At 52.3% G+C, this 55,248-nt stretch carries 63 protein-coding genes; 25 read left to right on the top strand and 38 right to left on the bottom strand.

The genetic code is table 11. The features are described from left to right. Window positions 1–439: 439 nt before the first annotated feature. From M0R30_RS13210 to dinD, 4 genes are all read right to left on the bottom strand, one after another. Entirely contained in the window at window positions 440–760 is a 321-nt protein-coding gene (locus M0R30_RS13210; RefSeq protein ID WP_292547675.1) for a hypothetical protein, read from the bottom strand. 58 nt (window positions 761–818) lie between these two features. Next, a complete protein-coding gene (locus M0R30_RS13205; protein ID WP_292547673.1) occupies window positions 819–1,892 on the bottom strand; it encodes a hypothetical protein in 1,074 nt (357 codons plus the stop codon). A gap of 493 nt (window positions 1,893–2,385) precedes the next feature. After that, window positions 2,386–3,012 carry a hypothetical protein gene (locus M0R30_RS13200; RefSeq protein ID WP_292547671.1) on the bottom strand — a complete coding sequence of 209 codons (627 nt, stop codon included), beginning with the start codon at window positions 3,010–3,012 and terminating at the stop codon, window positions 2,386–2,388. A 138-nt stretch (window positions 3,013–3,150) separates the two neighbouring features. Then, on the bottom strand, window positions 3,151–4,032 hold the full coding sequence (gene dinD / locus M0R30_RS13195; protein ID WP_292547669.1) for a DNA damage-inducible protein D: 882 nt from the start codon (window positions 4,030–4,032) through the stop codon (window positions 3,151–3,153). Window positions 4,033–4,498: 466 nt separating this feature from the next. Here dinD and M0R30_RS13190 point away from each other — a divergent pair, with 466 nt between their 5' ends. Both M0R30_RS13190 and M0R30_RS13185 read left to right on the top strand, forming a co-directional pair. Beyond that, complete coding sequence (locus tag M0R30_RS13190) at window positions 4,499–4,960, top strand: hypothetical protein (RefSeq protein ID WP_292547667.1); 462 nt, start codon at window positions 4,499–4,501, stop codon at window positions 4,958–4,960. A gap of 45 nt (window positions 4,961–5,005) precedes the next feature. Continuing rightward, window positions 5,006–5,170 carry a hypothetical protein gene (locus tag M0R30_RS13185; protein WP_292547665.1) on the top strand — a complete coding sequence of 55 codons (165 nt, stop codon included), beginning with the start codon at window positions 5,006–5,008 and terminating at the stop codon, window positions 5,168–5,170. 351 nt (window positions 5,171–5,521) lie between these two features. Here the strand turns inward: M0R30_RS13185 and M0R30_RS13180 are convergent, their stop codons facing one another. From M0R30_RS13180 to M0R30_RS13155, 6 genes are all read right to left on the bottom strand, one after another. Then, window positions 5,522–5,764 carry a type II toxin-antitoxin system MqsA family antitoxin gene (locus M0R30_RS13180; protein WP_292547663.1) on the bottom strand — a complete coding sequence of 81 codons (243 nt, stop codon included), beginning with the start codon at window positions 5,762–5,764 and terminating at the stop codon, window positions 5,522–5,524. A gap of 14 nt (window positions 5,765–5,778) precedes the next feature. Then, window positions 5,779–6,024, bottom strand: coding sequence for a type II toxin-antitoxin system MqsA family antitoxin (locus M0R30_RS13175; RefSeq protein ID WP_292547661.1), 246 nt, complete (start codon window positions 6,022–6,024; stop codon window positions 5,779–5,781). Then, window positions 6,021–6,242 (bottom strand): type II toxin-antitoxin system HicA family toxin, encoded by a 222-nt coding sequence (locus tag M0R30_RS13170; RefSeq protein WP_292547659.1) that lies wholly within the window; start codon window positions 6,240–6,242, stop codon window positions 6,021–6,023. Before M0R30_RS13170 ends, M0R30_RS13175 begins: the two co-directional genes overlap by 4 nt. Further along, on the bottom strand, window positions 6,239–6,457 hold the full coding sequence (locus M0R30_RS13165) for a type II toxin-antitoxin system HicB family antitoxin (RefSeq protein WP_292547657.1): 219 nt from the start codon (window positions 6,455–6,457) through the stop codon (window positions 6,239–6,241). The genes M0R30_RS13170 and M0R30_RS13165 overlap by 4 nt, the downstream gene beginning before the upstream one ends. A gap of 170 nt (window positions 6,458–6,627) precedes the next feature. Further along, entirely contained in the window at window positions 6,628–6,969 is a 342-nt protein-coding gene (locus M0R30_RS13160) for a nucleotidyltransferase domain-containing protein (RefSeq protein WP_292547655.1), read from the bottom strand. After that, on the bottom strand, window positions 6,939–7,328 hold the full coding sequence (locus M0R30_RS13155; protein WP_292547653.1) for a HEPN domain-containing protein: 390 nt from the start codon (window positions 7,326–7,328) through the stop codon (window positions 6,939–6,941). The genes M0R30_RS13160 and M0R30_RS13155 overlap by 31 nt, the downstream gene beginning before the upstream one ends. A gap of 495 nt (window positions 7,329–7,823) precedes the next feature. Between M0R30_RS13155 and M0R30_RS13150 the strand changes: the two genes are divergently transcribed. Continuing rightward, the gene (locus M0R30_RS13150) at window positions 7,824–8,027 is read left to right on the top strand and encodes a hypothetical protein (RefSeq protein ID WP_292547651.1); all 204 of its coding nucleotides are present in this window, start codon (window positions 7,824–7,826) and stop codon (window positions 8,025–8,027) included. Window positions 8,028–8,037: 10 nt separating this feature from the next. On the opposite strand, the gene M0R30_RS13145 is transcribed toward M0R30_RS13150, so the two are convergent. From M0R30_RS13145 to M0R30_RS13120, 6 genes are all read right to left on the bottom strand, one after another. Continuing rightward, window positions 8,038–8,586 carry a carboxypeptidase-like regulatory domain-containing protein gene (locus M0R30_RS13145; protein WP_292547649.1) on the bottom strand — a complete coding sequence of 183 codons (549 nt, stop codon included), beginning with the start codon at window positions 8,584–8,586 and terminating at the stop codon, window positions 8,038–8,040. Window positions 8,587–8,602: 16 nt separating this feature from the next. Beyond that, a complete protein-coding gene (locus M0R30_RS13140; RefSeq protein ID WP_292547647.1) occupies window positions 8,603–9,415 on the bottom strand; it encodes a hypothetical protein in 813 nt (270 codons plus the stop codon). A 31-nt stretch (window positions 9,416–9,446) separates the two neighbouring features. Beyond that, entirely contained in the window at window positions 9,447–10,847 is a 1,401-nt protein-coding gene (locus M0R30_RS13135) for a M12 family metallo-peptidase (protein WP_292547645.1), read from the bottom strand. A gap of 870 nt (window positions 10,848–11,717) precedes the next feature. Next, the gene (locus M0R30_RS13130) at window positions 11,718–13,022 is read right to left on the bottom strand and encodes a WD40 repeat domain-containing protein (RefSeq protein WP_292547643.1); all 1,305 of its coding nucleotides are present in this window, start codon (window positions 13,020–13,022) and stop codon (window positions 11,718–11,720) included. Between the two features lie 434 nt (window positions 13,023–13,456). Then, window positions 13,457–14,215 carry a hypothetical protein gene (locus M0R30_RS13125; protein WP_292547641.1) on the bottom strand — a complete coding sequence of 253 codons (759 nt, stop codon included), beginning with the start codon at window positions 14,213–14,215 and terminating at the stop codon, window positions 13,457–13,459. 14 nt (window positions 14,216–14,229) lie between these two features. Further along, window positions 14,230–14,988 carry a DUF6345 domain-containing protein gene (locus tag M0R30_RS13120; RefSeq protein ID WP_292547639.1) on the bottom strand — a complete coding sequence of 253 codons (759 nt, stop codon included), beginning with the start codon at window positions 14,986–14,988 and terminating at the stop codon, window positions 14,230–14,232. A gap of 547 nt (window positions 14,989–15,535) precedes the next feature. Here M0R30_RS13120 and M0R30_RS13115 point away from each other — a divergent pair. Both M0R30_RS13115 and M0R30_RS13110 read left to right on the top strand, forming a co-directional pair. Then, window positions 15,536–15,709 (top strand): type II toxin-antitoxin system Phd/YefM family antitoxin, encoded by a 174-nt coding sequence (locus M0R30_RS13115; protein WP_292547637.1) that lies wholly within the window; start codon window positions 15,536–15,538, stop codon window positions 15,707–15,709. 9 nt (window positions 15,710–15,718) lie between these two features. Next, window positions 15,719–15,985: a type II toxin-antitoxin system RelE/ParE family toxin gene (locus M0R30_RS13110; RefSeq protein WP_292547635.1), complete on the top strand. Its 267-nt coding sequence runs from the start codon at window positions 15,719–15,721 to the stop codon at window positions 15,983–15,985. Window positions 15,986–16,115: 130 nt separating this feature from the next. Here M0R30_RS13110 and M0R30_RS13105 read toward each other — a convergent pair whose 3' ends face one another. Genes M0R30_RS13105 through M0R30_RS13095 form a run of 3 tightly spaced genes read right to left on the bottom strand, consistent with a single transcriptional unit; the run spans window position 16,116 to window position 19,034 of the window. After that, window positions 16,116–16,733: a hypothetical protein gene (locus M0R30_RS13105; RefSeq protein WP_292547633.1), complete on the bottom strand. Its 618-nt coding sequence runs from the start codon at window positions 16,731–16,733 to the stop codon at window positions 16,116–16,118. 35 nt (window positions 16,734–16,768) lie between these two features. After that, entirely contained in the window at window positions 16,769–17,596 is an 828-nt protein-coding gene (locus M0R30_RS13100) for a hypothetical protein (RefSeq protein ID WP_292547631.1), read from the bottom strand. A 43-nt stretch (window positions 17,597–17,639) separates the two neighbouring features. Continuing rightward, window positions 17,640–19,034, bottom strand: a complete 1,395-nt coding sequence (locus M0R30_RS13095; RefSeq protein WP_292547629.1) for a M12 family metallo-peptidase — start codon at window positions 19,032–19,034, stop codon at window positions 17,640–17,642. 996 nt (window positions 19,035–20,030) lie between these two features. Between M0R30_RS13095 and M0R30_RS13090 the strand changes: the two genes are divergently transcribed. After that, entirely contained in the window at window positions 20,031–20,456 is a 426-nt protein-coding gene (locus M0R30_RS13090; protein WP_292547627.1) for a hypothetical protein, read from the top strand. Between the two features lie 458 nt (window positions 20,457–20,914). Here the strand turns inward: M0R30_RS13090 and M0R30_RS13085 are convergent, their stop codons facing one another. Together M0R30_RS13085 and M0R30_RS13080 are read right to left on the bottom strand one after the other, a co-directional pair. Next, complete coding sequence (locus M0R30_RS13085; RefSeq protein ID WP_292547625.1) at window positions 20,915–21,625, bottom strand: hypothetical protein; 711 nt, start codon at window positions 21,623–21,625, stop codon at window positions 20,915–20,917. A 33-nt stretch (window positions 21,626–21,658) separates the two neighbouring features. Continuing rightward, the gene (locus M0R30_RS13080) at window positions 21,659–22,891 is read right to left on the bottom strand and encodes a C39 family peptidase (RefSeq protein ID WP_292547623.1); all 1,233 of its coding nucleotides are present in this window, start codon (window positions 22,889–22,891) and stop codon (window positions 21,659–21,661) included. A gap of 631 nt (window positions 22,892–23,522) precedes the next feature. Here M0R30_RS13080 and M0R30_RS13075 point away from each other — a divergent pair. Together M0R30_RS13075 and M0R30_RS13070 are read left to right on the top strand one after the other, a co-directional pair. Continuing rightward, entirely contained in the window at window positions 23,523–23,744 is a 222-nt protein-coding gene (locus M0R30_RS13075) for a hypothetical protein (RefSeq protein ID WP_292547621.1), read from the top strand. 72 nt (window positions 23,745–23,816) lie between these two features. After that, the gene (locus M0R30_RS13070) at window positions 23,817–24,089 is read left to right on the top strand and encodes a hypothetical protein (RefSeq protein WP_292547619.1); all 273 of its coding nucleotides are present in this window, start codon (window positions 23,817–23,819) and stop codon (window positions 24,087–24,089) included. Window positions 24,090–24,174: 85 nt separating this feature from the next. Here M0R30_RS13070 and M0R30_RS13065 read toward each other — a convergent pair whose 3' ends face one another. Beyond that, entirely contained in the window at window positions 24,175–24,924 is a 750-nt protein-coding gene (locus M0R30_RS13065; protein WP_292547617.1) for a winged helix-turn-helix domain-containing protein, read from the bottom strand. A 135-nt stretch (window positions 24,925–25,059) separates the two neighbouring features. Between M0R30_RS13065 and M0R30_RS13060 the strand changes: the two genes are divergently transcribed. Then, window positions 25,060–25,464, top strand: coding sequence for a pyridoxamine 5'-phosphate oxidase family protein (locus M0R30_RS13060; RefSeq protein ID WP_292547615.1), 405 nt, complete (start codon window positions 25,060–25,062; stop codon window positions 25,462–25,464). Window positions 25,465–25,866: 402 nt separating this feature from the next. On the opposite strand, the gene M0R30_RS13055 is transcribed toward M0R30_RS13060, so the two are convergent. From M0R30_RS13055 to M0R30_RS13045, 3 genes are all read right to left on the bottom strand, one after another. Further along, window positions 25,867–26,139 (bottom strand): hypothetical protein, encoded by a 273-nt coding sequence (locus M0R30_RS13055; RefSeq protein ID WP_292547613.1) that lies wholly within the window; start codon window positions 26,137–26,139, stop codon window positions 25,867–25,869. A gap of 138 nt (window positions 26,140–26,277) precedes the next feature. Next, a complete protein-coding gene (locus M0R30_RS13050) occupies window positions 26,278–26,532 on the bottom strand; it encodes a hypothetical protein (protein ID WP_292547611.1) in 255 nt (84 codons plus the stop codon). Window positions 26,533–26,653: 121 nt separating this feature from the next. Further along, the gene (locus M0R30_RS13045) at window positions 26,654–28,816 is read right to left on the bottom strand and encodes a C13 family peptidase (RefSeq protein WP_292547609.1); all 2,163 of its coding nucleotides are present in this window, start codon (window positions 28,814–28,816) and stop codon (window positions 26,654–26,656) included. Window positions 28,817–29,043: 227 nt separating this feature from the next. Here M0R30_RS13045 and M0R30_RS13040 point away from each other — a divergent pair, with 227 nt between their 5' ends. Next, the gene (locus M0R30_RS13040; RefSeq protein ID WP_292547607.1) at window positions 29,044–29,550 is read left to right on the top strand and encodes a hypothetical protein; all 507 of its coding nucleotides are present in this window, start codon (window positions 29,044–29,046) and stop codon (window positions 29,548–29,550) included. 81 nt (window positions 29,551–29,631) lie between these two features. Continuing rightward, complete coding sequence (locus tag M0R30_RS13035; RefSeq protein ID WP_292547605.1) at window positions 29,632–29,808, top strand: hypothetical protein; 177 nt, start codon at window positions 29,632–29,634, stop codon at window positions 29,806–29,808. A 225-nt stretch (window positions 29,809–30,033) separates the two neighbouring features. Here M0R30_RS13035 and M0R30_RS13030 read toward each other — a convergent pair whose 3' ends face one another. From M0R30_RS13030 to M0R30_RS13015, 4 genes are all read right to left on the bottom strand, one after another. Further along, complete coding sequence (locus M0R30_RS13030; RefSeq protein ID WP_292547603.1) at window positions 30,034–32,466, bottom strand: glycosyltransferase family 39 protein; 2,433 nt, start codon at window positions 32,464–32,466, stop codon at window positions 30,034–30,036. Between the two features lie 366 nt (window positions 32,467–32,832). Further along, window positions 32,833–33,057, bottom strand: a complete 225-nt coding sequence (locus M0R30_RS13025) for a tautomerase family protein (protein WP_292547601.1) — start codon at window positions 33,055–33,057, stop codon at window positions 32,833–32,835. 17 nt (window positions 33,058–33,074) lie between these two features. Further along, on the bottom strand, window positions 33,075–34,232 hold the full coding sequence (locus tag M0R30_RS13020) for an aldo/keto reductase (RefSeq protein ID WP_292547599.1): 1,158 nt from the start codon (window positions 34,230–34,232) through the stop codon (window positions 33,075–33,077). Between the two features lie 139 nt (window positions 34,233–34,371). Then, a complete protein-coding gene (locus tag M0R30_RS13015) occupies window positions 34,372–34,707 on the bottom strand; it encodes a helix-turn-helix domain-containing protein (RefSeq protein ID WP_292547597.1) in 336 nt (111 codons plus the stop codon). A gap of 214 nt (window positions 34,708–34,921) precedes the next feature. Between M0R30_RS13015 and M0R30_RS13010 the strand changes: the two genes are divergently transcribed. Further along, window positions 34,922–35,104 (top strand): hypothetical protein, encoded by a 183-nt coding sequence (locus tag M0R30_RS13010; RefSeq protein ID WP_292547595.1) that lies wholly within the window; start codon window positions 34,922–34,924, stop codon window positions 35,102–35,104. A gap of 322 nt (window positions 35,105–35,426) precedes the next feature. Here the strand turns inward: M0R30_RS13010 and M0R30_RS13005 are convergent, their stop codons facing one another. Continuing rightward, complete coding sequence (locus M0R30_RS13005) at window positions 35,427–35,756, bottom strand: hypothetical protein (RefSeq protein ID WP_292547593.1); 330 nt, start codon at window positions 35,754–35,756, stop codon at window positions 35,427–35,429. Window positions 35,757–36,357: 601 nt separating this feature from the next. Further along, on the bottom strand, window positions 36,358–36,540 hold the full coding sequence (locus M0R30_RS13000) for a hypothetical protein (protein ID WP_292547591.1): 183 nt from the start codon (window positions 36,538–36,540) through the stop codon (window positions 36,358–36,360). 32 nt (window positions 36,541–36,572) lie between these two features. On the opposite strand from M0R30_RS13000, the gene M0R30_RS12995 reads away from it, so the two are divergent. Further along, complete coding sequence (locus tag M0R30_RS12995) at window positions 36,573–37,577, top strand: transcription initiation factor IIB (protein WP_292547589.1); 1,005 nt, start codon at window positions 36,573–36,575, stop codon at window positions 37,575–37,577. A 70-nt stretch (window positions 37,578–37,647) separates the two neighbouring features. Here M0R30_RS12995 and M0R30_RS12990 read toward each other — a convergent pair whose 3' ends face one another. Then, a complete protein-coding gene (locus M0R30_RS12990) occupies window positions 37,648–37,839 on the bottom strand; it encodes a ribosomal L7Ae/L30e/S12e/Gadd45 family protein (RefSeq protein ID WP_292547587.1) in 192 nt (63 codons plus the stop codon). Here M0R30_RS12990 and M0R30_RS12985 point away from each other — a divergent pair. After that, on the top strand, window positions 37,829–38,077 hold the full coding sequence (locus M0R30_RS12985) for a hypothetical protein (protein WP_292547585.1): 249 nt from the start codon (window positions 37,829–37,831) through the stop codon (window positions 38,075–38,077). The genes M0R30_RS12990 and M0R30_RS12985 overlap by 11 nt on opposite strands. 135 nt (window positions 38,078–38,212) lie before the next feature. After that, window positions 38,213–38,482 carry a hypothetical protein gene (locus tag M0R30_RS12980; protein ID WP_292547583.1) on the top strand — a complete coding sequence of 90 codons (270 nt, stop codon included), beginning with the start codon at window positions 38,213–38,215 and terminating at the stop codon, window positions 38,480–38,482. Between the two features lie 14 nt (window positions 38,483–38,496). Here the strand turns inward: M0R30_RS12980 and clpB are convergent, their stop codons facing one another. Further along, a complete protein-coding gene (gene clpB, locus M0R30_RS12975; RefSeq protein ID WP_292547581.1) occupies window positions 38,497–41,088 on the bottom strand; it encodes an ATP-dependent chaperone ClpB in 2,592 nt (863 codons plus the stop codon). Window positions 41,089–41,557: 469 nt separating this feature from the next. On the opposite strand from clpB, the gene M0R30_RS12970 reads away from it, so the two are divergent. Together M0R30_RS12970 and M0R30_RS12965 are read left to right on the top strand one after the other, a co-directional pair. Then, complete coding sequence (locus M0R30_RS12970; protein WP_292547579.1) at window positions 41,558–41,719, top strand: hypothetical protein; 162 nt, start codon at window positions 41,558–41,560, stop codon at window positions 41,717–41,719. A gap of 262 nt (window positions 41,720–41,981) precedes the next feature. Continuing rightward, a complete protein-coding gene (locus M0R30_RS12965) occupies window positions 41,982–42,911 on the top strand; it encodes a methyltransferase domain-containing protein (protein WP_292547577.1) in 930 nt (309 codons plus the stop codon). Window positions 42,912–42,999: 88 nt separating this feature from the next. Here M0R30_RS12965 and M0R30_RS12960 read toward each other — a convergent pair whose 3' ends face one another. Continuing rightward, a complete protein-coding gene (locus tag M0R30_RS12960; protein WP_292547575.1) occupies window positions 43,000–44,004 on the bottom strand; it encodes a nuclease-related domain-containing protein in 1,005 nt (334 codons plus the stop codon). Window positions 44,005–44,295: 291 nt separating this feature from the next. Between M0R30_RS12960 and M0R30_RS12955 the strand changes: the two genes are divergently transcribed. The 3 genes from M0R30_RS12955 to M0R30_RS12945 all read left to right on the top strand — a co-directional run bounded on the left by M0R30_RS12955 (window position 44,296) and on the right by M0R30_RS12945 (window position 48,307). Beyond that, the gene (locus M0R30_RS12955) at window positions 44,296–44,802 is read left to right on the top strand and encodes a PAS domain-containing protein (RefSeq protein ID WP_292547573.1); all 507 of its coding nucleotides are present in this window, start codon (window positions 44,296–44,298) and stop codon (window positions 44,800–44,802) included. Between the two features lie 259 nt (window positions 44,803–45,061). Next, window positions 45,062–46,015: a transporter substrate-binding domain-containing protein gene (locus M0R30_RS12950; protein WP_292547571.1), complete on the top strand. Its 954-nt coding sequence runs from the start codon at window positions 45,062–45,064 to the stop codon at window positions 46,013–46,015. Between the two features lie 21 nt (window positions 46,016–46,036). Next, complete coding sequence (locus tag M0R30_RS12945) at window positions 46,037–48,307, top strand: PAS domain-containing protein (RefSeq protein ID WP_292547569.1); 2,271 nt, start codon at window positions 46,037–46,039, stop codon at window positions 48,305–48,307. A 6-nt stretch (window positions 48,308–48,313) separates the two neighbouring features. On the opposite strand, the gene M0R30_RS12940 is transcribed toward M0R30_RS12945, so the two are convergent. After that, the gene (locus tag M0R30_RS12940) at window positions 48,314–49,282 is read right to left on the bottom strand and encodes an ROK family protein (RefSeq protein ID WP_292547567.1); all 969 of its coding nucleotides are present in this window, start codon (window positions 49,280–49,282) and stop codon (window positions 48,314–48,316) included. Window positions 49,283–49,516: 234 nt separating this feature from the next. Here M0R30_RS12940 and M0R30_RS12935 point away from each other — a divergent pair, with 234 nt between their 5' ends. The 3 genes from M0R30_RS12935 to M0R30_RS12925 all read left to right on the top strand — a co-directional run bounded on the left by M0R30_RS12935 (window position 49,517) and on the right by M0R30_RS12925 (window position 51,794). Further along, window positions 49,517–49,963, top strand: a complete 447-nt coding sequence (locus M0R30_RS12935) for a hypothetical protein (protein WP_292547565.1) — start codon at window positions 49,517–49,519, stop codon at window positions 49,961–49,963. A 141-nt stretch (window positions 49,964–50,104) separates the two neighbouring features. Next, window positions 50,105–51,133 (top strand): inorganic phosphate transporter, encoded by a 1,029-nt coding sequence (locus M0R30_RS12930; RefSeq protein WP_292547563.1) that lies wholly within the window; start codon window positions 50,105–50,107, stop codon window positions 51,131–51,133. Window positions 51,134–51,140: 7 nt separating this feature from the next. Then, entirely contained in the window at window positions 51,141–51,794 is a 654-nt protein-coding gene (locus tag M0R30_RS12925; protein ID WP_292547561.1) for a DUF47 family protein, read from the top strand. An 11-nt stretch (window positions 51,795–51,805) separates the two neighbouring features. On the opposite strand, the gene M0R30_RS12920 is transcribed toward M0R30_RS12925, so the two are convergent. Then, entirely contained in the window at window positions 51,806–52,315 is a 510-nt protein-coding gene (locus M0R30_RS12920) for a multiprotein bridging factor aMBF1 (protein ID WP_292547559.1), read from the bottom strand. 262 nt (window positions 52,316–52,577) lie between these two features. Here M0R30_RS12920 and M0R30_RS12915 point away from each other — a divergent pair, with 262 nt between their 5' ends. Both M0R30_RS12915 and M0R30_RS12910 read left to right on the top strand, forming a co-directional pair. Beyond that, window positions 52,578–53,753, top strand: coding sequence for a proteasome-activating nucleotidase (locus M0R30_RS12915; protein WP_292547691.1), 1,176 nt, complete (start codon window positions 52,578–52,580; stop codon window positions 53,751–53,753). A 214-nt stretch (window positions 53,754–53,967) separates the two neighbouring features. Next, window positions 53,968–54,096, top strand: coding sequence for a hypothetical protein (locus M0R30_RS12910; protein ID WP_292547558.1), 129 nt, complete (start codon window positions 53,968–53,970; stop codon window positions 54,094–54,096). Window positions 54,097–54,280: 184 nt separating this feature from the next. Here the strand turns inward: M0R30_RS12910 and M0R30_RS12905 are convergent, their stop codons facing one another. Together M0R30_RS12905 and M0R30_RS12900 are read right to left on the bottom strand one after the other, a co-directional pair. Then, a complete protein-coding gene (locus M0R30_RS12905) occupies window positions 54,281–54,781 on the bottom strand; it encodes a DUF5804 family protein (protein WP_292547555.1) in 501 nt (166 codons plus the stop codon). Window positions 54,782–54,826: 45 nt separating this feature from the next. Further along, on the bottom strand, window positions 54,827–55,248 hold a 422-nt coding region (locus M0R30_RS12900), incomplete at its 5' end, for an AAA family ATPase (RefSeq protein WP_292547553.1).

The following is a 55,248-nucleotide window of genomic DNA, read 5'->3' as shown; positions in this document are numbered from 1 at the left end:
CCTGACGCCCTGTACCGGGGAAAAAATCGAATACCCAGTATCGTTCGATTCTCCCATGTGAACCCCTACAACTACCGTTTCACCCGTGTTGACCATTTTTCAAACATGATGCTCAGAGAGGTATTTTTTCATATTACATGTGATCAAATTTTTGCTTAATTCCAGCAATAAGTTCTAATGTCTGTTGAAACAGTCCTTGACCAATTCTCGAAATAAAACAGGGCCTCCTGCTGCCCCTTCCCGGTGAGATCAGGCGCCGGGACCGGTTTTGTCATGGAGGCATTGGTGGGAGACACAATAAAAAAGCGCAAGAACAAGGATAATTATCAGTACGTCAGTTTTCCATTTCATGGGTATCACGAATTCCGCATATAATTACTCTGAAAAAAACGGTATAGCCAGCAACAATGGCTTTTGTCTCCCGTAATCTCCTTGAATTCTATGGAGCAACCACAGGGTTGCGGATGTATATCATGGATGTTGAATTTACAACATGTTTTTCCTGATCAACATATACAACCAGATACACATCTTTTGTTTCAAATTCAACTCCGGTGAAACATGATTTGTAGATGTTCCCATCACCCGGTGATTGTTCATAACAAAGCGGCCCCACATTTTTCAGGGTGTATCCATTTTTGAGGTAATCATGAACCTCACGATCATTCAGGGCAATATCTATTGCTTCGTCTCGCTGATTACCAGTAAGCGTATCCTTTCCCGTTATCATCTGATTATTTTCTGAGACCTGTTCCAGCAAGCATCCTGATACCATACAGAGTGCCAAGATAGAAAAAAAAGAGAGTGTGGATAGCAGTTTAGGGAATCCACATCTGCCAGTCATATGCATTTCCGGATACTACCCTGCTTTCAGAAATACTTGATCCTACGGAATTAAAGTTTGTCGGGACGTTTGTAGCCCACCTGTCATTCCCGCTGCTCTGATACAAGGTACTGTCCTTGAATTCGGTTATACTGGGATCTGAAGAGAACGGATTGGAACCATCAGCCCAAATTTCATTCGCCTGGTCAATGAAATTTTCTCTGAATGCAAGGTGACCCGACCGGACCCAGGCGCTATCGAGCCAGATGTGATACTTATACCCGGCGCTTTCCTGAGTACTGGTTACATAGATTTCATAATTACTTAATGTAGATGCACCTGCATTTCCATGAAAACTCCAACCGCCCTCATCGTTGTCGTAGGTGAAGTAACGTCTTTGGGGATCCGCAACAGAATCTGCCACACCGGCTTCTGTCCAGCATTCTGTTGATGGACTTGGTTTTCGTCCAACATGTGTTGTGACTACATGCTGGTTCGTTCCGGAGGAGCTGGTAACCATTTGTCCGGGTTTCATGTAGTCATTCACCCCAAAGTATGTTGTTCCAGAGGTAGTTTTCATCTGCCGGTACTCCTGACGTAGCGTTTTGATTCCAAGTGTTGACTTTTGAACATCACTTTCTCGGTTGAAGGGAGAATAATCCTTTCCACGAATTTGATTGATTACTTTTAGTTCTGCCTCTGTTGGTGCAGTACCTTTCCAACATGCTCCCGTTTTTGGATCCCAATTATATTCCTGACTTTTCAGTACCGTGGTGATCTGACTTTCAGAATATCCCCTGCCTTTCATCTTTTCAATGATTATTTCCGCAGGACTTTTGTAACTGTTCAGGAAAGTCTGGTTATTTTCACCAGCGGGAATGTTATCAACAGACTTAGCCGATTCAATAATCGCATTTATCGCGGGATCTTTCAGCAGTTCAACTGTTGAAACGGAAAGATTGTCCGTCAATTCAATTGTATCTTTTTGTTCCGCATTCACCATCGGTACCATCGCCATCCCCGCCAGCAGCAGTGCCAGCAGGATGACAACTGTTTTGTGTATGTTCATTTTTCTTCAACTCCTCGCATTTTTCCATGCGCTTCGCTCGCTGGCACAAGGAAAACCTTCATAGGATCAGAAGATAACATTCTCATGCCTACAGGCGGGACCGGGTCCAACGAAGTTCGTTGCTTGGTGGATCCATCCTCTTCTTTTCGTGGAACAACCACCGGCTGTCCACAATGTGCGATTTATTATGATGATATATATGATTTCTGTCCACATCAGCTACACGTTCGAAAATGCGAAAGGTACCCGGTGATAAAAGGTAAATAAAATGAACCAGGATTGGCCGGAAGAAATTTTTCCCGACATAGGAGAAACCTGCGCGGGGAAGTTTGTCACTTTTTATCTCATCTTTCCGTTTTTCATTTTTTACAGGGTTTCCGGCCGCCTTATCGGGGACTGCTTGGCAACGCCCCTCATTGAGCATGACTGCGGACAGCCCCACGCCAGCGCATCGTGACGATGGCCTCCCCCACCCCCTCGGGGGTCGCCCGGACTATTTCACAATCACGGTCAGGTTGAACCGGGGATTCCATTCATGCGGCGTGCCGCCCGGTGCGACGCCAAATATGCCGTCAATGAACGATGTTCCAGGGTTTATCGCCCGGTACCGGGCCCGGTAATGGCCGGACTGGTTCCAGTAATCACCGCCTCCGGAATAATATCCGTCATTCAGGAGCTCGATCGAGCAACCTGAGACCGGCATGTACCATTCCCATGCAACACTAGGGGCCCACCGGAGGGTCATCTCAACAATCTCTCCCTTCTCAAGCACGACAGTTCGGCCGGTCTCACTCTCGTTGAAAGAATAGCGGACCCCGGGCATCGGATCCCGGACCGCGATGGCACTGTCGACCGGTTCCGGGACATGGGGATCCATAGAACATCCGGTCTGGGGATCCTGTGTGAACCGGGGCGAGGATACAGCCGGGGTTTGTGAGGGGGACGGGGTTGCGGTGATGGTTGATAACGGCGGGTGCCCCGGGGGCAGTGTCGGTGTTTCAGCTGGCGTGCCGGTTAATGGCGAAGAGGTCGTGTCCGTAACACAACCCCCCGTAAGGATAATGATAACGAGCCCGATGAGAATCGTCAGATAATATACGGACAAGTTCCATTTTTTCATCAGGTAATGCACTCCTCGATTCCAGGAAAAGAATTCCCCGGTTTTTGAATAATTCGCTCAATAATAGTCATCTTTATAATAATTGAGCATAATGGTTGGCACCAAATATCCGTGGGGAAAAAAGGGAACATATCAGGATTATTTACCGGTCTTCGAGTCCCGACATTTATCAGAAGATGAAGTGGTTATTTTCCCTGCCCGTCCTGCAATCTTCTTCTCCTGAGATCGGACCCGTCGTTCCAGTTTCATAAGATCTTCTTCCGGCGGCAGGGCCTCGGGACGAATTCCCCTTTTCAACAGAAGGTCACGCACATCCTGGTTGTTCTGGACATGCTCGATGGTGATCGGATCCTCGCCCTTCATGTCTTCCTTGGTAACATTGAAGTTCGTGATCTCCGTTGCGAGATTCTTTGCCGTGATCGTAACCGTGGGAAGAAAATCTGCAAGCGGCCGGCTGTCCGGAACTTCCATGCGTGCTTTCATCACGTGAGTTGAATAGCCCCCGAAGAGAGCCACATCTCCTTTGCTCCGGATCCGGGCAAAACCCGATTCATCCACGCCACGTTCGTAAATATTCCGGGATAATTCCTTCTCGGAATCCTTCAGGTGTTTTCTTGCCTTCAGCCGTTCAGCAAGCCGGATGTGGTCTTCGATGATCTCCTGCTTGCGGGTCTGCACTGCAAAATAGCTCTGGGCAAAAGCGATCTCTTCCTTGCGTGGATCCCCGTTCTGGGCAATGAGGTAGCAGGCATAACGGGTGAGTTTAATATCTTCAATACTGCGCTCAGTGCCTGACCCGATAACTACCATTTTGCTGACGTCAGCAAAATGGTCTGAAATTTCGTGATCTGAATTCTTGCACGACTCTTTTGCTTTATCGATTACGTTCAGGAGGTTTCGCCATTGAGTATAACCGAGAAGTATCTGTAAATCCCGTGCAAACCAGAATTCAACGCCTTCCTGTACGTGAACATAATCCTCAAAATTTTTATGAAGGCGTTTGATGATGGCTGGTTTCATGTACCCGGTCCCTGAATGAAATATTATTCTCTGTCGATATATTTCAGAATACTGACAGATATATTCTACCGGCGCAGGGTGAAAATAATCCCGCCTGGATATTTCCCGGCCGCCTCATCGGGGCTTGTAAGGCAACGCCCCCCCTACATCACATGCGGACATGCCCGAGCGTGGGGCATCGTGATAATGGCACCCCCACACTGAACCCAGTCTGCCACCCATTCAACCAACAACATATTATTCAAATATATCTTTCCTTGGACAATCAAAATCACCGCATTCCCTTCGGCTCTCACAACCCCGGGAAAGCGGATCAATCTGTACAGACCAGGGGACTACAACCAACTCCCCACAACGGAGATGAAAGTATAAGTACAACCTTCCGTGAAAAAACCCGGCCGGCCGGGATATTTTCCCGCGAGCCGGAATCAAAGAATGCATCGTTGAACAACCCGCAGGTTCCGGGATGGACTCGCGGAATCTTTCGGGGCCGCTCCTCATGACCCACCGCAGCGCCCGTGCCCACCGAGCACTCAGGGACGCGATCCCGATCGCCAAAGCCCGGGGTCTCATCCAGCTGGCGATGGGCGGACCGGAACGGATCTACGATCTCTCCATCGTCTCGAAGATCCCGATCGTGTTTGCGACCATCATGTTCGCACCGAAAATTCTCGCACCGGTCCTTGAGCTTGCAGAGTATTATGGGAGCGATCTCACCCGGCTCCGGGTCATCGCCCGCGACGCTGCGGTTGTGATCGAGATCTGGATACGGTCCCGGCACGGCACGTGGAGATTTTTCCAGGTCACGCCGTCCACGATCGTGGAGATCGACCGCGATGGGAAACGGATCGAGTCCGGGAAGACGATTGAGTACCTTGCCGGGGTCGCAGAGAGGGAGCAGGGCGGGGGAGTTACCCCATCGGTGTAATGCCCCCTTTTTTACCCCTGCTTACGGGTCTGACAGGTCATCAGAATGTCGAAAGTCGTCAGACTTGAGACAGAAGAAGAACCTGAAAGGTTCTTCGACCTGGAAGAGGAGAAGATTCCAGACGGAATCTTCGACTGTAGGGACTCCGGGCCCGTAAAATGCCCGGTTGTACGCGTTTTGCCTCAACGCCCTTTTTTGATGAGGCAATAATTCCGGAAAACACGGTAATTCTTCCGTAATAAACCGGTATTCTACGACGGGAATGGGGGAGGTCATACGTAGCAATGCTACAATCGCAGTTGGCCGGGGCACCCCCTGTTTCTGTTCAGTAGCTGACCGGCCGGGGGGTGTTCCGGACTCCCCACCGTCGGAAGCCCATGCGGGCCCCCCCTCCCCCCAGAGGCAACGGTTCCTCATGCTGGACAACCGGACCGGAAATGGTGGGGGGCATTGCATCACCCATTCAGACCATGCACAAAGTTTTCCCGGCAGGGTCCGGCAAAAAATTTCACGTTGGGCCTGTCTGAATATCCCAGATCAACAAAGAAAAAAAGATCTCACTCAGCACGGCATGGCAGAGCCGTGAACATACCTTCGGACATCTACTTGGGCGCCACTTTTTGCCATGCGTTCTGCTATTGCGAGGATCTCGTGGGCCACATGCTCATCCACATAATCCTCCCCACAGTTGGTGCAGACCTGGGCGGGGACATCTTTCACGACAAGGGTCATGCCATTGCGATCAAAGGTGACCGTTGTCGTGCCCTCTTTTGTCTCGCCGTGTTTACAGATGACGCACTTCATCGTATTCACTAAAATTATCCCTTCAGTGACACTTCGCCGGCGGGAAGCGGACGCATGCATAGTTTTTTCGCTTGGGCGTCCCGCATGACACCATCGATTTTCCGGGAAGTTCCGGTCGTGTAATATGCCTCCCCGCACTGCTCGCAGACATATGCCGGAACATCCTTGATCACGATGACCTCACCGGCAGCATGTGCCATAAATTCCGTTGTTCCCTCGTGGAGTTTTCCTTTGCAGAATCTGCAATGATCCGGAATCATAACAACTCCATGAATTTTTCAACGGTCAGATCTGCATCCTTGATGATGATCCGTAATGTCCCTCTGGCAATTTCCGTATGGTTGGGAACGGTCAGTGGTCTTCGGAAGGGATGCCGGAGGTGAATGTGACTGCCTTTCTGGTCATTGATCGTATATCCCAGTTTGGCAAGTGCTTTCACCACATCCTTTCCGGAAAGGAGCGGGAGTTTGTCCATCATATGTCGACAGCGACGAACGTTTCTTTGGTACCGGGGCGATTGTAGAGCGGGATACCGTCGCGTGCAAGAGTGGACAGATGAAGCTCAATGGCTTCTGCAATATTTTTCTTCGCCTCCTCCTCGGTCTTACCTTGGGAGACGCAACCCGGAAGTGCCGGCACAGTGACGATGAACCAGCCATCTTCATCTTGTGAAAGAGAAATTTTAAAATCCATATCTGCTCCCTGATCTGTATACTGATATTATATTCCGGTATTTAAGAGGGTTTATGGTTCTATTCTCCTTTCGGAACCATTATCGTTTTGTTGATATCAACAAAATGATCGAAAGCCGGATATTTGTAGATCGTGTGGACCTGGCTGTTATCCAGTTTTTTCATTTTTTCTTATGCTGCCGGAACCATGGGGACCATGATTCCTTTCCTGAGTGTTCCTGCAATCAGTGAGGTTGAGTCATGATATTCTTCGGAAGTGAGCGTGATTACATCAAGGGGGACTCTGAATTTCTTTACGGTACGCATCTCCGCATCTTTTGTCAGCAGCGCCCGTTCAAAAATATCCCGGTCTGTAAAATCATCGGAGATGATTGCAATATCGATGTCGCTTCCGGGCGTTGCAGTGCCCGTGCCTGATGAGCCGAACAGAATGAGGTTGTTGACACGGATTCCCTTTTTCCGGACCTGTTCACTGAAATAATTCACTGCTTCGAGGACTTTTGCATCAACCATGTAAGGACCTCCTTTGTTTCGGCTATGATTTTTTGTGTCTTCACTTGGGAATATTGTTCGAGGACATCATCAAGGTTGTGGGGGTAGCGCCCGGTCACTCCGATCCGGTTGATGACAAACTGTGAGTCCAGATAATTTTGCGGCAGTTCCAGTTCAAGGAGTTCGACCAGATAGACAAGACTGTGGGTTTTTTCCGGGTTGTCGTTGAATTTTTCCACATATAATGCCTTAAGCGCTTTCTCAAGTGCCAGGTGACAGAAAAATATCGATGGGGGATACCGCCCGGCAGTGACAAGGGATTCGGCAGTACCCAGATCATACTGCGCCTGTCGGAACCATTCGCCGGAGTCACTGGTCATGTATGGAAAACCTCTCCCTGATCACTATCTTTGCGTATAGTGTCAGATGAATATATTGGTTTATTAACAATCCCTTCAGCAATCTCTTTTTTACGAGTATCCCCATTCCCGCTGCGCGTGGAGTCGCTCGGCCACCTCCCCAAATTTCCGCTGGACACATTCTCGATAATCCCCCCGCCGCGAATCCCCCGGGAGGAGGAGGCAGCCATCGCAACCAAGAACCATGACAGACCCCCCGTCCCTTTTCAATATGAGTATTCCCCTCCCGGAAAAATAATCGGAGGGGGGTATGCCGGACACCCCCCACTCCTTCACCGTAGGCAACGGCACACATGCAGGACAAGCGGACAGGGACGGGCGCAGCGAAAAACCCGAAGGCGTTTTGCACGAAGGGCATCTCAACGAAATAAAAAAAACAGCGATCAATCATTAATGCAAAAGAAACTTTGTTCATTGAATGTAAGTTTTAATATTACCTGACCGATAGGTAAATTCATGAAAGATTTTTCTGAGCGGGAATTAAGAGATGGGTGTCCGAATATGGAGCCGAGAGATACGGTTGCATTCTGTCTTGAATGTCTTTTCAAAGATAAAAAGCACAATATCACCGATCGTGTTACAGATCGACTTACCTATGAAGAGTTGATCGGAGCGTTGTTGCAAGCGGAAGATATAATCCGGAATGTTGGAGAAGAATAAAATCAGGTGATTATTGTGTCCGCTCTTTCCGGGAAATAATCAGAAGAGTTCCGAGTATTGCAACAAGGCACAGGACAGTCGTAAATCCGGAAGCGGGTTTTGTTGTTGGTTCCAGTATGAAATCAACGGTATTGACATTTTGTTTAAAGGTCATCTCTTTTGTAACATTTGTATACCCCTTTTTTTCCACACTGATCTTCTGGTTGAACCCGTGTGCGTTGTTGATACGATACGAGCCATCGGCTTCTGACTGCATGGTAACCGATTTTGTATCATAGGCCCGGTAAAATTCCGTTCGGACTGTCGCCCCCTCCACGGGATATCCATCCGGTGTTGTTATCTTCCCGGATATGGTTATCCTGGGTGGCAGGTCTGGCATGAACTCTTCGTTTGTAGTGGAAGCTCTTACTACGATAGTTTGGTTTCCTATGGGATCGATCGTTATAACCGGTGATGTAATTGATGTTTCAGTTACATTTTCAGCATAGACAACAGAGACAATTGTTATTGCTATAAGTGATGTAGCAATAAACGCGAGAAACATTATATTCGGTTTCATTCCAGCATCTCAACAATCATCCGGATTTCTTCAAACGCAATCCGGCAGCAACAATTCCCACCGCAAGGAGAACAATACCCGGTGATAACGGGGTTTCCGTTACCGGAGTTTTGTCTGGTTTGTTACCCGCCAGCTTATCTCGCTTAATCCGTTCGTTTATGACCAATTTAATCTCTTCCGGAGATAAATCGTTAACATTTTTTGATTCGCCAGATGGCAGCACGATAAATTGATCATTATCCATGCGTGCTCCTGTTGGCTTTTCATCAGCTGTTGAATAAACATAGTACAACGGCGTTCCGGACAGGGGGTCGACTATCGATTTTATATAAAAAAGCGGTCCATTTCTTTCAGATATCTGTCCTGTCAGGGAATTTTTGTAAAATAACAACCTCAGGTTATATTCTTTATTTCCCAGTTCAGGAATTTTCTCAAGATTCCCGCAATACCTGAGTATCCCGTCTTCAGGATCAGGATCCAGCGGGTTTTTATCCACCCACAACTGATTTGGAACCCCTTTGATCCTGACCGGAATTTTGTTGCCTGCAAGAATCTGCTGATGTAATGATCTCACACTGCTCTCATTGATTTCAATGACGTCAAATCTGGTTATTGTTGAAGGGATATCGAAAAATGCCGAATTGTTGTTTCCGGTTGAAATTACCTTTGACAGATCCTCAAAATAAAACAGGGCCACCTGCTGACCCTCCCCGATGGGATCAGGTGCCGGCACAGGCTTTGTCATGGATGCATTGATGGGGGACACGATAAAAATCGCAAGAACAAGGATAATTATCAGGACATTTGTTTTCCATTTCATGGGTATCACGAATTCTGCATACAATTACTTTGAAAAAAAATTAGGTATAGCCAGCAATACTGGCTTTTGTCTCCCGTAATCTCCTTGAATTATCACAGGTTGCATTTCCACGAGTTATACCCCCAACGGGATCATCCGATGAGAAATATGTCGGATCCGTCGTTACAGAGGAATACATCAGGGTATGATATGTAGTACCACTGATATCATAGGTTGTCGCACGATTGTATGGTTCCTGCGGAATTGGGGAGGAGGGAACTTCATGATCTGCATCTAACATATGGCCCACTTCATGCGTGAAAACATTGGCCCGCTCCTGGGGATTTGCACCATACCCTCCTCCGGCTGAGCTCTCATACATCATTACACCATGCCTGTTAAATCCATAACCATTATCAAATATATTACTGCTTCCAATATAGTTTGTGAACTGGTTGCCACTCAGGTACATGGCAATGTCGGTGTCTTGATCATCGAGATAGGAATAATTTACGTACTGTGTAAATACTTCGAGTGGTGTTGTAGCATTGAAATTATTACTTAAATCAAACCTTCGAGACGCATCATACGTCGGGACCAGCCGGATCTTGATATCAGAATAACTCATGGCGGTATTCGCATCGCTGACAACCGATTGTGCTCTCTTCACCCAGTTGGAATACCTGTTATACATCTGGTTATCGCAGACAACGAGGATACTAATATCATACCAGTCCAATTCCCCTGTGATCGTGGCAGGACTTTTTTGCCTCTTTGGGGAATCTGCAATAAATTGCCTGAGTTCTTCATCAGATAATCCGGTAATGGGTTTTGATTCACCTGACGGTAATATGACATACCGGTCTTCTCCCATGGGACTTATGGTTTGTTCAACATCTCCTGAATAATATGTATATTGTATCGAGCCGGGTAATGCGGAACTCCGGTCCCCCTCAATCTCGTCAATATACCAATAGGTGAACGGATCCAGAGAGATCTTGCCGATTACCCCGGTATCATCCATAGTGAGATGGATTTCACTGTCGGCTATCGTGTTTCCATCGTTGATGCTCTCAAGATTTCCCGTGAATGTATAAACCCCGGTTTCAGCACTTGGATAAATTGTATCTTCATGGAGATTCATGACATAGGGAATCCCTTTCAAATGAATCGGGATTTTTTGCCCTGATTGCAATTGTTTTTTTAGGGTGCTTACATCGATAGTGATAATCTCATATTTTTTTATCGATGGCGAAATTGATTTAAGGTCTGTGCCTCCGAGACTGGTCTGCGCGTCTTTTTGTGAGAGCCCGTCAAACTGTACATCTGGACTACCCCGGTTGAGTGATGTATCCACATTCAACGCATCTGAATTGTTTTCAAACGCGCTCACCATCGGTACCATCGCCATCCCCGCCAGCAGAAGTGCCAGCAGGATGACAACTGTTTTGTGTATGTTCATTTTTCTTCAACTCCTCGCATTTTTCCATGCGCTTCGCTCGCTGGCATGGGAAAACCTTCATAGGATCAGAAGATAATGTTCTCATGCCTACGGGCGGGACCGGGTCCAACGAAGTTCGTTGCTTGGTGGACCCGTCCTCTTCTTTTCGGGACAACCTCCGGTTGTCCACAATGGGCGATTTATTATGACGATATATATATAATTTCTCTCCCAATCGTCTACACGTTCGAAAGTACGAAAGGTACCCGGTGACAAAAGGTAAATAAAATGAACCGGGATTGGCCGGAAGAGATTTTTTCCGGCGTAAGTGAAAACCTGCGCGGGTTGAGTGGCTGTAAATTAGGTAATTCCAGAGCCCCTCAAGCCCGGCCATAAATTCATGGAAAATCTCGCACGATTCCGGGAAGGAGTGGATACGTGCAGTCCCCCTTGACCATCAGCGGCGATTTTCCTCCTCCATTGGGGCTGACGCAGGAGGTTGAGAAGAACCCCCCCTTCTTTGAAGTTGGGATGTACGCAATATTGCACGCGTAATCTGTCACGATCTTTTGGGGTCGTTCCGACGGAGCGGCCCGCCCGGCAGCCTACCCGGATTTGGTAAGGGGGGGTCGGTTTGAGCCGGAGGGGGGGTGGGGTCGGCCGGTGATCCCCCCCGTGGGGGTGGGGGGGTTGACGGGTTCTGGTGCATTGTCGTGACGAGATAAATATTAGACCAGTAGTGATCATGACGATCTCATTTCCTTCAAGTATTGTTAACGCACCAGAATCCATCGATCCATAATCATCTCAAAAAAGTGTGTTTTTGTATGTTGCAACATTTTAAAGGTACGGTACGACAATCATCGGGGAAAGAAATGAGCTGCAGTATCCTCATTTCCTCAAATATCTAATCGCTCCTGTTGCTCCAAGTGCCGATGCAAAAATGGTGATAATTAACGGCACAGCTGCTGGCTTTGCTGTCGGTAGCGACCCGGGAGACCCACTGGAAAAAATTGATGAGGTTCTTCCTTGCGATGGTTTGATAATTGATAAATTCCCCTGGGAATTGAAGAGATAGAGCCGATCGGAAATCGCGGCAATATATGCTCCATCATCCGATACAGCAACGGGAATTATCGTTTCATTGGTCGTATATCGCCACAGGAGCGTTCCCGTCCTGTTGAGAACGATCAGATCTGTACCTGTTCCCGCACCGATGATATCCCCATTTCCTGAAAGTGAAACACTATAGACCGGTTCAGTGGTCTTGTAATCCCAGAGTTTTTCACCACGATTGTCAAGCATCTGAACATGGTCGTTCGTACCTGCGAGAACATACCTGCCGTTTGTGGCCAGTGCCATTACTGTTCCAATATCTGCAAACGAATGCTCCCAAAGAATTTTTCCCCCGGTATTTAATGAAAAGGTATTCTGTGCCGGATAACCTGATATCATCAGGTTTTGTTCATCCGGGGAAATTCCAAGAATGTTTTCTCCTCGGAACTGTTTCTTCCAGAGCAATACTCCGTCGTTTGTAAAAAAGAACACATCATTTGTGTATTGCCCCCCAACGTTGATTCCACTTGCAAGAATATGCTCTCCATCAGCAGATATTTCAATCCTGGATATCGGGCTGTCCGTCGGAGAATTCCAGCGAAGTGTTCCGTCCCGGTTAAGGCAGGAAAGTGATCGTGTTTCATATCCAACGAAAATATCGCGACCATTTTTTGAAATGGCAATAGACTGCGGGGGCTCACGTGTGGAGTAATTCCATAACATATGACCCCCGGTATCGAATAAAATAATCTGGTTGGATGGAGTTTCTGTTACTATCCCCCGACAACATCCCGGGAGCATTACGGAAATACCGATGAGTGAATTATCCGATGAGATTGCAATTCCGGATATTACAGGGTTTTTCCAGTCTTCTGTGGTTTTTTCCGGGGTATATTTCCAGAGCAGGGTTCCATTTTGCAGAACTGTGAATATCTCCGATCCATCAGGATTGCTGGCAACGAGATACTGGTTGTCCGGAGATAGTTTAGCGATTCCATTAAAACCCTGATGAGAATCTATCTCCGGAAATGACATGTTCCAGATCGGATCTGCTGCCTGGACGGGACTTGTAAGGGAAAAAATAATTACGAAAGCCAGGACGGGTAATATTCCTGAACTCGTTCTTTGTTGCGGTGTCATGTCATCCTTCTGTCAATAATCAAATAGTTGTGCATCACCAAAAAAAGGGTTTTAATTCCTGACAAGGATCGATCCGATATAGGTATTTCGTGACTGGTCAAAATCCTCATAATAGACAAATCCATAGTTGGCTGGCCAAGGATCAAACATCCGTAAATACTTAACATTTACATCGCCGGTATATTGTTGCCATCCCCCGATTGCCCGGGTGTGGGTCATTGTACTGATTGCAACGGGCCTTTGAGCATTTATCTCAGTTTTTACCGTATTAAATAATGTAGTTGGTCCCCCCGTTACGGTCGTTGATCCGGACTTACCTAATCCACCATAGGATTGAGATCTTTCTTAGATCTTTTGGTCGGGTTCTGGTTCTGTTCTCCTCATTCACCGCATTTCTACAGGTCAGGAAAAAAAGAGAGAATTTTCACAATGTGCTACGATCTTCGTGCATCAACCAGGTAAGGATATGGCTGCCCTCCATTTTTAGACCCATAAAAAATCCAAACCGGCGAATACATTTCCTGATCATGCTCCCGGTCTTCAGCGTAATATCCAAGTTTCACTTCAGATATTGTAATGCCTTTAAGGGACGACTGGGGAACGACCAGAAGATCCCGCTTCTCCAGCTTATCAAATGCCTCAGTTGCGGAAATTATCGGAACATCACCGCCATACTCAACATGGCGCCATGCCTTTTCTATCTGGAGCATGTCCCCGTTTTCACCCAGGCAGATATTAATCTCTGCTCCCGGGCCGATTACAGGTGAACCATTGATTACCTGATTATAAATTACCTGGGTAAATTGTGGGTACCGTTCTTCAACTGACTCTGTATCAGTGTTGTATTGTTCAAGGAATACCTGATCAGCCTTGACAAGAACTGCATCTTCAGGCAGACCTCCATACGACTCAAGAGTTTTTTCTGCAAGGGCGGGGGCTTCTTCCGTGGTCGGAATGATCTTTTTTGTTGTCATCAGTTTTTCAGAACCTTCAAATATCGATTCCTTTTTCATTACGTGATACGATGGAGCTTCTGATCCTGATTCCGGAAGCGCTCGTTCCAGAACGAACCCGCTAGCCGATCCCTGAGGTGCTGATGTGGCGGGGTTTTTCACCAAAGGCATAACGATTATCACGGAACAGATGATGGCACAGATGAGAACAATTCCGGTAAGTTTCCATTTTGTTTCCATTTCATTCACCTCAATCAACAGGTCCAGGTACTAATATACTTCACGTTGTCATCCGGGTACTCATTTGCTGCAACCGTTCCCTGTCCGGACAGATGGTCATTATCGAGCTGGTCATCCGTATCGAAAATCACCCGTGCAGTTACGGTGCTGCCATACGTATCCTGCGTGGCACGCTGCCAGGCATAGGCAATTGTATGGTCATTATCAATGGTGTTCTGCAGGAATCGATAGGGAAGATCTGTACTGGGTGTTTTTTCCGTTGTAAATCCAAGTATCCCATGCGAATATTTCAGTGCACTCCCCCAATCCAAATCCGATAATAGTGAGCATGCATCCATAATCACCCATTTATTCACGGAATCCCATTTCTTGAAAACTTCGCTGGGGTATAATGAAGTCGTTGGCCAGTAAACGTATGGCAGATAGGAATGAGAACCGTCATTTCCTCCATGACCGTAATGATAATGGAGTTCTGCAAGATTCAGGCCCTGTCCTGTCGTACCAAAATCTGTGTCATCGACCCAGCCATTACTTTCATAAAACCGTTCCGTCCATCCAGGAGTCCCTGTTAACCATGTGGAAAGGGTAGAACGCATCTCGGAACGATAGGGTAACATAGGATAGGTCGCACCATCATTGTATGCTGTTACACTTGTCATCGAATACTCATACGCCGATACAGGCAGACAAAATACAGCACATACTATTGTCATTGCGACAATAGTAATTCCTGTTTTACGAATTTGCATTTGAATCTCCTCGCATTTTTCCATGCGCTACGCTCGCTGGCATGGGAAAACTTCATAGGATCAGAAGATAAAATTCTCATGCCTACGGGTGGGACCGGGTCCAACGAAGTTCGTTGCTTGGTGGATCCGTCCTCTTCTTTTGGGACAACCTCCGGCTGTCCACAATGAGCGATTTATTATGACGATATATATATGATTTCTGGCCGAATCATTTACCTATCCGAAATTGCAAAAGGTACTCGGTGACAAAAGGTAAATAGGACCTGCCGGCCGCGGTCATAAAGAATCAAAACCCTGCCGTGCGTGATATCTGTGCGGGAAAATTCTGAATATTTGTTATTCCATCATTCTGTTTTTTCACCCTTTGCAGGATCTCCGTCCGCCCCCTCTCCCCCCATGGGCAACGCCCCCTCCTCCGGCCAAGCGGACAGGGAAAGGCGGAGGGCATCGTGACGATGGCTCCCCCTTGCCGCTGATGCGTGGAGTCGCTCGGCCGCTCCCCGCGTCTCCTCATGTTGCACGAAAAGCGATTATATCATCAGGAAAATACAACGTATATTCAGGAATCTGTATGTCAGCTGCGGAACAGTATGTCGTGGACGAGAACGGCAACAAAGTTGCGGTGATCCTCCCCATCCAGGAATACGAGCATCTCCGGGAAGACCTCCACGACCTCGCGATGGTTGCCGAGCGGAGGGACGAAGGTACAATCAGCCTTGCCGATCTCAAGAAACGCGTGATGTGAAACGTGATTATGGATCCCTGCTCAGTCACGTTCAAGAAGAGCGCTGAGAAGGATCTGAGAAAAATCCCAAAAGAAATTCTCCCGCACATTTTTCAGCACATCGAAAACCTGGCAGCGGAGCTGGTCCCTCATGATGCCTACAAGCTCGCGAGTGCAGAGCACCTGTACCGGATTCGTGTTGGCGATTACCGCGTGATATATCAAGTACTGCACGAACGTCATGAGGTTATTGTCTATTATATCCGGCACCGGAGCGTAGCGTACCGCGGGTTATAGTTCTGTGCACTCCCCCGGCCGCCCCCCCATGCATCGGGCAACGGCCCCTCTTCAGGAAAAGCGGACAGGGTGGGGAGGGGGTACCGTTACGATGTCTCCCACTCCTCGCTGATGCGGAGAATCGCCTAGCCTACTTCACGATCACGGTGAGGTTGAACGTAAGCATCCCGCTTTCTTCTGGTGTGAGGACAAGTTTTCCGTTAAGGACGGATGTCCCGGAGCTGACCGCACGGTACCTGGCCCGGTAATTGCCGGTGTTGTTCCAGAAATCGCCGCCAGAGGAGTACGCACCGGCATTCAGGAGTTCAATCCCGCATCCGGATCCCTGGACGATCCATTGAAAAGGCTGGCCTGATGCATAACCGAGATTAATCTCAACAACATCTCCCTTCTCAAGTACGATTGTCCTGCCGGATTCGCTTCTGTTAAAGGAATACCGGATCGCGGGCATTGGATCCCGTACAGGGATGGATGTATCGACCGGTTCCGGGACAAGGGGATTCATCGGGCATCCCGTTATGGGATCTGGCGTGAATTGGGGTGAAGACGCGGCCGGGATTTGCGTGGGGTACGGGGTTGCTGTGATGGTCGATAACGGCTGGTGCCCGGGAGGCAGGGTCGGTGTATCAGCCGGCGTGCCGGTTGCAGGGGGAGATACTGAGTCCGTAACACAGCCCCCGGCAAGCACAAGGATAACGATCCCGATGAGGATTGCCGGATGATATACGGATATGTTCCATTTTTTCATCAAGTGACACACTCTTTCCCATATGTTGTCAGATATTACCTGTCCTTTTTCATCATAACCGACAGGAGAAAACACAACCCCAGTGCCATGATTAAAACAAGTGGTGAGTGCGGTGCAGCAGATGTCGGCTGCTGCGGAACATCTCCTGACGGAGTTACTGATCCGTTAAGGCGTATGTTTTCCCGTTTGACCTGTTCGTTCCGGTACCATTCAATCTCCTCCGGTGTCAGTTCGTTGCGGAGTTTGTTCTCCCCCGAAGGCAGCATAACCCACACATCGTTATCGAGACGTGCGCCGGTCGGCGTTTCATCAGCGGATGAATACACATAATACAGCTGCCTGTCCGGGGGGGAGTTAATGATCGGCTTGACGAATGTGAACGGTCGATCGGCTTCTGAGAGAATTACTGATAGCGTGTTATTGAAAAAATACAGGTGCATATAATAATCCGGATTCGACTCTCCCGATTTGAGTTCCAAAAATCCCTGGAACTCGGTCTGTCCGGTAATTTCATTTGTGAACGTTCGGTTTCTGTCAGGCACAAACAGGAATGTGGCTCCCTTCACGGAAACCGGGATCTTCGCTCCTGCAAGGATCTGGCGGTTCAAGGATTGTAAACCGCTTTCGTTCATTTCGATAACGCCATATCTTGTTACTGTCACGGGAATTTCAGGAAATTCCGATCCGGTATAGTCAGACGTAATATTTTTTGAAACACCAATGAACAGGAACAGGGCATCCTGCCGGATCCCTGTCGGGGTATCCGGTAGCGTTTCCGGCCGGGCCATCGCCGCGTGGACCGGCATAATGAGAAAGAAGGCAACCAGCAGGACTGCAATTTTAATATTAATTTTTTTGATCATTGAGATCACATTACCCGGAAATCATACAATTATAAAAAAATATTTAATAGTAGCCCGCAACTATGGCTTTCGTCTCGCGTAATCTTTGGGCATTGTTATGCAGCGAATCACCATGATATATGGTACCATGGAGGTTATCTGATGAATAGTATGTTGGATCCGTGGTGATATATGAATACATCAATGTGTGGTAATCAATTCCACTGATGCGATAGGTTGTTGCACGGTTGTACAATTCGGTTTGACTCGAGGCAGTTTGATGATCCGCATCAAACAAATGGCCTACTTCATGAGCAAACAAATTGGCCCGTTCCTGTGGGTTTGCACTATATCCTCCGCCAGTTGCCGCTTCATACATCATTACTGAATGCCTTCCCAGGGTGGATCCCGCATCAAATCCATAACTTGCCCCAATAAAGCCACTGAACTGGTTGCCACTCAGATACATTGCAATATCGGCACTTTTTGAATTCAGGTATGCATTGTTAACATACTGTTGGAATACCTGGAGGGGGGATGCAGCATTGAAATTGTTGCTTAAGTCGTACCTTTTTGAGGCATCATATGTTGGTACGAGCTGAACTCTGATATCATCATAACTTATCGCGGCATTTACGTCGCTGACTACCGACTGAGCTATCAGTACCCAGTTTGAATAGCTGGAATACATCTCATTGTCGCATACCACCAGGATATTGACATTATACCAGTCCGATTCCCCGCGTGTTACCATCTGGTTATTTTGCCTTTCTTGCACGTCCGCCAGATATTGTGTGAGTTCTTCCTTCGATAATTCGTTGAGCGGTTTTGATTCTCCTGACGGCAGCATTACATAACGATCTTCACCCATTGGAGAAATCTTTTGCTCGACATTCCCAGAATAATACACATACTGGGTTGGTCCCGAAGACTTGGAAATATCGGATGTTTCTATCAAGTCAATATACCAATAGGTGAATCTGTCCGGGGAGATTTTTCCAATTACCGCAGAGTCATCCAGGGTCAGATGAACTTCACTATCTGTGACTCTTGTTCCGTCAACGCTATTCTCAAGATACCCGGAAAATGTGTAGACTCCCGTTTTTTCACTGGGATAAAACGTGTCTTCATGCAGGACCATGAAATAGTTGGTTCCTTTAAGGCGAACCGGGATTTTTTGGTTTGCCAACAACTGGTCTTTCAGCTTTTTTGCATCCATGCTTATCAAGTCATATTTTTTAATCGAGTCTGAAATTGGCAGAGAACCTGATTTGTCTATACCTGTTGTTTGAAGATTCCCGGATATGCCAGCAAATTCAACTTCAGGTATTTTTTGTTGGCCGGTGGATTGTGAAGATAAATCCGTGGAACGATTATCATCAGCACTCACGTACGGTACCATCGCCATCCCCGCCAGCAGCAGTGCCAGCAGGACGACCCCTGTTTTAGGTAGGTTCATTTTTCTTCAACTCCTCGCATTTTTCCATGCGCTTCGCTCGCTGGCACAAGGAAAACCTTCATAGGATCAGAAGATAACAATCTCATGCCTACGGGCGGGACCGGGTCCAACGAAGTTCGTTGCTTGGTGGACCCGTCCTCTTCTTTTCGTGGAACAACCACCGGCTGTCCACAATGGGCGATTTATAATGATGATATATATATGATTTCTGTCCCAATCATCTACCTATCTGAAAATGCGAAAGGTAATCGGTGACAAAAAGTAAATAGGACTTATCCGTCAAGTCATAAAGAATCAAAACCCTGCCGTGAGTGATATCTGCGCGGGAAAATTCCGAATATTTTTCATTCCGTCATTCTGTTTTTCATCCTTTGCAGGATCCGGTCGCTTCGTCGGGTCGCGCTGGGCCAACTGCCGGTAATTGCCCCGCCGCCAGAGCATCCCCACGGAGGAGGCGGCAGCCATCTCATTTTGTCAAAATCAGATCCCGAAAATCTGTGCCCCGTTCCATCCCAATCCAGGGTTCCCATCCCCGGATTCCCAACCGGGAAATTTATTCAGCCAAGCCCATTTCCTTTGGCAGTCTCATACATTCTGTCACGGGTAAGTCAGGACAAAGAGCAGGACGGGACAGGAAAATGAAAACAGAGCACCCGCCGGAGGAACAAATTTGTTCCTTTTAAAAAACGCGGGTAACAAATCCCAATCCATATAAGGCGCCCGCAATGCGTTCCGTTTTCCGGAAAGATCGCGTTATAATAAAAGCGCTTTAAGTATCCAGATCTATGAGATTGATGTCACTGGGCCCGATGACACCAAACACAGCGAAGAACCCTGACGGGTTCTTCTCGTCTTCCTGGTTCGAAGGTTTATCAAAACCTGAGAACTCGAAGGGAGGAAAACGACCTTCGATGTTCTGATGAACCAGTCAGAAAAACGAAAAGGAGGCACACACATCATGAAAAAACAGATCAGAAAAATGAGGAGGCCCGTCCCATGACCCGCGGCCCCCGCCCGCACCGGGCGCTCGCGGACGCGATCCCGATCGCGAAGGCCCGCGGCCTCATCCAGATGGCGACAGGCGGACCGGAGCGAATCTACGACATCTCCATTGTCTCGAAGATCCCGATCATATTCGCCAGCGTCATGTTCGCGCCGAAAATTCTTGCATCGATTCCGGAACTCATCGAGTATTACAAGAACGATCTCGCCCGGCTCCGGCTCATCACCCGCGACGCCGCGGTCATGGTCGAGCTCTGGATACGGTCCCGGCATGGCACATGGAGATTTTTCCAGGTCATGCCGTCAACGCTCGTAGAGATCGACCGCGACGGGAAGCGGATAGTGTCCGGGCAGACGATTGCGTACATGGCCGGGGTCGCTGCCCGTGAGCAGGAGGGGGGAACCGCCCCTGCGTCGTAGATCCCCCGTTTATACCCCATCTGCGACGGCGAGCAATACGGGCCCCTATGGGGCCCGGTTGTACGAGTTTTGCCTCACCCCCCTTTCTCGCAGAGGCAATAATTCCGGAAAACACGGTAATTCTTCCGGAACAATTCGGCTTTCTCCAGTGGGAATTGGTGAGGCAATATGTAGCAACGTTACATGGGCTGAAAGATGGTTCGGATGGGGATGGGGAAGTTGCCGGGGCAGGTGGAAGGGTTAAGATCCGGTCCTTGTCGCTCATTCGCCCTCTTGTGGGACAATGGCACCGATACAGGACAATCGGATGGGGAAAAGGGTGTATGGTAATATTGAATCTCCAAAGAGATGAGATACGAGAAGACCGCAGGTCTTCGAGTGACCGCTTCTGGCCCCGATATACTATGAAATCCGGCCGTGTACAGATCACGGAATCAGCCCGTGTTCATGGTTTCATCTTAACGAGATTCACTCAGTTGTGAAATTACGTCCGGATCCTGGGGAAAACCACCTTTTACAAGGAGCGTTGTAAGAAATGTCGCGTGGGCCCGAATATCGGAATCGTTCAGAACCCCGTAATACATGACGATATAATCCTGGCGGTCACGAATCAGGGGTCTGGCATAGGTTATAAAATAACCAGATGTCACATTGCTGGTATACTGCGAAACGGGAACAGATGTGAACGAATATTGTACATTGTCTGCCCGGAGCGCTGATATCCGTTGAAATTCCGGATTCAGATCCAGACTGATATCCGATACTGTGCCGGATCGTTTCAGGAAATCGTTCAGCTCATGTTCAGCATCGGAAAATTTTATAGCATCGTTGAAGTACCAGCTGATTACGATATAGTGCGAGTCCATCCCTGAATCATTTGCATAGAATCGTTCATATTGCGCCTGGATACAATCGCTGGAGAGAACCGGGAACATTTCAGGACATATCCGACTGACCGGTCCGTTCATTCCATAGTGTTCTGCACCGGTATTCGCAAATATCTGTGTTCCATCATTGTATCGTCCGTCAGGTTGCGGGAAATACCAGCCATTGATCGATGGAGGCAGGCCGGGGCCAATCATCCCAAAATTACAAAACCATCCAATGACGACGCCAAAGATGGCGACTGTCCCGATTCCCATCATGATACGTTTCCATTCTCGTTTCATAATCCCAGATCTCCAAAAAAGAAAATGGATTAGTTATGGTCTAACCCAATCCGACATCGAACCTCCCCAGTTCATGTTTGCAAGAAGGCGGTAATCATTGAGGGGATAGTTGGGAGGACTATTCCATGTGTCGTGAATTGTAAGATAATTCTGGAGTGATCCGACATATCCAACAACAGTCACACTGTGCTCGTCATAGGTATCCGGTTTTCCAAGAGCCGCACCCCCCGCGTACATTGACAGGACAAACGGCCGGCCGGCATCAATTTCTGCTGCCATGTCCGTGAAATGGTCACTGCTAAACCAGATATTTTCAACCGAATTCAGACCTGAATATCCATGGTTTGCCGCGACCGTCTCAATTCCATCGTCAATAAAGAGCGGGAATGTCGCGCCTGTGAACGGCCATGTACTTGAAGTCCCCATAGCATTCCCGAGTTCATCGATAAGCGTGTTTGCTGTTGGATAATTGGGATAACCATGGCTTTGCCAGTAACCAAGTACCATAGCTGCCGCAGTTGGCGAACATCCGCGGTACCATGCATAATACGGAACGTCATAGATATAGTTTGAAGATCGCGTCATGGACGACACAGATGCCATAACTGAAGGGGAACTCTCAAGACTCCAGAGTCTTTCGATATCAACTGGTTTCGCTACATTTGCCTTCAGACTGCTTTTATTGATTGCCATCTCCTTTTTCATATCCTCCGAATTGAACAGCCGGCTGTTTGTTAGATCAACGTATGCATAATCAACGACATTTCCTGTTTTATCAGTCATCGGATATGCATCATAATAGAATGTTGCACCAAGATAGACCGGGACAGGATTCTGTATTACCAAATCTTTTGTCTGCGATTCAGAAATTTTCGTTTTGGAACGGGAGACAAAATCCGTGCTTGCTGTCGGGAGATGCCCCCGTGAACATTCAAGTACCGGGTAGTTATCCCGCTGAGCAGATATCAGGATATAACCCAGATAATCGCCATTTTGCGTTACATTAAATGCATATGCAGCTGGATTTCCGGTTAGATCAAAATACATCTTTGACAGAATTACTTCGGAATCATGCCATTCCGAGAAACCCGGTGCTGAATTTGCAATGTCCTGAACGTTTATCAACGCCACAGAGCTGGCTTCATCAGTATTGACCATTTTTGAGGGACTGCTTAATTTGGATTCCGCCGCACTCACCATCGGTACCATCGCCATCCCCGCCAGCAGAAGTGCCAGCAGGATGACAACTGTTTTGTGTATGTTCATTTTTCTTCAACTCCTCGCATTTTTCCATGCGCTACGCTCGTCGGCATGGGAAAACCTTCATAGGATCAGAAGATAACAATCTCATGCCTACGGGCGGGACCGGGTCCAACGAAGTTCGTTGCTTGGTGGACCCGTCCTCTTCTTTTCGGGACAACCTCCGGCTGTCCACAAGGGGCGATTGAATATTTCTCTATAAATAACTTCTGTTACAATCATTTACTAATCCGAAAATGCGAAAGGTACTCGGTGACAAAAAGTAAATAGGACTTATCCGTCAAGTCATAAAGAATCAAAACCCTGCCGTGAGTGATATCTGCGCGGGAAAATTCCGAATATTTTTCATTCCGTCATTCTGTTTTTTCATCCTTTGCAGGATCTCCGGCCACCTCATACGGGCCTCGCCGGGCAGATTACCAACAATTGCCCCGCAGCAGTGACCCCCCGGGACCGGCGGCAGCCATCGCCACCTGGATTCTGCAAGGGCAGCCCGGGTTAGAGCACAACTTTTATCTTAACTCACTTACAATACTGTAAGTGCTTACAAAACTTAAATAACTGTAACCGACTCGTGTAATTATAACGTGACCATAACCTACCTCACCGCTACCTTACCTAACCGGAGTGAAATATATTGACTGAAGTTGCAAACAAGAGAATTCCCGTAACTGAAGAGATTTGGGAATCCCTTGCAGATCTTAAAAAACATGGTCAGACGTATGATCAGCTCCTGGCTGAAATGATCGCACTCAAACAGGAACGTGATTTTCTGGCGCATATTGAAGAAATTGAAAAGAATGGCGAGTTTGTCAGCCTGAAAGATGCAGCAAAACAGCTCAACATCCAGAACATCTGACTGACAGAATAAGCCGGCGATAAAGTAGTCTTCCTATAAAGTTGTTAACGGCGAAGACGAGGATGTGAAAGAGTGGAAGTCAGCATTGAGAAGGGCGTTATTAAGACCCTTGAGAAATTTCCGGAGAAGATCCGGGAACATATCTTCAACCACCTCTGCAAACTTGAAGATCCGTACAGCGCACCCGATGTAGAATGCCTGCATCCCAAAGTGCAGGTATATCGCATGCATATCGGGCGGACTTATACGGTAATTTTTAAAATTTACAAAGAGACGAATTGCGTGGTTGTTCTTGATCTGATGACCATTGAGCAGGCACATAAGAGATATGGTCGCTACTACTGATAGCTGAGACCAACTTTTTTTTTAATTTTTTTTAGTCCGCATGCGGTGCCGTCGACCATCCCAATCGCCCGCCCGTGCCGTCAGTCTACGGGTTCACCAGTTGATGCAGCTGCGAAATAGCCATCAGTGTTTTATACCCCTTGTCGGTGATGATGTAGTCCCCTCGCTCATGGCGCTGGAGGATCATACCGGCATCGGTGAGCTTCCGGACATGGAAGAGGAGGTTGCCGCCCCGGAGACCGGTCATCTGGGCGATATCGGAGAATGTCCGGGTCTGGACCGAGAGGGATTTGAGGATCTCGAACCGCTGGATATTTGCCACGGGCTCAAGGAGATCCTTCACAACCGACTCGCCGGCAATTTCCCCAGCCTCTCCGGCCGGGTCCGCGGTTTTCTGGTAGATCCCAAGCGACTGCATCAGATCGATCTGTTTCTCAAAGAGCCGGTGAACTTCGAGAAAGCAGGTGTCGCACCGGTCATGCGTTCCCCTACTTCGCATGGTTTTCATCTGCTCACGGTAGGACTCGATGATCTCGTTCGACACGTCCCCGTCTTTGATGTGTTGTGAAGTGTTCTGTAAAAATTCCATGAACACGCCGTAACATTTTTCCCGCATGGCACAGTTGTCCGTCATGTGGGCGGAGAGATCTGTCTTTGCGGTCTCTACCTGGTGATCCGCGAAGAGGCCTGCATAATTTTTCTTCAGGTCTCCGAGCACGCCATCGATGTGCTGCTGGTTCGCCCGCTCGATGAATCGCCTGAGATCGGTCCGGAGCCCGGTGATCTCCGTCTTCAGTTCCCGGATTTCCGTTAATGTACCCAGTGCCGCTCCCATGATTCTCCCTTCTGTAGTGTTGAATGCATCCAGATGAACGCGAGGGTCATTATTATGCACCAACCCGCTTTGTATATTTTAATGACGCTCAAGTATATATTGATAATTTAACCACCGTTATCTGGTGAAAGTATTATGGTGAAACTAACCGCAGAGATGAAAGAAGCGTTCGGAAAGATGAAGATCTTCCCGGTTGCGACCGCGTCAAAAGACGGGACCCCGAACGTGGTCCCCATCGGCGTTGTTGAACTGGTCAGCGACGATACGATCTGGATCGTGGACAACTTCATGCACAAGTCCCTGGAAAATCTTGCGGCCAACCCGAAGATTGCCCTCTACATCTGGGGCCCGGAAATCAAGGGCTGTTTCCAGATCAAAGGAGTGGCGACCATGAAGACAAGTGGGAAGGATTTCGATGCGATGAAGGCGAAGATTAATGCGAAGAATCCAGCCCTGCCCGCACGCTCCCTTGTTATCGTGAAGATCACCGAGGTCTTCGAATGCCAGCCGGGCCCGAAAGCCGGCAGCAAAATTCTTTGATTTACCCGGGAGAAGATCGGAATATGCCCGGAACCTCGCAGGGTGAGGTTCCGACTCACAACCTCGTCAACGATCCCGGTAAGTGTGTAGCGCCATCCCCCTATTACTTCCCGCGTCAGCCCTATCCCCGCGCTGAGGCCAGGCCCGGACTTCTCGCGCTTGCGATTCCTCCCCCTCCCCGCGGAGTCGCTCGCATTCCTCGAAGCCTGATGGCTTCTGCGAATCAGACATTACTGCTGCAATGTCTTATACTCCCAAAATCCCCGCTGGGCAAACCCCCGGTAATTGTCCCGCCACGAATACACCTCAGCGGAGAAGCCGGCATCTCATCACCTGTTTCCCAGAACTGAGTCCGCCATTTTCAGCCGCATATATGCAATCATGTTCCTGGTGCTGCCCGGACTAACACGGACAGGTCTTATAACACGCGTAAACCTCTGCCAGGCAGTTGTTCCCGTCGGACTCGACACAATGTCCCATGACCCGGTCGCAGGTCTCGATGCATAAATCGCAGGGATTATCATATTCCCATACATTTGACGGTGTAGTAACTGCCTGCTGCTGCGGCAGATCCACCGCGTAATAATGCGCCCCGGCAACAACTATGCCGGCAACCGATAGGCAGACCATAAACAATACAAGCCGTGCAAGCGGCGGTTTTGCAGATTCTGGCATTTGAGAAAAACACCTCTTCTGGAATTAATCGCTCATTTCCTGTAGAATCTGATGGTATAATAATTCTGGGAAAATATCTCTGCCCCCTGCCAGATACGATCCGGCAGAGGAGCTTGGGAGAGGACCCGGCCCGGTCCATCAGGTGATTTCACAATCAGCCGGGGTGGTGCAGCAGTCCTTCCAGCAGCATACCTTCATCCAGTGATAATTGTAGTAGAGATCTTTACACTGCCCGTACGTGTAGATGCAATAGTTTGCCGGCGCCTGCACGCTCTGCTGCTGCGGGAGATCGATCGTGTAATAATGTGCCCCTGCAATAATGCTCCCAAGAACCGAGACGCAGATCATGAAAAGCACGAGCCGGGCAAGTGGCGATTTTGTTGATTCGGACATTCTCATCCCATCCTCTCGAAGTTGTGGTTCTTTTCCGTTTGGGCGGAATGGTATATATACGGTGATCATGTGAGAAAAGCAGGGAGCCGGTCCTGGTCCGGAACCTCCCCTTCCTCGTCATTTACGGCCGGAGATACGTCATTACCGGTACATCCTGGTCAAAATTCCCCGTACTGATCATGCGGACATGCGAGCCGGTCACTCTTGCGTACGTAGCGGGATAGAGGTCCCGGAATGTGATATTTTTGTCTGTGCTGATCGTGCTGAGGACGCCTGTGGTGAACTCGTCCGAGAGCCACTGCTTGATCTCTAAATCGTACACCGCCCCGAGGGAGGGCTCGTTCCTGTCCGACCCGGTAAGGTACAGGATACCCGGTGCCGTCAGGTTGGCGGCAACGCTCTCCCCAAAACAGGTGTCCACGAAGAAAGCCATCTGCCGGTACCGCCGTTCCTGCCCCATCGAATCCGTGAGGGCGCCAAACTCTTCCGCGGTCAGCACCGAATTGCCGGTCCCGAATACGATCCAGCCCGGTTTGCCATGACTCGCAATGAACACCAACACATCGGTGCTGGCGTTGCTCGTGAGGACCACCGGAGTGGACGCGGTTTTTGTACCTGTCATAATCTCCCTGAACATTGCCGCGGTCACGTTTACACCGGAGTAATCCACCTGCGCACCGGATCGGATATTCGGCCCTTTGGGAATGTTATGGATGTTTCCCCAGAGAGGATTTTCCGGGGCGGTGGGGATATCGTCATAGAGCATGAGGATGATGTTGTCGTCGGAAACCCCGTTCTCGCGGAGCAGGGTATAGACGGACAGGGCATCGGCCTCGTGCCGGTAATTCTTCCATCCCCGCGAGGGGCCAACGATCACGGCCTGAAAACCGGTTCTCCCGGCAGGGGTGCTAAAGTTTTTTGGGAGCGCAGACGAGGAGGACATGTATCCGGCCGAGGCCCGGGACAGCCCGGCCGACTGGCGCCCGGTCATCTCCGTGCCGGCGGGGTCCCGGGAATTGATGACCCTGACGGTCAGGAACGTGCCGTTGTTCACCTGCCAGTTGGCGTAATACGTGGCGGTCGGGTCCACGCCCAGCACTTCGTCATACTCAAGGCTGCTGCTTGCGCCGGTAATCCGGGGCATGGACCCGTGCAGGATATCATCGATCGCCGTGCGGACTCCCGATGCATTCCAGCCGGTGACCGCACCGTCCCCTGTTACTACCTGCCGGACCGACTCCCCCGGAGTTTCAAAGGGGTTTCTCTCCTGGCGGGCTTCGGTGAATGCAGCAATCAGGAGGGCATCATACGCTGTTGCTGCGAAATCTGCCGGGCGTTTCTTAAACGTTCTCTCGTACGCACCGGTGAATCCCCCGTTCGGATCGGCCGTGGGGTTGGTGCCCTCGAGCCCCTCCGCGGCAGCACCGAGCGAACTGACCAGGACCGGGGTGGCTGCAGCATCGGTGAGGAACAGTTTTGTCCTGCTTCCGGACCGGTCGATCGCCCGTTTGATCGTTGCAGCATCTTCCGGCCCGACGGCTGCAACGATATAATCCGGGTCCGCCTTAAGGGCTTCCGTAACGTCCACATCAAGCTGGTCCGATCCCGCGTCGACCTGCCGGATGAAGGGGACATCGATACCATATTCGGTTGCAAAGAACCCGGTCCAGTCATAGAATGTCTGCCCGTACGTACTGTTCTCCACAATCAGGGCGACCTTTTTTACCTCTTTCTCTTTGAGGATCGTGAGAATGACCCGTACCTGCGCTGCGTCTCCCTGGGTGGTCCGCCAGATATAATACCCGTTCTTGCCAAAGGCCCGAATGATATCGCCGGATGTCGCCGTGGGGCTGATGAGCACTTTCTTTTTTGCAATGAATGCAGGAGCGAGCGCGTACATCTCGTCACTGGTCGTGGGCCCGATCACGATCCGGACAGAATCGTCGTCCAGAAATTCCTGTGCCTGTTGGGTGATAGTGCCGGTCGTGGTGTCCTTGTACACAAGTTCAACCTTCCGCCCTCCTATGCCGCCCCCGTTGTTGATGGTGTCCTTTGCCCATTCGAGCGGTTCGGTGAAATCCACATCCCCGGTTAAGGCGAGGAGGACACCGACACGTACCGGCGTATTAACGTGGATGGCCGTATATCCGATCCATGCGCCGGCGGCAAGGATAACGATGATGAGAGCGATGCGCCCGAAGGTTTTCCTGTCGATGGATATCACCGTTGTCGTTAAGGAAACCGGGCATGCCTGAAATGAGACCGGACCGGTTTTGTGTACCAAGAGATGGGAATACCAGAAAGATAAGGATAGTCATCCTGCACCACCGGCGGTAAAACCCGGGCTCCCTGCAATATCCCGTTCACCAGCCGGGGCAACGTCCCCTCCTCCGGCCAAGCGGACAGGGAATAGTGAAGGGCATCTTCCCGCGATGCACCGATCAATCCAAAGCCCGGCCGGAATTTTAAAAAATTCCGTTTAATACCATGCCGGCACATACGTAGTTACCAATGCTCGCCCGCAAGGTAACTCCGGAACTTGTCCGTCAATGGAAAGAAGAGGCTGAGGCCTTTTGTCCCCGGCTGAGCCCCAACAAAAAAACCGGTCCCGAGATCCTCGCGTATCTCACGGGGAAATATCCCGTGCGGGAACTTACCACGGACTCCCTGCGTGATGTTGTCAAGGACAATATTCTCTCAAATGAGTGCCATGCGAGAAAGATGCCGGCGGGTACAATGCCCGAGGTGTCCGGGTTCGTCATCGATAATACCGGTACCGGAAAACACCTGTACGAAAACCAGGATGAAATGTTCCGGGGAAGAACTATTGTCGCAGCCGTGGAGCTCCACTCTGCGTATTTCATGGTCGAGGGGAGCAGCCTGCTCTGGGATGAACTCTGTGCGTTCCGTGGTCTGGATGAAGAGGACCTGGCAAATTACTATCTCGTTGCGGAATATGTGGAATGTCTCCGGCGGTTCGATCTGCTGGACAGTGAACTGTCCCGAAAGGCACTGTGACTGTACCTCCACATTTCACTATGTTTATCACTCCACCGTTCCCACCGGAGATCACCTGGTGAACTGCAGGATGGTCTTCTTATGACACTCCCCGAACATTCCCCTCTTGCCCGCCTTGTCCTGTTTATGATCTGCCGGTCCCTTTTCGGTGCGTTCGCTGCCCGGGGGATTGTTGTATACGACTGGCCCTCAGCACCAGGATATCCAGCCCCCGCTCAACAGCGGAGCCGGCTCCGTGTCTTTATCGTGCATGAATGAATGCTACAGCAAGTATTGCAGCGATCGCCCGGCCATGCTGGTGACGTTCTGCTATCCAGAGTATGTCACCCAATGCTTTATGGAGTGTCAGAACCGGTAAACCCGGGGAGGCCGGTCCCGGCACCGCCGACGGGTAGCCGACAGCGTTGCCGCACATGGACAGAACTGCCTGCCGGATCCATTACGCGAGGAGACCCGACCGCACTACGGGGAGGGCCCGCATAATCAGGCCGTGCCTGACGCTCCCTTACAGTCGTACAGCGTGGTGGAAGCACCGGAGTCATCCGTAACGGTCACGGGCGTACAGCGGGAACTGGCCCAGCTGAAGATACTGCTGGTCCCGCCCATGCCTCCGCCCCCGCCACTGCTGCCGGTCTGGAAGTACCGGACTTTGCCATCACGGACATACTGCTGGAGTTTTGTAAGACTGATGGCATCGTCGCTTCCCATGAACCCGAAGCACATCACGGGTTTTCCCGTGGAGATGATCAGGTCTGCTGCCGACTGCGCATTCGGGACCACGAGAATCCAGGTTTCGGTGGTGGTATTGGCCAGCAGGAATTGTGCAAGGCTTGCCGTAGAAACACTACCCGAACCCATGCCTCCGGGCCCGCCGCCCGTTCCCGATCCCCCGTTATTCCGGCTGACTGACGGGCCAGCAGAGGCTCCCGCTCCTCCGGTAGCAAAACCCGTACCGGATCCCGGCACAGCCGAACGGTCAGAGAGACGGGTTGCGGTCCCGCTCATCCCGTATACGTCGCTTCCCTGCCGGCTGATTGTATCTGTCGCATCACTATCGATTATGGCACCATACCCGACATTCCCCGGGCCTGCCATACCAACGACGTTCGACTGGCCGGGCCCGCTGCCCCTGCCTCCGGACGGGCCTGCCGTTGGCATGGTCCCGCCGTTCCCGTTTATCATGGGGGTGAATGACCAGACCAGGGGTGCAATAAAGAGGAGGGCAAGAGCAACGGCCACGATCTTTGTACGGTGGACCGCGTGGGGAGTATCTCTCCGGATCTGCATCCATGAAAGGAGTATGGTACATACGATCGTCCCCGCAAGCACGAGGGGGAGGAGCGGGCCGGCCCACTCCCCATCGTAGGAGAGGAAGAGGGCCTGGAGGAGACCGGTGACGAGGATTGCGGCAACCAGGAGCCAGCCGGCCCGGCCGCCTTCAACGTACCGGTCGTACATTCCAATCACTCCGATCCCGATGAGGCCGGCGATGGGCGGTGCTATCGTGGCGATATAGTAGTCGTGCCAGAACCCGGAGGTGAAGCTGAAGTACACGAGTCCGGGGACCAGCCAGAGGAGGAACGCAAGGATGACAAGCCACCGCTCGCCGGTGTAGCCAGCCTCGTCAACACCCGCAAGGGAGAGGGACTTTAGCTTCCGCAGCCAGGCCAGGACCCCGATGAGGGCAAAGACCAAAAGCCAGGCAATGTCCCCGGCAAGGCCGTCCCGGAAGATGCGGAAGAGCCCGGGGCTCCCGCCGCTGTTCATGCCACCGCCACCATTGCCGGAGACGGAGAACAAGCCAAGGATACCTGACGATGACTGCTGCATCCCGGACGGGCCCTGCCGGGGCCCCTGGCCGGATGCCGATGCCCCGTCCTGCGGACTGCCCGACATGCCCGGGGACTGATCCGGCGCCCCCGCTGTACTGCCGGAACTGTCCGGTATCCCCGGGGGTGTCCCCGTCATCCCGGTCGCACTGCTGCCGGGTCCCGTAAACGAAGACGTGGCCGGGCCCGAGGCTTCTGCCGAACGGTTCGTCCGGTCTGAACGGGACATCCCGGCGACGGAACTGCCAAAAGAGCCACCCGGGCCGCCCCCCATGCCACTTCCTCCGATGCCGAGCCGGTGGATGCCATTATAGTTAATGACGAGACCCAGGACCGTGTTGTCCCCGCTCCCGCCGATGTGGGGGCGCTGGTCCGCCGGGATCGCGTCGACCACGAGGGCCCAGGAGAATGAGACTGCCAAAAGGACGATTGCTGCAAGAACGAGGTGGAGAACCCGCTTCTTCCAGTCCAGGCCCGTTGCGCCCCAGAGGTATACACCAAAGATTGCCGGTACGATGATGAATGCCTGGATCATCTTGATATTGAACGCCAGCCCGACCAGGGCAGCCGCGGCAAGAAGATACGGGAGCGACCGCTCGCGTGCCGCCTTCAGTACTACCCAGACGGCAAGGAGGATGACGAAAATCATCTGGGCGTCCATGGTCTCGTTCCGGGAGATCGTGACGAAGATGGGGGTGACGGCGAGGGCCAGCGCCGATATGAGCCCGGCCGGCTTCCCGAACGGGCGGGAGACGATGAAATAGACCAAGACAACGCAGCCGATCCCGGCAAGGGCCTGGGGAAGGACGCAGATCCATTCCTGGTACCCCAGCACCGCGGCAAAGAGCGCCTGGACCCAGATGCCGACGGGCGGTTTGTCCACGGTGATGAACCCGGCCGGGTCAACGGAGCCAAAGAAGCCGGCCCACGGGTTGACGAGTGCGCTCCTGACAGCGGCCGCATAATAGGCGTTCCCTCCCTGGTTCCAGAGGTTCCAGAGGTTCAGGAACGCAGACAGGAGAACGATGCCAACGAGGCATATCTCTGCACGGTATGTACGGATGAAGTCTCGATCGATCAGATACATTCCACCTTTGAGCGGTACATCCCCCTTTCCATGAGAGAAACGTCTATCTGATCGAACATGATGCTACTTAATTATTATTGATACCGTTCGGCGATATAATGCCCCCGATGGTGATTATATTCATGGATGAGTTAACATAATCGTTATCGACCGGGCAAAGACCCCTCCCTCTTTTCACGTTCACCCGCCATCTTCGTTACTCGTATATCCCCCCATCGCCACCACTATTCAGGGAATCTGGCTCGCATGCAACCGTCCCGGCTCCTGCGTGAGCAGCACCTGGTGGCTGCGGTGCGGCCCGATCCGGGGGAGCAGAGATGGAGCGCCGGCAAGCAGATAATGACAGGGAAACCTCTGCTCAGCGAGTTAGGAACTGGGCTCCTCCTTTGGCAGTGTCCCCGCATCCGGAACCATCTGCGAGAGCGGGACTCCGCCAACGCCAATAGCGTCACGCGGGTATTCCCGGACATACACAAAGAACGCGGATGGCGGAAGCTTTGTGATTTCCGATGCGGTTGTTGTCAGGTCCCGGATCAGTTTTGCTCGTACTTCGGTGCTTACCGGCCACAGGTCAATCGTGATTACAGGCATTTCCTTACCTCATTTTTTCATTTTTCGAAAAATCCGCTCACATCCTGCAGGTATTCCCGGATGGGAAGATGCTGTGGGCATTTCTCCTCGCACTCCCCGCACTGGACACAACAGGATGCATAACCCGGTATTCCCCCGGTAAACGTACCGTTGAGGGCCCAGAGGTACACACCCTCCGCTTTCTCCTTGGCATCGTAGGTGTACGCCTGGTTGTAATACATGAAGCACCCGGGGATATCGACGCCGTTTTCGCACGGCATGCAGTAGCGGCAACCGGTGCACGGGATCTTCACGCGGGAGGCAAACGTGTCCCGCATCGTTTCGATAACGGCAAGCTCATCGGGAGAGAGAGAACCGGGGAGGTCCTGCTCGGCGCAGGCGAGGTTTTCGGTGACCTGTGCCATCGCGGACATACCGGAGAGCGCGACCGTGACTTCCGGGTGGTTCCAGACCCAGCGGAGCCCCCATTCCGAAGGCGTGCGCCGGACCGGGGCATCGCGGAGATGCTGGTGGATTGCGGGCACGTCCCCAGAGAGGAGACCGCCCCGGAGCGGTTCCATGACAACGATGCCAAGACCCCGTTCCGCTGCGTACTTCAGCCCCTGCGTGCCGGCCTGGTTCTGTTCGTCCATGTAGTTGTACTGGATCTGGGCAAAGGTCCATTCGTAGGCATCGACGATCTCCTTAAAGACCGCAAACTGGTCGTGGAAGGAAAATGCAGGGTACCGGATCCGGCCGTCCGCTATGGCGCTGTCAAGGAATTCCAGCACGCCCAGACGGGAAAGGTTCTCCCACGTTTCGGCGCCGAGCCCGTGGAGGAGATAGAAATCAATATGGTCCGTGCCGAGCCGGGCGAGCTGTTCGTCCAGGTACCTGTCCATGTCCTCCCGGCTGGTGACGAGCCAGCTCGGGAGCTTGGTGGCCAGAAAAACCCGGTCGCGGTACCCGTCGCCAAGCGCCCTCCCGACAACCACCTCACCCTCCCCGTTGTGGTAGGGGTAGGCTGTATCGATGTAATTGACCCCGGCGTCAATGGCGGTGCGGATCATACGAATTGCCTGCGGCTCGTCAATCTTTCCTCCGGCCGGCTCGCCCTCAGCGGGTGGCAGGCGCATACACCCGAAACCGAGGATCGAGAGGTCGTGCGGGCACCGCGGAAACTTCCTGTACAGCATCCTTTCACCGTTCTCCCGCTTAAAAAAGATCCTGCGGGGATAAATAGGGATCAGGGACAAAAATGTCAGCAAGCAAAGGGCAAAAAAGCAGCGAGCCCTGTTGGCAGAACAATCGATCGCAAAGATGGGAACAGCCCGGTTAATGACACTCTTCGATCTGGTCTGCCAGCTCCGTATCAGCCCAGTCTTTCAGCGACATGAGAATCGGGATGACGGTACGCCCACGCTCGGTCAGGGAATATTCGACACGGGGAGGTATGCCGGGATACTCCGTGCGGGAGACCAGGCGATCTGCTTCAAGGGCTCTGAGCTGCCGGGTGAGCATCTTCGGGGAGATCGCCGGCAGTTTCTCCTGGATTGCCCCGAAACACAAGGGAGCGTCCTTGATCTTCCAGAGGATTGCGGGTTTCCATTTCCCGCAGATCACGTCGATTCCTGCATCGAGCGAACAGACGTACATCCGTTTTTTTGGCATATGCCGGTATTCCGTGCGCCGGAACATTAACGGTTGTGTTTTGTTTTTCTCTTTCGTGTTTTTATGACGGGCAACGATGTATCGGGAACGATATGGCAATACTTTGCCGGTTTCTTTTATATTTATAGAGACGATAGAATTCTGTGAGTTGAGAGACATGGAGACGGAAACTTCTGAACAGGGAACGAAAAACTGGTGCGGGTCCAAAACTCACATGATGAAGCATATGTGTTGCCACGGATCGGGAGGCGCTCTGTACGGGCTGGGTTTCCTCGGTGCCCTGTTCTATTATCTCACCACGGCCACGAGCCTGCTGGGTGGAATCCTGGGTGTCATCAAAGCGCTTCTCTGGCCGGCCTTCCTGGTATATGGCGTGCAGAAATATCTCGGGATGTAACACCGTGCACCGGCGGATACTCACTTGTTATTTGCCATGACCGGTCTAACGCTGGTGAGATGCGGGATTGCCTTTTGAAGGATCCTGTTGACGCTCCCCCATAGAACCAGGGAGGTCACCCTGCCGGAAAAAGGAGAAGATCAGATCTCCACAATCTCCCCGTATGTCCCGTTAACAAAACAGTTGTAGGCGACAGCATTCATCGTGAGCCGGGGGCGGGAGCGGACCGTCCCGTCAGTGCTCCACGATGAGATCAGGGCAGTGGTTTCCAGGTACCTGCGCCCCTCGGAGGAGCCGGGAAGGACCGGGTTTTCGCTGTCGCTTAATCCGCCGTAGTTGTCGATGAGCAGGAACCTTCGTTCCCGTTCTCCGGTACGGGCATTGAGGAAGTACCCCAGTTTATCATTGTAAGGTATACAATGCCGCTGTCGACTGTCGCAATGATGGTATCGTCCGGGAAATCCATGTGCCGGAGGGACAGGTTGTCACTCTTGTTCACGATATGGACCGTGCTTAGATACGGCGCCTTGGAGTAATCGATCATCGCGACCACGGCGGTCTGTTCACTGCCTGCAACCATCACGCCGGTCCCAATGCCCGGGAGATTGTAGACAAGCGCGGGATTTTCCTTATGCAGGCTGCCCACTGTCACATTTCTGCCGGCCTATGCACCATGCTAAGGCATATAACCTCATTCAGAGAAGAGTCCACATCAAGTCTGGCAAATTCAGCCAGGCAGGAGATTACCGATGGGCAATTATCATTTTTGCACGGATTGTGAACACATCAAAACCAAAATGGTCCCGGGACTCAATGGATCGGCAGTTAAAGAAATGTCATGCCCGGCCCGGTTCAACCCGCGGGAAGGGAAGTGGATTCCGGCGAATGGGGTGAATCCGCACGAATGCCCGCGGAATGAAAATTTCATGCGAATCCAGAAACAGGGCGATGAACGCAGACTCCGGTGAATGCGCAGTACCGATAGGTCCTGAAGGGTCAGCAGGGTAAATGTAATCCATATGTCTGATGAAATTTTTTATCGCAATTCAGCCGGATTGTGGCAGCGTTTGTTGCTGTCATCCCGTCTATATGCACAATGTTTAAATACCGAACTGCCATTCATGTAAAAACTATCAACCGATCCTTCACCACTTTATCCATGAGATTGTGTGAACGTTGTCGGACGGGCTGTTGAGCATCCAAATCAACCGGATGCTCATTATGGTGTCTGACAGAGACCGGCAGTACCTGCATTATAACGAGGTACCTGACCCGAAGTGATGATAGCCGGCAGGATCCCCGATCCCTGAAGGGAATGCCGGTGGCCCGTATGCCACCGTCAACTGCCGCGGGAACATGCACGGCCCGGCCCCATGAAAAACCCACCACCGGGCAACGGCCTCATTGTGGATATGCCGGTTCCATGCAATGACCATACGAGACAAAACAATCATTAAGAGAAACGTGAATGCAGGAAATTGAAAAATTAAAAGTCCTCCAGTCTGAGCGTGAATCGTTCAAATCACGGACGAAAGTGAGAGAACAGGAGAAGAAAGCGGAAAGCCAGACCGAGACTACCTGTCCGGAGTGTGGCAACCGTGTGCTGGTCCATGACCGTGAACGGGCAGAGCTGGTCTGCCAGAGTTGCGGGCTGGTGATTGATGACGAGTTCATCGACCGCGGTCCCGAGTGGCGTGCGTTTGATTCCGAGCAGCGGGCGAAACGGGCCCGTACCGGTGCACCGATGACCCTCACGATCCACGACAAGGGTCTCTCCACGATGATCGACTGGCGCAACAGGGATTCGTACGGCAGGGCGATCTCATCCAAGAACCGTGCCCAGCTCTACCGTCTCCGCAAGTGGCAGCGCCGGATCCGTGTCAGCAATGCGACCGAGCGGAACCTTGCATTCGCACTCTCGGAGCTGGACCGCATGGCCTCCGCACTGGGCCTGCCGCGGAACATCCGTGAGGCCGCAGCGGTGGTCTACCGTGATGCAGTCGACAAGAACCTGATCCGTGGCCGGAGCATCGAAGGCGTTGCAGCAGCAGCGCTCTATGCCTCCTGCCGACAGTGCAGCGTGCCCCGCACTCTTGATGAGATTGCGGAAGTTTCCCGTGTCTCGAGAAAAGAGATCGGCAGGACCTACCGATTCATCTCCCGTGCGCTTGGCTTACGGCTCCTGCCAACCTCCCCGATGGACTATGTGCCCCGGTTCTGCTCGGGCCTCACCCTCCATGGAGAGGTCCAGAGCCGGACTATTGAGATCCTCCGGCAGGCCACCGAGCGTGAACTGACGAGCGGCAGGGGGCCGACCGGTGTCGCGGCTGCGGCGATATACATCGCCTGCATCCTGGGCGGGGAGCGGCGCACCCAGCGCGAAGTAGCGGAAGTTGCGGGCGTGACCGAGGTCACTATCCGGAACCGGTACAAGGAACTGGCAGAAAAACTGGATATCGAGATCATTCTCTGAATCCCGGTTTTTTTATTCGGATCGTGATTACCGCGTGTAAACCGGTACTGAGATGGTTACCCCGGTCCTGTCATGCTCTCATGAGGGACCGGATATCCGATTCGCCGGGATTGACGATCGCAAGAGTGCTCACAAAAAACGGTTTTCCACACACGTTTCCGAGTACTGCGCTGGAACCTTTAAAGGTGTGAATGAACGGGTTCTTGTTTTTGGTAATTTTTGTTTTGATATCTGCCGGGCAATTACCCGCAATGACGATCATCCGGGACCTGCTTTTAGAAAAGAACCTGCATATCGTTCTTTCTGCCCTCGAGATTATTATCGCCATTGCAGCAGCGGGCGGGGAAGAAGCGCTTATCAGTGACGGAGTAATCGCGTGCCTTGATCCCATGCAGGATAACAGGAATCCCGCGATCCAGAATAAGGTACGGGAGGCCCTTTCTCTCCTCCAGCCCGAAGTAGATGAGGTGGTCACATCAAAACCCCATGATGATTATTAAATCCCTTTTTGTGCACGGTACCGGGAGCCTCGTTTTGAGCCGGTCACCCAGGATCTTTCAGTGACCGTCCCCATTGGTACGTTCCGTTGTTTTATTATTGCGGGAGTCAAGAAGCATTCATCAAAGGAAACATGGATGAGCGTTTTCCGGTTTGAAAAAGACTCTGCCCCGACAGAGGGCCAGCGCGAGCGGTATATGATCGGGGAGATCGATGAGAAACACTTCGGCCCCGGAGGGAAGATCGTGCTAATCGAATACCCTGAGGCCGTGTACCTCAGGGACGAACTGGAACATACCGGGGTCCTCTACACCGGGTCCAAGGATAAACACAAGGCCCTGGAAGAGGTAACACGGCTGATGGTCCGGCACGACCACGAACGTCATACCTCAACAGAGACGGCATAAAAAAACCTGGTGGTTCAGGCATTTCCAAACACCAGCTTCCCGTCCTTCTCGTCAACCACAATCTCGTTCTCTTTGTGTACGGTTCCATCGAGAATCATCTTTGACAATTCATTCAGCAGGTTTTTCTGGATCACCCGTTTGATCGGCCGTGCACCGAACTGCGGGTCAAAACCCTGGGTGGCGATGAACCGGACCGCTTTCTCTGTCGCCCTGATCCGGATGTCGCTCTTTTTGAGCATTTTCTGGACGACACCCAACTGGAGTTCGACAACCTTCTGGATCTCATCCCGGGTAAGCGGCCGGAACATGATGATCTCATCGATCCGGTTGAGGAATTCGGGACGGATGGTCTTCTTAAGCAGCGCGAACACTTCCTGTCGGGTGCGGTCGAATACCTCATCCCGGTTTTTATCGGTCACGTGCTCCAGGTTTTCCTGGATGAGATGCGATCCGATGTTCGAGGTCATGATGATGATGGTATTCTTGAAATCCACCGTGCGGCCCTTATTGTCGGTAAGCCGGCCATCGTCAAGGACCTGCAAGAGGATATTGAAGACATCCGGGTGGGCTTTCTCGATCTCATCCAGCAATACCACGGAATAGGGTTTTCTCCGGACCGCTTCGGTCAGCTGCCCGCTCTCTTCATAGCCCACGTAGCCCGGAGGTGCCCCGACCAGCCGCGAGACGGTATGCCGCTCCTGGTACTCCGACATATCGATCCGGACCATACTGTTCTCGTTGTTGAAGAGAATTTCAGCCAGGGCCTTTGCCAGTTCCGTTTTGCCCACGCCGGTCGTCCCAAGGAAGATGAACGACCCGATCGGGCGTTTTGGGTCCTGTAGCCCGGCCCGGCTCCGGCGGATAGCATCGGCAACTGCCCCGATGGCTTCATCCTGGCCTACCACACGCTTGTGGAGTTCGGCTTCAAGACCCAGTAGTTTCTGTTTCTCGCTCTGCAGCATCCGGGAGACGGGAATGCCGGTCCAGCGCGAGACCACTTCGGCAATCTCCTCGGCATCGACCTCTTCGTTCACCATCGCGGAGTCCTTCTGCAGCACGGTCAGTTTTCCCTTGAGCTCCTCAATGGTCTTTTCAGCGGTCGGGATACGCCCATAGCGGATCTCTGCCACCTTCCCGAGGTCGCCTTTACGTTCCGCACTCTCGGCCTCGAACTTCAGGGTCTCGATTTCCGCTTTACGCGCCTGGATCTGGTCAACAAGATCTTTCTCAGACTGCCACTTGGTCGTCAGGCGGTTTCGTTCCTCGGTCAGGTTCCCGATCTCTTCGTTCAGGCCTTTTAATTTTGCCTGGTCTTTCTCACGCTTGATGGCTTCCCGTTCAATCTCCAGCTGGCGGATCTTCCGTTCAATGATCTCCAGTTCTTCCGGTTTCGAGTTGATCTCGAGCCGGAGTTTTGATGCTGCTTCGTCGATTAAGTCAATGGCCTTGTCGGGAAGGAAACGGTCCGAGATATACCGCTGCGAAAGTTCAACCGCGGCAATGATCGCCTCGTCTTTGATCCGCACATGGTGATGAGTCTCGTACTTCTCCTTGATACCCCGGAGGATGGAGATGGCATCGAGCGTATCCGGTTCATTGACCGTCACCGGCTGGAAACGCCGTTCGAGCGCCTTGTCCTTCTCGAAATATTTCTGGTATTCCTTTAAGGTCGTAGCGCCGATGACATGCAGTTCCCCCCGTGAAAGCGCGGGCTTGAGGATATTCGCTGCGTCCATTGCGCCCTCGCTTGCGCCGGCCCCGACCAGCGTATGGATCTCGTCAATGAACAGGACGATCTCCCCTTCAGCGGATATCACTTCCTTAACCACGCTCTTTAACCGTTCCTCAAATTCTCCCTTGAACTTGGCCCCGGCGATCAGGGCACCCATATCGAGCGAGAAGATCTGCTTGGCCTTCAGGTTGTCCGGTACATCCCCGTCAATGATCCGGTGGGCGAGACCTTCGGCAATGGCCGTCTTTCCCACGCCCGGTTCCCCGATGAGGATCGGGTTGTTCTTGGTTCTCCGGGACAGGATCTGCAATACCCGGCGGATCTCTTCGTCTCGGCCAATCACCGGATCGAGTTTACCGGTACGGGCCAGGTCATTGAGATTCCGGGCAAACCGGTTCAGGGCGTTATAACTCTCTTCAGCGTCCTGGTTCTTGACGGTCGAGCCCTGCCGCAGCTGGCTGATGGCCGTCTTTAAGCCTTTCTCGTTAACCCCGTTCTCCTTCAGCAGTCGTGAGGTGTTGTCATTAACCGAAAGTATTCCGAGGAGCAGATGCTCGATTGAGACAAATTCATCCTTGAACTCCTGGGCAAGTGCGGCGGCTTTCTGCAGGGCCTTGGTGGCATCATTGGAAAGATACTGATCTCCCCCGCTGACCTTAGGGTATGTTTCGATGATCCCGTCAAGTGCCGGTGTGAAACGATCGAGGTTCACATTCATCTTTTTAAGGAGATATGGGATGACATTCTCGTCAACCATAAGCATCCCCTTGAGTACATGGGCCGTCTCGATTGCCTGGTTCTCGTGTGCCGCTGCAATCTCCGTTGCTTTCCCTACGGCCTCCTGCGATTTGATGGTGAATTTATCGAAATTCATATTATCGGTCGTCCGTTTTTTTGTTCGAAATTCCCTATTCGATATGCGTAATAGAGTTCCTTCCTGTCAAATAGCTTGGGAATACGGCAGGCCATCAGGCCTGGCGTTGGAGAAGAAACCCACCGGTTTCTTCGACTTGCGGCCGGCCCTCAGACCCGAATCAGGAGACAGATGAGAGTCATCAGACTCGCGATATGAGGAGAAATCCTCCGGTTTCTTCGACTTGCGGCCGGCCCTCAGACCCGAATCAGGAGACAGATGAGAGTCATCAGACTCGCGACATGAGAAGAAACCCACCGGTTTCTTCGACTTGCGGCCGGCCCTCAGACCCGAATCAGGAGAATGCTTCATCCATTACGGATGAGGTAGAATGATTAGAAAAATCCCTCTTGTCGAAAGTCATCAGACTCGCGATATGAGAAGAGCCTCCGGTTTCTTCAATTTATTATTCATGGTTACCGGGAGGAATATGCAGATCGCTCTGCGGGACAAGACACTTGATCTGCACGAAGGAGAGCTGTTCGACATTCCCCGTTGCGTGAACTACAAGCCGGTCTGTCCGGAAGAATGTACGGTTCGCCTGTGGGAACCAAAGGGGACCTGCAACACCGGGAATGCCGCGGGGTATTGACCGATACTGTGGTGGAGTGGATTTGGTTTTTTAGATTCGCTTGGATGTTGATGATGTCCTAGGCCCATGAGAGCTGCTCTTTGAATTCTACCTCTCCGGTTATTGGATGGAGGACGCCGATACGGACCGGTGTGTTTGCGTGGATGACCGTGTACCCGGAACCTTTCGGTCTCCTGCATCCATCTCCTCACGCCTTCCCGCCATGAACCCAATCTCCCTTTATACAAACGATCCACACTATTCTAACAGGAGCAGTGCAACTATGAGTCCCCCAGATCCATCACCGTCATTTTCCTGGAACGCCGCTGATTATCACAAGAGTTCCCCGGCCCAGCAGCAGTGGGCAAAGGAACTTATTGCTAAGCTCGGCCTCGTCGGGAATGAGCGGGTACTGGATATCGGGTGCGGGGATGGGAAGATAACCGCAGAGATCGCCTGCAACCTGCCGGGAGGGGCGGTGACGGGAGTGGACAGCTCGCCGGATATGATCCGGTTCGCGTGCGATCATTATCCGCACAAAGAATACCGGAACCTCTCGTTCATGCAGGCGGATGCCCGTGCCCTGCCGTTCTCCGGCGAGTTCGATATAATATTTTCAAACGCGGCGTTGCACTGGATTCCCGATCATACACCGGTGCTTGCCGGCATTGCAAAGAGCCTGCGGCCGAAGGGAAGACTGCTTGTCCAGATGGGCGGGAAAGGGAATGCAGAAAAGATACTCGGGGTTCTCGATCTCCTTCTTGAACAACCGGAGTGGCGCCAGTACTTCAGCGGGTTCTCGTTCAACTTTGGCTTTTTCAGCGATACGGAGTACCGCAGGAAGCTGGTTGAATCGGGATTCGAACCGTCACGTGTCGAGCTGATCGGTAAGGATATGACCTATGTCTCCCGGCAGGATTTTGCCGGCTGGATCCGCACCACGTGGCTTCCCTGGATGGCACAGGTACCGGAGAACCGGCGATCAGAATTTATCGGAGCGATCATGGACGAATACCTGAAAGATTACCCGGCAGATGCCGATGGGACGATCCATATCAGCATGGTCCGGCTTGAAGCCGAAGCAAAAAAAACCAGCGTGATGCCGGTCCGCCGGTCGTTTCCTGCCGGAAATTTTTTTGCCGCACTGACCGCTGCTCCTATCGGTGTTGCGATCGCAAAGAATGTTTCTCACGTCCCGGGCGCGAGTGCATAAGAGAAGCAATAAAAAATCTTTTTTAGAGAATGGGTACGAATTGGTCCACCATCTTATGGGGATAGGAACAGCTGCATACGGCCGGGAATTACTGTGCACCCTTAAACGGCATCCGGTGAGTCAGTGTGCGGATGGCAAATTTCGTAAATTTGCCTTCCCGTTCCGTGATGTATTTACCTAACCCGTCGGGATTGATCACGTCAATGTATTTGTCGATCCTCAGGTCGGGATGTGAGCCCTCAAGAGAGATGATCACGCACCGGATTTTCGGGTTCATCTCGTAAATCTTGTATTCGTCTTTTAAGTAACACCAGAGTGCATAGTTGACAAACCGCACCTGGCGCTTCAGGTCGCCGGTCTTGATCTCGATATCCGACCCCTTCCAGTTCTTGATCCCCACGAGGAACAATCCCGTGGGACCGATGACGATGAGATCGATCGCGCAGTACCCTTTCTGTTCCTTTCGCTTGAACCAGTAAATGGGATCGAAAAAATGTAAGTTGATGCCGTTTATGATATGGTATTCATCCGGTAATAGGGAGAGATCACGGATGACCTGTTCTTCTTCCAGTGCATCAACGAGTAATGAATGGTTCCGGGTGAGAAACTGCTCTGACTCGGTGATGCACTTACACGCAGACCTGATGCCATTGATTTTATCGGCAACCGCTCGCTCTTTTTGTTTGCGGAGTCTCCATAAACTCCAATTCAGGCCGGTCAGTGGCAGGTTGATCCGGAGGGAACTTACCAGGTTTGCTCCCCAGAATGTGATGAGATACCAGAGGATGACGAAAAAAGATTCGCTTGCATCGATCCGGTCACTGATCGCAAGAATATGGGTATACACGTCCCTGGTGCGGGTATTGATATTATCCTTCAGCTGCTGGTCGAGTGCTTCCTCACGTTTTTCTATTGCCTGGATGATCTCGTCCTGTCGTTTCGTCTCCACCATCTCGGCCTCAGCAAGGATCTCCTGGTAATTGTCCAGGAACCGGATGATATCTTCGAGTGTTGCCAGTCGTTTGCCCTGCACCGGTCGGGTCCCGTTCAGAAGGTGGCGGGTGATACCGGAGATCCCGTGAATTTTTGCCATGGTGTTTCCTGTAGTTTGATGGTATGTTCGTAACGAAGGGAGGAGCCAGTGTAGCCTGAATATGTCTCGATATTCCTTTCCGTTAATGCAACAATAAATTATAGGGATACTAAAGATTTCCTCGTAATTATTACTGTGGAGATCCGAATAGTGAAATATTTATCGCCGTCCGCAGGGAATGGCACTGCCGGCCTGCACGGCTCCGACCCGCTGGGTATATAACTTATATACCGCTATTTTTCATTACCTGATGCGGACCCCCGTCGTTTCCGTATCACGGAGCGAGGGATTATGACACCAAAGGGAAAGAAGACCGTGAAACGATCCGCAGCAAAACCTGCGGCTGCAAAGAAAGCGGCTCCACAACGTACAAAGAAAACCCCGGCAAAGGCCGGGGCCGTGACCATCGAACAGCAGATCGCTGATGTCATCAGGCTGATCCCTGATGCGACCATGGTGATCGACCCGAAGGGAAACGTGATGGCCTGGAACCGTGCCATGGAGAAACTCACGGGCGTAAAGGCAAAGGACATCATCGGAAAAGGAAACTTTGAGTACTCGTTGCCGTTCTACGGGGAACGTCGCCCGGTACTTGCCGATATTGCACTCAAGGATGTAAGAAACCTTAAGAAAAAATACACGTCCATCACCCCGTGGGGCAATACCCTCGTGGCAGAGGCGCGTGTGCCAAGCCTTCCCGGGGGCCCGGCAACGGTATACGGTTCGGCCACGATCCTGAAATCGTCCCAGGGTAAATTGATCGGCGTGCTGGAACTGGTCTGCGAGGTCAGGAAATAACCGGGCCCCTGCACGAAAAGAGTGCATGTATCATGTTTTTTTGGCAGGCACTTCTCATTTTTCCGGGTATGAGACACGGTTAATTCCCTTTGCATGAACGTATCCCGGTAACCGGGGGTTTTGGTTTTGAACATCAGGATAGTCAGAATCAAAATAGAAATAATAAAATAATGAGTTGTCATATGTGCATTTGATGTATCCCGGTTGAAATACCGCAGTGAACCAGAGGCCGGGCAATAAAAAATATCATGGAATTATTATGTCGTCCCGGCGCATCGCTCTTGCAGGAATCATCATTGTCCTGCTCCTGGGGACTATTATAGTGGGTACCTATAGCCCGCCCCGTCAGCCCCGTCTGGCACCGTTAATGCCGGATGACCAGCTGGCAGAAATAATGACCCGCGGCAGGCTTGTTATCGCTACCGACGCTGCATATCCTCCCAATTCCGCATTGATACCCAATGCCAGCCGCACTGCGGGCACGATATGCGCCCGGAACGAGTATACTGCAGGAGAATTCACCGGTTACAATATCGCAGTCGCGGTGGAGATCGCAAAGGGGCTCGGTGTCGAACCCTGTTTTGTTACTCCGACAAGGACCGAGATCATCAGCGGCATCTGGTCCGACCGGTGGGACATCCATATCGGGTCGCTGGCCATCACGCCCGAACGCATGGAAGTGATGTACTTCACGCAGCCGTATTATGCCGGTCCGGTGAGCCTGTTCGTGAACAAGGATAACACGGCCTATGCGGACGCAGGCGATCTCTCCGGAAAGAAGATCGGCGTATGCGCCGGCTGCATCCCGGAACATTACCTGGAAGGAACGCTCGACCTGCCCGGCCAAAAGATTGATTTCGCGATCAAGAATGCCACGATTGTTGCGTACGAGAATGAAGCAGTTGCCTTAAAAGACCTTGCTTTCGGGGATGGTGTGAAACTGGATGCGGTTCTCACCAACCAGCCCCTTGGAGATGACGCGATGAAAAATGGCATGCCCATCCGGCAGCTGGGCGAGCCCGTTTTTTATGATTATGACGCCGCCGCAGTAGACAAAAACAGCGGCAGGGACCCGGCTTCTTTTATTGAACGTGTGAATGAGGTTATCCAGGAGATGGATCAGGACGGCACACTGCTTCGTCTCTCCCATCACTACTATGGGCGCGACCTTGTTTCAAAAACAGCCCGGTTCAATGCCAGTGCCCTCGGATAGATCGCTGGTTAGGGGGAGACCATGAAGAGCACCTGGTTCTGGCGCCGGAATCTGACCGCCCGGCTGATATGCTCGTTTCTCGTCTTCTCCCTCTTAATCGTAAGTCTTGTGGGGATTATCGCCTACTTCCAAGCCACCCAGGCCCTTACCCGGTCGGTAGATGACCGGCTCGATGCTGTGGCCACCTTAAAAGAAGGCGTGCTGAACAACTGGGTTGATGACCAGACGCAGAACGTGGTCATGATAGCAGGGATCCCGGGAATCCGAAAGCAGTCCACCCTCCTGATCTCATCGCCCGGCACTTCACCGGAACGAGAACTGGCGTATACCGAGATCTCCGGTTTTTTGCCCCAGGTGATTTCCCGGACAATCTATACGGAAGAGATCAGCATTATTGACCTGAATGGCACGATCGTTGTCTCAAGTGATGCGACTCATGAAGGGCAGTCGGTGGCCCGTGATCCGTATTTCCAGGAGGGCCGCTCCAAAACGCTTTCAACGACCGTATATCCTTCAACTCCTGACGAAAGACCGGCCATCATTATTGCAACACCGTTGTTCACTATGCAGGGAAAACGCATCGGCGTACTCGCATCCCGCCTTTCCTTCACTCATATTGATCGTATTATCCTCGAACGCACGGGCCTCGGAACGAGCGGGGAGACCTATCTGGTCGACCGGTCCAGAAAAATTGTATCAGAAACCCCTCTCATGAACAACGGGACCCCGTCGCGTTTTGTCCAGTCTGAAGGGATCGATTCCGCACTCCAGGGTAACGATGGCTCCGGCTTTTACCGGAATTATGCAGGGGTACCGGTGGTCGGGGTGTACCGCTGGGTGGAAAACCAGGACCTGGCCCTGATTGCGGAGATGAGCCAGGAAGAGGCACTTGCCCCTGCACGGGACCTCGCCCTGACAATTTTTTATATCGGGATACTTCTGTCTGTCATCATGGGAGCCGGGATGTACCTGCTGGCCCTCCAGATCACCCGGCCCATCCTGGAAATTGCAGACACTGCTGCCCGGGTCACGGCAGGAGACTTGAGCCGGGAAGCACCCGTCCTGACTGAAGATGAAGTAGGCCACCTTGCCCGTGCCTTCAACCAGATGACGAAACAACTGCGGCAGACCCTGGAGGGTCTTGAGGGAAACCTCCGTGAACTCAAAACAAAAGATGACGCCCTGCAGAAATCTGAACACAAATACCGGACCCTTCTTGAGAATATCCCGCAGAATATCTTCCGGAAGGACCTCGATTCCGTGTTCGTTTCCTGCAATAAGCACTTTGCTGCGACCCTGAACCTGCAGCCCGAGGAGATGATTGGAAAGACTGATTTGGATCTCTATCCCCGCGAGCTTGCAGAAAAATACCGGCTTGATGATAAACGGGTGATGGTAACGGGGCAGGCCGAAGTGTATGTCGAGCAGTACCTGCAGAACGGGAAGGTGCGCTGGATCAATACCATCAAGACACCGGTAAAAGAGATTGACGGGACAATCACAGGTGTCCAGGGAATATTCTGGGATATTACCGAACGGAAAGCCGCAGAAGAGGAACTTTTCCGGCTCAATAATGAACTGGAGAAACGGGTTGAAGAACGGACTGCCGAACTCCGGCAGGCACAGGAGGCATACCGGCAGGCAAATACAAAACTCAACCTGCTCAGTTCCATCACCCGGCATGATATCCTGAACCAGCTCACGGCACTCCTGGGCTATCTTGAACTCTCCGAATACTCGCTTGACGATCCTGATAAACTGCGGGAGTATATCACACGGGAACGGAAGAGCGCGGAAACGATCGAACACCAGATCCTCTTCACGCGGGAATACCAGAACATCGGCGTGAAAGCCCCGGTATGGCAAAGTGTCAGCATGAGTATCATCCGTGCAAAAGGGGCGCTGACCCTGGGGAACGTCGATGTTCTCATCGACCGGTCGGACCTGGAAGTGTATGCCGATCCACTCTTCGATAAAGTCTTTTATAACCTGATACAGAATGCACTCGTGTATGGCGGCGAAAAACTGACAACCATCTGCATCTCCAGCCGCGAGACAGACCGCGGGCTTGTGATCGTCTGCGAGGATGACGGGGCGGGGATTTTAGAACCCGAGAAAAAACGGCTGTTTGAGCGGGGATTCGGGAGACATACCGGCCTTGGGTTATATCTCTCCCGCGAGATCCTGCTGATCACCGGCATTACGATTACCGAAACCAGCCAGCCCGGTTCAGGTGCACGGTTCGAGATCCTTGTGCCAAAAGGAGCGTACCGGTTAAAAGATACCCGGTAATTCCGGTTACTCCACCGATCCAAACCGGGTATCGTACCCCCGGGCAATCACCGATGCGCCAAGGAGCGGTGCAAGACCGGAGAGACTGCTTACGGTGATCCGCGGCACCGGCAGGTAATGATCGACGTATCGTCCAATTGGGGTAATGATCAGGTCCGGGTTGTTCAGTACGACGGACCCGTCAAGGACAATGGTATCCGGGTCGTAGGCAACGACAAGGCCCGAGATCCCCCGGGCATTGATCTTTCCGAGTTCATCAACAAAACCGGGATTGCGGCCCTGTCGTACGGCGCTGAAAATATCCCCGGCCGTGCTGACCTGCGAATCGTCGGATTCACTCACGTTTCTCTTCCGCCACTCGTGGTAGAACCGGGGCAGGAACCGGCCGGATGCATATCCTTCCCAGTGTCCCTTTCCCCCGCACCCGCAGGTCAGGTCATATTCGTTATCCACGAACAGGTGTCCGATCTCCCCGGCGTTCCCGTCGCGGCCAGAAATGATCGTCCCGTTTGAGATGATCCCGGCCCCGATGCCGGTCGACATGGTCACGTACACAAAATTCCGTGATCTCGTTCCTTCGCCGAAATATGCCTCGCCAAGAAGCCCGGCACAGCAGTCATTGACCAGTCGGGCTGGCAGGCCGAACTCATCGCCGATTGGGCCGGAGAGGGGAATGGTCTCAAGGGGGATGTTTGGGGGGTGCACGATCGCTCTGCGTGCCTTGTCAACCGGTCCCGCTGCCCCGATACCGATCCCCGCGAGCGTCCCGGTCTCGTGGTCCGGCACCAGCGAGTGAATGGTCTGGATGATTAGATCGGTGATGATCGTGGCATCGCGCAGATCTTTTGGGAGTTCCACGGAACTCATCTGTTCGATGTGGCCGGCTGTGGTTACGAGTCCCACCCGGAGGTTGGTTGCCCCGAGGTCGACTGCAATGGCACGACCAGTATCTCCGGTCCGGTTATCGGGTGTCACGCGAAATCTCTCATTTCAGATATCCCTGCATGGGTAATCAGTGTACTCATTGGTCCGGGAAAGATTCTCCGGAATAATTATTTAAAAACCGTCCCGTGCGCCATTGTCGGGCCGCCAGGTGATACCTCACTTTAATAAGTCCGGGAAATCAGTATTGTTTAATACGTATAGTCTGATGCAGGGATCACTGTTCCTGCGAACAGATCCGATCAGCAGGAGAAACTGATTACACTCATGGAATTTTCAGAAACCGGAATTTCGGAAGAGCGGATCGCTGCACTGGAAAAGAAGGTGCAGGATATGGACGCGCTGGCCAACGGGCTGCTCAATGAGCTGCTCGACTTAAAGAAGATCATGTCGACCATGTACCGCCCGGAGCCAAAAAGCCGCGGGAAGACGGTCGTGCAGGTATCCGCCGGGCGGGAAACAGCATCAACGGAACCGAAGGTCATACCTGATGCAACCTCAGACGACGCCGGTTCAGGGCCCAGTATGGTGATCCGGCCCAAGAGCAAAAGCCAGCCGGAAGCTCCGGCAGAGCCAGAGATGGTCAGGATCATGCAGTCCGATGGCACAATGAAGATGGAACCCCGGTACGGGGATGAGAGGACGACCGATCCCTCAAAGCGATCCGGGCAAATGAGGAAGAGCACCGCCCTCCGGGGCAAAAAATCTTCGTGATTTACTCATATGGTGAACACTGGTCCGGCCTTCCGGGAATGATGGTGCACGAGTGCCCGACGGCACTACTTTTTTCAGATCACCCGCTTAATATAGCGATTGTGACGCTGCCGGTCTTTCGGCAGTGAGCACGTACGACCCATGATAGAGATCGCAATCTCCACGATCCTGCTGGCGCTTGCCTTCACGTTTACCAATGGGTTCCAGGACGCCAGTTCGATTGCCGCCACCTTCATCTCCTCGCGGTCGGCAAGTCCTAAGGCGGGCATCCTCATAGTGGCCGTAATGTCCTTCTTCGGTGCTATCCTCGGCGGGAGCGCGGTCGTGTTCACGCTGACCGGCCTTGTCAGCCTCCCATCGTCTGGCCAGGAGATCATTGTCCTGTTTGCTGCGCTGGTCGCAGCGACCGCGTGGAATATCGTCACGTGGAAATACAGCATGCCCTCGTCGTCTACCCACTCGTTGATCGGCGGGCTGGTCGGGGCGGGGATCGTGGCAGCCGGGACCGGCAGCGTCTTCTGGGGAGTCAGCGAATTGCTGGGCCCCGCCCACGAGCTCGCCGGGTTCACCAAGATTATCTTCTTCTTCGTCATCTCGGTCATGATCGGTTTTGCCGGCAGCTTCCTGATGCACAGGATCAGCGCTCTCGTCCTGCGCAATACCAGAAGGACCGCAAACCGAACGATCATGGGGCTGAACTGGTGCGTTGCAGCCGTCATGGCGTTTGCCAACGGGGCGAATGATTCCCAGAAGCAGATGGGCATGATCGTAATGGTCCTTGTTGCCTCGGGGCTCGCCATGACCGCAGAGGTCCCGCTCTGGGCCCGGGGTGCCTGTGCCGTCCTGCTTGCCCTTGGGACGATCAGTGGTGGGTGGCGGATCATGAATACGTTGGGGCGGCGGATCTTCCGGATCGAACCGGTCCACTCATTCGACTCCCAGTTTTTCTCTGCGTCGTCCATTGCCTTGTCTACCATTGCCGGGGCGCCGGTCTCGTCCACGCAGGTCATCACCATGTCGGTACTGGGCGTGGGTGCGGCTGAGAACCCGAAGAAAGTGAAGTGGGAGGTCGGCAGGCATATTGTGACCTCGATGGTCATCACGATCCCGGTTACTATGCTGATCTCCGGCATACTCTATCTCATTATATGGACCGTAACCGGAGGATGAACATGGAATGAACAAAAAAAAATGGACACCGGAATCCGGGGAAAAACGGGGGCTGTTTGCCTCGATATTTCCCCGCGAATACGATTTTGAATGCATGCTGGCCGTGCAGTCCGACCGGACAACCGCCGGTGTGCAGGCGTTTGTTGACTGGCTGAATATCACCCCGCTGACGAGCCCGGACGGGCTTGAGCGGATCGAGAACGAGGTGGACACGATGCGGCATGACATGGAATACAAGCTGATCCAGTCGTTCTCAACGCCGTTTGACCGGCAGGACATCTACAGCATCTCCCGTCAGATGGACTATATCATCAATTTCTCAAAAGAGACCGCAAAAGAGATGCAGGCCTTTTCCGTAGCACCGGATCGGTATATCCATGACATGGCCCGGCAGCTCCTGGCGGGCACGGAGTGCATCGGGCGCGGGATCAAGTCCCTTGGCTCGGATAAGGACCGGGTCGAGGACGAGATCCGGCATGCCCGGTACGCGTACAACACGCTGGAGGAGATCTATATCGCGGGGATGGCCGAGATTCTAAAGACGGATGATGCAATGAACGCCATCCGTACCCGGGAGATTTACCACCACCTGAGGGATGCCGGGCGGGCCATGCGGGACACACTGGATATCCTGCACAATGCGGTTATTGACCTTGCGTAAAAAAGAGTGAATTATTTCTTTGCTTTACGGATAATGGTCAGGTCGCCGAGAGTTGGGGCAAGGGACCCGGGGACTTTCTTCTCCACTTCCGTTTCCGGGGCATCGATCAGCCGGATGCCAAGGACCTTCTCCAGTTTCTTCCGGACGTTCTCCTCGGGGATCAGGTCGTGGTTCTCGATCTTCTGGATGAGGTGCTCCTTCTCCTTCATCTGCATGGCAAGGTCCTTCTGGGAGAGCCCCTTCTCCATCCGTGCATGGCGGATCCGCTCATGGTAATCGTCGACAACATCGCCTTCGATGAAATCAAACATGTCTCTCTTCCGGTACTGGGACGGTGCTGCTGACGGGGCCCTGGGGCTGCCCTGACGTGGAACTGACGGGCGCACGAGATCGGTGCGCCGGACCTGCTGGACCGCGGTGCCGAACCTCTCGCACTTGCTGCAGACCTGCATCTCGGCTCCTTCCACCCGTACGAGCTTGGGTGCACCGCGAATTGTTTCTCCGCACATTTCACACTGCATAATCTCACAAGAAGGTCGACTCAAGACTATAAATGTTCACTGAATGCGGCGGGGCATGTATTCTGACCTTGCCTTCTTAACAAACACTTTATATGCAGTTTCCCTATATAGCTATTTGAGGCACGAGATGGCCGACACCCTTCATCAGTCACCGGAACCTCAGACTCCGGAAGAGCTATACCGGTTATACCGCACACTATCGGAACAACTCCGCGAACAGCTCGCACAGATCGAGAACGACAAGCACGATCTCGAAGTCCAGATGATGGAGCGTGTCGGTAACCTTGAATCCCGCAACCTCGAGCTACGGGAGCAACTCCGGCAGGTTGAGGCGGACAAGCGGTACATCGAGACCCAGAAGATCCGGTACGAGCGGGAAGTGAGGAAGCTCAAGAGCGAGAGCGAACAGCTCCGGAGCCCGCCCCTGATCATCGGCACGGTCACGGATGTGGTCGACACGTCCCGCGTGATCGTCCGGAGCAGCGCGGGTCCCCGGTTCCTGGTCCGGAGTTCGCCGTCCATCAATGCAGACGACCTGAAACCCGGTGCACGGTGCACCCTGAACCAGCAGTCGCTTGCGATAGTCGAACTTCTGCCGAGCTCGTTCGATGCGCAGGTCTACGGCATGGAACTGGTGGACTCACCACAGGAGAACTATGCGGATATCGGTGGTCTTGAGCAGCAGATCAACGAGATCAAGGAAGCAGTCGAGCTGCCGCTGAAGCGCCCCGACCTCTTCCTGAAGATCGGTATCGACCCGCCCAAAGGTGTCCTACTTCACGGTCCGCCGGGCACGGGCAAGACCCTGCTCGCAAAAGCGGTAGCCCATGAGACCAACGCCCATTTCATGCGGGTCGTGGGATCGGAGCTGGTCCAAAAGTATATCGGGGAAGGGGCCCGGCTCGTCCGCGAGCTTTTCGACCTGGCGAAGACTAAGGCCCCGACCATTATCTTCATCGATGAGATCGATGCAGTCGGCGCCAGCAGGACCGAGGCAAACACCTCCGGCGACCGGGAAGTCCAGCGCACGCTCATGCAGCTGCTGGCCGGCATGGACGGCTTCGAGAACCGGGGCGACGTGAAGATCATCGGCGCCACGAACCGGATCGATATCCTCGACAAGGCGCTCCTGCGGCCCGGCCGGTTCGACCGGATCATCGAGATCCCGCTGCCGGACGAGATTGGCCGGCTCTCCATCCTGAAAGTCCACTGCCGTTCGCTTACGGTTGACGATGATGTTGACCTTGCGGAGGTGGCAAAGCTGACCGACGGCAAGAACGGTGCGGACCTCCGGGCGATCTGTATGGAAGCCGGTATGTTCGCGATCCGGAAGGAACGTCCCGCCATCACCCAGGAAGACTTCGTTGCGGCCATCACCAAGGTCGGCCTCGATTTCAACCGCGGTCCGCTTGATGCCGAAGGCGCAATGTTCGCTTAAATTTTCTTTTTCATCGTTTCATTTTTTATGTAACCTATCGGTTCAATCCATGTCCAATTGTGTAGTGCAAACCACCTCCGGCCATTTGGCCAATATATATCGTGATCGCACAGACTGTCTGGTATGGCAGGACCGGTGACCGGGCACCGGGAAAAATTCCGGTGAACCCCGCGTCCAGATTGCGGTCCTGTAATTGTCCAAAGGAGTAAAAAGAATGACTGTAACGAAAAAAATGAATGACTATACCGTCTTCCTCCGGGCCATTGAAGGAGTGCCGGTCCTCATCTTTCTGATCATCTGTGTGGCCGCAAGCGTGTTCCTGAAAAGAACATCCGTGTTCTGATCGGGAAGTTTTTATTTTCCTTTTTTATTTTTTATCCAAGGAGTATCGCTGGAATGGGACGCCGGGAAATGGTATGGATTTTCCAACAAGGAAACAGCAGATATCTTTCAACACCCGTGAGTCTTGAATGATTATCGCCGGTTCACCTTCTACAACAAGGACATCAGGATAATCGGATTGATTGTTATTGTATCACAGGTGGCAGGTTTCCGTTATCGTCATCCGGCCCGCCCACCAGTTCGCCTTCTTCCACCTCGTCTTCCACGCACCAGATCTCGAGGGTCGTCTCGGCCCCGATGTATTCCTGGTGGTATTCCTCGGTTGTTGAGCCGGGTGTCATCGGGACCGAACTGATCAGTTTCCCGTCACGGAAACTGTAGAGCTTGCGGAATTTCCAACCCGGGCCGAGCACGACAGTCCTCTCATAATAGACGTCCTGTGCCAGCTGGTGGGTGAAGTAGATCCCCTTCTCGTATTCAAACAGCGGCTCGCGCACGTACCTCCGGATATACCAGCGGAGTTCCGCAACCAGCGATAGTGCGCTACTGAGCGTTGCGCAGGAAATGTAGACCCCGCAGGGAAACTTCTTCGGGTGGTAAAACCGCAGCACGTGTCGGCTGGTCTCTGAAGAAAAAAGGGTATGGTGGAGATCGATTCCTTCACGCTGGATCAGGAGGACATTCATTCCTGTCTCCGGGTTATGTCAGCAGAGTGCCGCATTGAGCGGGACTCAGGTATACATGCGGGTGTCAGCTACGGCCTCGTTCTTCACCTTGTGGACCGCATCGGTGAAGTCAACCATCCCGACCTGTTCCGCATCGCGGCGCACGGCCATCATGCCCGCTTCGCGGCAGACCGCTTCGAGTTCAGCACCGGTGGCCTTCTCGGTCATGCGGGTAATATCGTCAAAGTCCACGTTGCCGAGTTTCATCTTGCGCGAGTGGATCTTCAGGATCTGGAGCCGGGAGTCCTTGTCAGGCAGCGGGATCTCGATCAGCCGGTCGAAACGTCCCGGGCGCAGGAGTGCCGGGTCGAGCATGTCGGCACGGTTGGTGGCGGCCATGATCCGGACATCGCCCCGGTTGTCGAACCCGTCCATCTCGGCCAGGAGCTGCATGAGCGTGCGCTGGACTTCGGCACTGCCGCTCGTCC

Origin of the sequence: Methanoregula sp., assembly GCF_023227875.1 — an archaeon.
GTDB lineage: Archaea > Halobacteriota > Methanomicrobia > Methanomicrobiales > Methanospirillaceae > Methanoregula.
Note: the sequence above shows the minus strand (reverse complement) of the source record. Positions and strands in the feature narration are given on the sequence as shown.

Excerpts from the sequence above, each read along its gene's own strand:
- M0R30_RS13205 (WP_292547673.1), bottom strand. The coding sequence starts at position 1,892 with ATGAACATACACAAAACAGTTGTCATCCTGCTGGCACTGCTGCTGGCG.
- M0R30_RS13200 (WP_292547671.1), bottom strand. The coding sequence starts at position 3,012 with ATGAAAAAATGGAACTTGTCCGTATATTATCTGACGATTCTCATCGGG.
- dinD (WP_292547669.1), bottom strand. The coding sequence starts at position 4,032 with ATGAAACCAGCCATCATCAAACGCCTTCATAAAAATTTTGAGGATTAT.
- M0R30_RS13190 (WP_292547667.1), top strand. The coding sequence starts at position 4,499 with ATGGACTCGCGGAATCTTTCGGGGCCGCTCCTCATGACCCACCGCAGC.
- M0R30_RS13185 (WP_292547665.1), top strand. The coding sequence starts at position 5,006 with ATGTCGAAAGTCGTCAGACTTGAGACAGAAGAAGAACCTGAAAGGTTC.
- M0R30_RS13180 (WP_292547663.1), bottom strand. The coding sequence starts at position 5,764 with ATGAAGTGCGTCATCTGTAAACACGGCGAGACAAAAGAGGGCACGACA.
- M0R30_RS13175 (WP_292547661.1), bottom strand. The coding sequence starts at position 6,024 with ATGATTCCGGATCATTGCAGATTCTGCAAAGGAAAACTCCACGAGGGA.
- M0R30_RS13170 (WP_292547659.1), bottom strand. The coding sequence starts at position 6,242 with ATGATGGACAAACTCCCGCTCCTTTCCGGAAAGGATGTGGTGAAAGCA.
- M0R30_RS13165 (WP_292547657.1), bottom strand. The coding sequence starts at position 6,457 with ATGGATTTTAAAATTTCTCTTTCACAAGATGAAGATGGCTGGTTCATC.
- M0R30_RS13160 (WP_292547655.1), bottom strand. The coding sequence starts at position 6,969 with ATGGTTGATGCAAAAGTCCTCGAAGCAGTGAATTATTTCAGTGAACAG.
- M0R30_RS13155 (WP_292547653.1), bottom strand. The coding sequence starts at position 7,328 with ATGACCAGTGACTCCGGCGAATGGTTCCGACAGGCGCAGTATGATCTG.
- M0R30_RS13150 (WP_292547651.1), top strand. The coding sequence starts at position 7,824 with ATGAAAGATTTTTCTGAGCGGGAATTAAGAGATGGGTGTCCGAATATG.
- M0R30_RS13145 (WP_292547649.1), bottom strand. The coding sequence starts at position 8,586 with ATGAAACCGAATATAATGTTTCTCGCGTTTATTGCTACATCACTTATA.
- M0R30_RS13135 (WP_292547645.1), bottom strand. The coding sequence starts at position 10,847 with ATGAACATACACAAAACAGTTGTCATCCTGCTGGCACTTCTGCTGGCG.
- M0R30_RS13130 (WP_292547643.1), bottom strand. The coding sequence starts at position 13,022 with ATGACACCGCAACAAAGAACGAGTTCAGGAATATTACCCGTCCTGGCT.
- M0R30_RS13125 (WP_292547641.1), bottom strand. The coding sequence starts at position 14,215 with ATGGAAACAAAATGGAAACTTACCGGAATTGTTCTCATCTGTGCCATC.
- M0R30_RS13120 (WP_292547639.1), bottom strand. The coding sequence starts at position 14,988 with ATGGAAAAATGCGAGGAGATTCAAATGCAAATTCGTAAAACAGGAATT.
- M0R30_RS13115 (WP_292547637.1), top strand. The coding sequence starts at position 15,536 with ATGTCAGCTGCGGAACAGTATGTCGTGGACGAGAACGGCAACAAAGTT.
- M0R30_RS13110 (WP_292547635.1), top strand. The coding sequence starts at position 15,719 with ATGGATCCCTGCTCAGTCACGTTCAAGAAGAGCGCTGAGAAGGATCTG.
- M0R30_RS13105 (WP_292547633.1), bottom strand. The coding sequence starts at position 16,733 with ATGAAAAAATGGAACATATCCGTATATCATCCGGCAATCCTCATCGGG.
- M0R30_RS13100 (WP_292547631.1), bottom strand. The coding sequence starts at position 17,596 with ATGATCAAAAAAATTAATATTAAAATTGCAGTCCTGCTGGTTGCCTTC.
- M0R30_RS13095 (WP_292547629.1), bottom strand. The coding sequence starts at position 19,034 with ATGAACCTACCTAAAACAGGGGTCGTCCTGCTGGCACTGCTGCTGGCG.
- M0R30_RS13090 (WP_292547627.1), top strand. The coding sequence starts at position 20,031 with ATGACCCGCGGCCCCCGCCCGCACCGGGCGCTCGCGGACGCGATCCCG.
- M0R30_RS13085 (WP_292547625.1), bottom strand. The coding sequence starts at position 21,625 with ATGAAACGAGAATGGAAACGTATCATGATGGGAATCGGGACAGTCGCC.
- M0R30_RS13080 (WP_292547623.1), bottom strand. The coding sequence starts at position 22,891 with ATGAACATACACAAAACAGTTGTCATCCTGCTGGCACTTCTGCTGGCG.
- M0R30_RS13065 (WP_292547617.1), bottom strand. The coding sequence starts at position 24,924 with ATGGGAGCGGCACTGGGTACATTAACGGAAATCCGGGAACTGAAGACG.
- M0R30_RS13060 (WP_292547615.1), top strand. The coding sequence starts at position 25,060 with ATGGTGAAACTAACCGCAGAGATGAAAGAAGCGTTCGGAAAGATGAAG.
- M0R30_RS13055 (WP_292547613.1), bottom strand. The coding sequence starts at position 26,139 with ATGCCAGAATCTGCAAAACCGCCGCTTGCACGGCTTGTATTGTTTATG.
- M0R30_RS13050 (WP_292547611.1), bottom strand. The coding sequence starts at position 26,532 with ATGTCCGAATCAACAAAATCGCCACTTGCCCGGCTCGTGCTTTTCATG.
- M0R30_RS13040 (WP_292547607.1), top strand. The coding sequence starts at position 29,044 with ATGCTCGCCCGCAAGGTAACTCCGGAACTTGTCCGTCAATGGAAAGAA.
- M0R30_RS13035 (WP_292547605.1), top strand. The coding sequence starts at position 29,632 with ATGACACTCCCCGAACATTCCCCTCTTGCCCGCCTTGTCCTGTTTATG.
- M0R30_RS13030 (WP_292547603.1), bottom strand. The coding sequence starts at position 32,466 with ATGTATCTGATCGATCGAGACTTCATCCGTACATACCGTGCAGAGATA.
- M0R30_RS13025 (WP_292547601.1), bottom strand. The coding sequence starts at position 33,057 with ATGCCTGTAATCACGATTGACCTGTGGCCGGTAAGCACCGAAGTACGA.
- M0R30_RS13020 (WP_292547599.1), bottom strand. The coding sequence starts at position 34,232 with ATGCTGTACAGGAAGTTTCCGCGGTGCCCGCACGACCTCTCGATCCTC.
- M0R30_RS13015 (WP_292547597.1), bottom strand. The coding sequence starts at position 34,707 with ATGCCAAAAAAACGGATGTACGTCTGTTCGCTCGATGCAGGAATCGAC.
- M0R30_RS13010 (WP_292547595.1), top strand. The coding sequence starts at position 34,922 with ATGATGAAGCATATGTGTTGCCACGGATCGGGAGGCGCTCTGTACGGG.
- M0R30_RS13000 (WP_292547591.1), bottom strand. The coding sequence starts at position 36,540 with ATGGTCATTGCATGGAACCGGCATATCCACAATGAGGCCGTTGCCCGG.
- M0R30_RS12995 (WP_292547589.1), top strand. The coding sequence starts at position 36,573 with ATGCAGGAAATTGAAAAATTAAAAGTCCTCCAGTCTGAGCGTGAATCG.
- M0R30_RS12985 (WP_292547585.1), top strand. The coding sequence starts at position 37,829 with ATGACGATCATCCGGGACCTGCTTTTAGAAAAGAACCTGCATATCGTT.
- M0R30_RS12990 (WP_292547587.1), bottom strand. The coding sequence starts at position 37,839 with ATGATCGTCATTGCGGGTAATTGCCCGGCAGATATCAAAACAAAAATT.
- M0R30_RS12980 (WP_292547583.1), top strand. The coding sequence starts at position 38,213 with ATGAGCGTTTTCCGGTTTGAAAAAGACTCTGCCCCGACAGAGGGCCAG.
- clpB (WP_292547581.1), bottom strand. The coding sequence starts at position 41,088 with ATGAATTTCGATAAATTCACCATCAAATCGCAGGAGGCCGTAGGGAAA.
- M0R30_RS12970 (WP_292547579.1), top strand. The coding sequence starts at position 41,558 with ATGCAGATCGCTCTGCGGGACAAGACACTTGATCTGCACGAAGGAGAG.
- M0R30_RS12965 (WP_292547577.1), top strand. The coding sequence starts at position 41,982 with ATGAGTCCCCCAGATCCATCACCGTCATTTTCCTGGAACGCCGCTGAT.
- M0R30_RS12960 (WP_292547575.1), bottom strand. The coding sequence starts at position 44,004 with ATGGCAAAAATTCACGGGATCTCCGGTATCACCCGCCACCTTCTGAAC.
- M0R30_RS12955 (WP_292547573.1), top strand. The coding sequence starts at position 44,296 with ATGACACCAAAGGGAAAGAAGACCGTGAAACGATCCGCAGCAAAACCT.
- M0R30_RS12950 (WP_292547571.1), top strand. The coding sequence starts at position 45,062 with ATGTCGTCCCGGCGCATCGCTCTTGCAGGAATCATCATTGTCCTGCTC.
- M0R30_RS12945 (WP_292547569.1), top strand. The coding sequence starts at position 46,037 with ATGAAGAGCACCTGGTTCTGGCGCCGGAATCTGACCGCCCGGCTGATA.
- M0R30_RS12935 (WP_292547565.1), top strand. The coding sequence starts at position 49,517 with ATGGAATTTTCAGAAACCGGAATTTCGGAAGAGCGGATCGCTGCACTG.
- M0R30_RS12930 (WP_292547563.1), top strand. The coding sequence starts at position 50,105 with ATGATAGAGATCGCAATCTCCACGATCCTGCTGGCGCTTGCCTTCACG.
- M0R30_RS12925 (WP_292547561.1), top strand. The coding sequence starts at position 51,141 with ATGAACAAAAAAAAATGGACACCGGAATCCGGGGAAAAACGGGGGCTG.
- M0R30_RS12920 (WP_292547559.1), bottom strand. The coding sequence starts at position 52,315 with ATGCAGTGTGAAATGTGCGGAGAAACAATTCGCGGTGCACCCAAGCTC.
- M0R30_RS12915 (WP_292547691.1), top strand. The coding sequence starts at position 52,578 with ATGATGGAGCGTGTCGGTAACCTTGAATCCCGCAACCTCGAGCTACGG.
- M0R30_RS12910 (WP_292547558.1), top strand. The coding sequence starts at position 53,968 with ATGACTGTAACGAAAAAAATGAATGACTATACCGTCTTCCTCCGGGCC.
- M0R30_RS12905 (WP_292547555.1), bottom strand. The coding sequence starts at position 54,781 with ATGAATGTCCTCCTGATCCAGCGTGAAGGAATCGATCTCCACCATACC.